This window comes from Qipengyuania flava, from assembly GCF_019448255.1.
GTDB classification, from domain to species: Bacteria; Pseudomonadota; Alphaproteobacteria; order Sphingomonadales; family Sphingomonadaceae; genus Qipengyuania; species Qipengyuania flava_A.
This window is the reverse complement of record NZ_CP080410.1, coordinates 2,179,706-2,232,502: the sequence shown is the minus strand read 5'-3', so window position 1 is coordinate 2,232,502 and position 52,797 is coordinate 2,179,706. Positions and strand designations below refer to the sequence as shown.

General features: G+C 65.6%; 62 protein-coding genes (2 of these 62 only partly in view). 37 read left to right on the top strand and 25 right to left on the bottom strand.

All coding sequences use genetic code 11. The annotated features are described in order from the left end of the window. Window positions 1-881, bottom strand: the 5' portion of a protein-coding gene (locus KUV82_RS11085) for a S1 family peptidase (protein WP_219954330.1). It extends 676 nt beyond the left edge of the window; only the first 881 of its 1,557 coding nucleotides appear in the window; the start codon lies at window positions 879-881; the stop codon falls past the left edge of the window. A 108-nt stretch (window positions 882-989) separates the two neighbouring features. Between KUV82_RS11085 and KUV82_RS11080 the strand changes: the two genes are divergently transcribed. From KUV82_RS11080 to KUV82_RS11070, 3 genes are read left to right on the top strand one after another with little or no spacing between them, the layout of a single operon-like run. After that, window positions 990-2,015: a bifunctional transcriptional activator/DNA repair enzyme AdaA gene (locus tag KUV82_RS11080; RefSeq protein ID WP_219954329.1), complete on the top strand. Its 1,026-nt coding sequence runs from the start codon at window positions 990-992 to the stop codon at window positions 2,013-2,015. Further along, the gene (locus KUV82_RS11075) at window positions 2,012-2,755 is read left to right on the top strand and encodes an isocitrate lyase/PEP mutase family protein (protein WP_219954328.1); all 744 of its coding nucleotides are present in this window, start codon (window positions 2,012-2,014) and stop codon (window positions 2,753-2,755) included. Before KUV82_RS11080 ends, KUV82_RS11075 begins: the two co-directional genes overlap by 4 nt. Window positions 2,756-2,810: 55 nt before the next feature. Continuing rightward, on the top strand, window positions 2,811-3,197 hold the full coding sequence (locus KUV82_RS11070; RefSeq protein WP_258319733.1) for a nuclear transport factor 2 family protein: 387 nt from the start codon (window positions 2,811-2,813) through the stop codon (window positions 3,195-3,197). Here KUV82_RS11070 and KUV82_RS11065 read toward each other — a convergent pair. Then, window positions 3,194-4,759 (bottom strand): cryptochrome/photolyase family protein, encoded by a 1,566-nt coding sequence (locus KUV82_RS11065; protein WP_219954326.1) that lies wholly within the window; start codon window positions 4,757-4,759, stop codon window positions 3,194-3,196. The two genes, KUV82_RS11070 and KUV82_RS11065, sit on opposite strands and share 4 nt — an antisense overlap. A 34-nt stretch (window positions 4,760-4,793) precedes the next feature. Next, window positions 4,794-6,959, bottom strand: coding sequence for a primosomal protein N' (locus KUV82_RS11060; protein WP_219954325.1), 2,166 nt, complete (start codon window positions 6,957-6,959; stop codon window positions 4,794-4,796). A 64-nt stretch (window positions 6,960-7,023) separates the two neighbouring features. Between KUV82_RS11060 and KUV82_RS11055 the strand changes: the two genes are divergently transcribed. Then, window positions 7,024-7,719, top strand: coding sequence for a DUF4197 domain-containing protein (locus KUV82_RS11055; protein ID WP_219954324.1), 696 nt, complete (start codon window positions 7,024-7,026; stop codon window positions 7,717-7,719). Here the strand turns inward: KUV82_RS11055 and KUV82_RS11050 are convergent. Then, window positions 7,713-8,753 carry a serine hydrolase domain-containing protein gene (locus tag KUV82_RS11050; protein WP_219954323.1) on the bottom strand — a complete coding sequence of 347 codons (1,041 nt, stop codon included), beginning with the start codon at window positions 8,751-8,753 and terminating at the stop codon, window positions 7,713-7,715. The genes KUV82_RS11055 and KUV82_RS11050 overlap by 7 nt on opposite strands. Window positions 8,754-8,976: 223 nt before the next feature. Between KUV82_RS11050 and fsa the strand changes: the two genes are divergently transcribed. The 11 genes from fsa to KUV82_RS10995 all read left to right on the top strand — a co-directional run bounded on the left by fsa (window position 8,977) and on the right by KUV82_RS10995 (window position 19,510). Continuing rightward, window positions 8,977-9,636: a fructose-6-phosphate aldolase gene (gene fsa, locus KUV82_RS11045; RefSeq protein ID WP_219954322.1), complete on the top strand. Its 660-nt coding sequence runs from the start codon at window positions 8,977-8,979 to the stop codon at window positions 9,634-9,636. A gap of 10 nt (window positions 9,637-9,646) precedes the next feature. Continuing rightward, a complete protein-coding gene (gene cobT / locus KUV82_RS11040; RefSeq protein ID WP_219954321.1) occupies window positions 9,647-11,467 on the top strand; it encodes a cobaltochelatase subunit CobT in 1,821 nt (606 codons plus the stop codon). Window positions 11,468-11,471: 4 nt separating this feature from the next. After that, a complete protein-coding gene (locus KUV82_RS11035; RefSeq protein WP_219954320.1) occupies window positions 11,472-11,897 on the top strand; it encodes a GNAT family N-acetyltransferase in 426 nt (141 codons plus the stop codon). 2 nt (window positions 11,898-11,899) lie between these two features. Then, on the top strand, window positions 11,900-12,574 hold the full coding sequence (locus KUV82_RS11030; RefSeq protein WP_219954319.1) for a nitroreductase: 675 nt from the start codon (window positions 11,900-11,902) through the stop codon (window positions 12,572-12,574). A 26-nt stretch (window positions 12,575-12,600) separates the two neighbouring features. Beyond that, window positions 12,601-14,163 (top strand): cysteine--tRNA ligase, encoded by a 1,563-nt coding sequence (locus KUV82_RS11025; protein ID WP_219954318.1) that lies wholly within the window; start codon window positions 12,601-12,603, stop codon window positions 14,161-14,163. Then, window positions 14,160-14,477, top strand: coding sequence for an endonuclease domain-containing protein (locus tag KUV82_RS11020; protein ID WP_219954317.1), 318 nt, complete (start codon window positions 14,160-14,162; stop codon window positions 14,475-14,477). Before KUV82_RS11025 ends, KUV82_RS11020 begins: the two co-directional genes overlap by 4 nt. Beyond that, a complete protein-coding gene (locus KUV82_RS11015) occupies window positions 14,477-14,935 on the top strand; it encodes an RES domain-containing protein (protein ID WP_219954316.1) in 459 nt (152 codons plus the stop codon). Before KUV82_RS11020 ends, KUV82_RS11015 begins: the two co-directional genes overlap by 1 nt. Window positions 14,936-15,060: 125 nt before the next feature. Beyond that, window positions 15,061-15,348: a hypothetical protein gene (locus KUV82_RS11010; protein ID WP_219954315.1), complete on the top strand. Its 288-nt coding sequence runs from the start codon at window positions 15,061-15,063 to the stop codon at window positions 15,346-15,348. Beyond that, window positions 15,345-16,283: a D-2-hydroxyacid dehydrogenase gene (locus KUV82_RS11005; RefSeq protein WP_219954314.1), complete on the top strand. Its 939-nt coding sequence runs from the start codon at window positions 15,345-15,347 to the stop codon at window positions 16,281-16,283. The genes KUV82_RS11010 and KUV82_RS11005 overlap by 4 nt, the downstream gene beginning before the upstream one ends. A 113-nt stretch (window positions 16,284-16,396) precedes the next feature. After that, window positions 16,397-18,052, top strand: coding sequence for an acetolactate synthase large subunit (locus tag KUV82_RS11000; protein WP_219954313.1), 1,656 nt, complete (start codon window positions 16,397-16,399; stop codon window positions 18,050-18,052). A gap of 24 nt (window positions 18,053-18,076) precedes the next feature. Continuing rightward, entirely contained in the window at window positions 18,077-19,510 is a 1,434-nt protein-coding gene (locus KUV82_RS10995; RefSeq protein WP_219954312.1) for an aldehyde dehydrogenase family protein, read from the top strand. A 492-nt stretch (window positions 19,511-20,002) separates the two neighbouring features. Here KUV82_RS10995 and KUV82_RS10990 read toward each other — a convergent pair whose 3' ends face one another. Further along, complete coding sequence (locus KUV82_RS10990) at window positions 20,003-20,356, bottom strand: hypothetical protein (RefSeq protein ID WP_219954311.1); 354 nt, start codon at window positions 20,354-20,356, stop codon at window positions 20,003-20,005. Then, entirely contained in the window at window positions 20,346-20,561 is a 216-nt protein-coding gene (locus tag KUV82_RS10985; protein ID WP_219954310.1) for a hypothetical protein, read from the bottom strand. Before KUV82_RS10985 ends, KUV82_RS10990 begins: the two co-directional genes overlap by 11 nt. Before the next feature lie 111 nt (window positions 20,562-20,672). Here KUV82_RS10985 and KUV82_RS10980 point away from each other — a divergent pair, with 111 nt between their 5' ends. Together KUV82_RS10980 and KUV82_RS10975 are read left to right on the top strand one after the other, a co-directional pair. Next, window positions 20,673-21,350, top strand: a complete 678-nt coding sequence (locus KUV82_RS10980; RefSeq protein WP_219954309.1) for a LexA family transcriptional regulator — start codon at window positions 20,673-20,675, stop codon at window positions 21,348-21,350. Further along, complete coding sequence (locus KUV82_RS10975; RefSeq protein WP_219954308.1) at window positions 21,347-21,622, top strand: hypothetical protein; 276 nt, start codon at window positions 21,347-21,349, stop codon at window positions 21,620-21,622. The genes KUV82_RS10980 and KUV82_RS10975 overlap by 4 nt, the downstream gene beginning before the upstream one ends. 4 nt (window positions 21,623-21,626) lie before the next feature. Here KUV82_RS10975 and KUV82_RS10970 read toward each other — a convergent pair whose 3' ends face one another. Continuing rightward, window positions 21,627-21,995: a hypothetical protein gene (locus KUV82_RS10970; RefSeq protein ID WP_219954307.1), complete on the bottom strand. Its 369-nt coding sequence runs from the start codon at window positions 21,993-21,995 to the stop codon at window positions 21,627-21,629. A 121-nt stretch (window positions 21,996-22,116) separates the two neighbouring features. Here KUV82_RS10970 and KUV82_RS10965 point away from each other — a divergent pair, with 121 nt between their 5' ends. Beyond that, window positions 22,117-22,758, top strand: coding sequence for an MBL fold metallo-hydrolase (locus KUV82_RS10965; protein ID WP_219956304.1), 642 nt, complete (start codon window positions 22,117-22,119; stop codon window positions 22,756-22,758). 160 nt (window positions 22,759-22,918) lie between these two features. Here KUV82_RS10965 and KUV82_RS10960 read toward each other — a convergent pair whose 3' ends face one another. Next, window positions 22,919-23,317 (bottom strand): MAPEG family protein, encoded by a 399-nt coding sequence (locus KUV82_RS10960; RefSeq protein ID WP_219954306.1) that lies wholly within the window; start codon window positions 23,315-23,317, stop codon window positions 22,919-22,921. Window positions 23,318-23,557: 240 nt separating this feature from the next. Between KUV82_RS10960 and rpmF the strand changes: the two genes are divergently transcribed. From rpmF to KUV82_RS10930, 6 genes are all read left to right on the top strand, one after another. Continuing rightward, window positions 23,558-23,737, top strand: a complete 180-nt coding sequence (gene rpmF / locus KUV82_RS10955) for a 50S ribosomal protein L32 (protein WP_067464131.1) — start codon at window positions 23,558-23,560, stop codon at window positions 23,735-23,737. Between the two features lie 27 nt (window positions 23,738-23,764). Further along, window positions 23,765-24,802 carry a phosphate acyltransferase PlsX gene (plsX, locus tag KUV82_RS10950; protein ID WP_219954305.1) on the top strand — a complete coding sequence of 346 codons (1,038 nt, stop codon included), beginning with the start codon at window positions 23,765-23,767 and terminating at the stop codon, window positions 24,800-24,802. Beyond that, window positions 24,799-25,764: a beta-ketoacyl-ACP synthase III gene (locus KUV82_RS10945; protein ID WP_219954304.1), complete on the top strand. Its 966-nt coding sequence runs from the start codon at window positions 24,799-24,801 to the stop codon at window positions 25,762-25,764. Before plsX ends, KUV82_RS10945 begins: the two co-directional genes overlap by 4 nt. Before the next feature lie 126 nt (window positions 25,765-25,890). Next, complete coding sequence (locus KUV82_RS10940; RefSeq protein ID WP_219956303.1) at window positions 25,891-26,187, top strand: integration host factor subunit alpha; 297 nt, start codon at window positions 25,891-25,893, stop codon at window positions 26,185-26,187. Window positions 26,188-26,207: 20 nt separating this feature from the next. Then, a complete protein-coding gene (locus tag KUV82_RS10935) occupies window positions 26,208-26,582 on the top strand; it encodes a MerR family transcriptional regulator (RefSeq protein WP_219954303.1) in 375 nt (124 codons plus the stop codon). Between the two features lies 1 nt (window position 26,583). After that, window positions 26,584-27,414 (top strand): hypothetical protein, encoded by an 831-nt coding sequence (locus tag KUV82_RS10930; protein WP_219954302.1) that lies wholly within the window; start codon window positions 26,584-26,586, stop codon window positions 27,412-27,414. Window positions 27,415-27,417: 3 nt separating this feature from the next. Here the strand turns inward: KUV82_RS10930 and KUV82_RS10925 are convergent, their stop codons facing one another. The 5 genes from KUV82_RS10925 to KUV82_RS10905 all read right to left on the bottom strand — a co-directional run bounded on the left by KUV82_RS10925 (window position 27,418) and on the right by KUV82_RS10905 (window position 34,359). After that, window positions 27,418-28,776, bottom strand: a complete 1,359-nt coding sequence (locus KUV82_RS10925) for a M24 family metallopeptidase (RefSeq protein ID WP_219954301.1) — start codon at window positions 28,774-28,776, stop codon at window positions 27,418-27,420. Between the two features lie 23 nt (window positions 28,777-28,799). After that, window positions 28,800-32,222, bottom strand: a complete 3,423-nt coding sequence (smc, locus tag KUV82_RS10920) for a chromosome segregation protein SMC (RefSeq protein ID WP_219954300.1) — start codon at window positions 32,220-32,222, stop codon at window positions 28,800-28,802. A gap of 27 nt (window positions 32,223-32,249) precedes the next feature. Continuing rightward, on the bottom strand, window positions 32,250-32,990 hold the full coding sequence (locus KUV82_RS10915; RefSeq protein WP_219954299.1) for a thioredoxin domain-containing protein: 741 nt from the start codon (window positions 32,988-32,990) through the stop codon (window positions 32,250-32,252). Between the two features lie 110 nt (window positions 32,991-33,100). Then, a complete protein-coding gene (locus tag KUV82_RS10910) occupies window positions 33,101-33,808 on the bottom strand; it encodes a DsbA family protein (RefSeq protein WP_219954298.1) in 708 nt (235 codons plus the stop codon). Further along, window positions 33,805-34,359 (bottom strand): DUF721 domain-containing protein, encoded by a 555-nt coding sequence (locus KUV82_RS10905; protein ID WP_219954297.1) that lies wholly within the window; start codon window positions 34,357-34,359, stop codon window positions 33,805-33,807. The genes KUV82_RS10910 and KUV82_RS10905 overlap by 4 nt, the downstream gene beginning before the upstream one ends. 14 nt (window positions 34,360-34,373) lie before the next feature. Here KUV82_RS10905 and KUV82_RS10900 point away from each other — a divergent pair, with 14 nt between their 5' ends. Then, entirely contained in the window at window positions 34,374-35,396 is a 1,023-nt protein-coding gene (locus tag KUV82_RS10900; protein WP_219954296.1) for an A/G-specific adenine glycosylase, read from the top strand. Here the strand turns inward: KUV82_RS10900 and KUV82_RS10895 are convergent. Further along, entirely contained in the window at window positions 35,393-35,614 is a 222-nt protein-coding gene (locus KUV82_RS10895) for a hypothetical protein (RefSeq protein WP_219954295.1), read from the bottom strand. The genes KUV82_RS10900 and KUV82_RS10895 overlap by 4 nt on opposite strands. A 113-nt stretch (window positions 35,615-35,727) precedes the next feature. Between KUV82_RS10895 and KUV82_RS10890 the strand changes: the two genes are divergently transcribed. From KUV82_RS10890 to KUV82_RS10875, 4 genes are all read left to right on the top strand, one after another. Continuing rightward, window positions 35,728-37,038 (top strand): serine hydrolase domain-containing protein, encoded by a 1,311-nt coding sequence (locus tag KUV82_RS10890; RefSeq protein ID WP_219954294.1) that lies wholly within the window; start codon window positions 35,728-35,730, stop codon window positions 37,036-37,038. A gap of 79 nt (window positions 37,039-37,117) precedes the next feature. After that, window positions 37,118-37,900: an NAD(+) diphosphatase gene (gene nudC, locus KUV82_RS10885; RefSeq protein WP_219956302.1), complete on the top strand. Its 783-nt coding sequence runs from the start codon at window positions 37,118-37,120 to the stop codon at window positions 37,898-37,900. Continuing rightward, the gene (locus tag KUV82_RS10880) at window positions 37,897-38,580 is read left to right on the top strand and encodes a DsbA family oxidoreductase (protein WP_219954293.1); all 684 of its coding nucleotides are present in this window, start codon (window positions 37,897-37,899) and stop codon (window positions 38,578-38,580) included. Before nudC ends, KUV82_RS10880 begins: the two co-directional genes overlap by 4 nt. Next, window positions 38,577-39,365: an SDR family NAD(P)-dependent oxidoreductase gene (locus KUV82_RS10875; protein WP_219954292.1), complete on the top strand. Its 789-nt coding sequence runs from the start codon at window positions 38,577-38,579 to the stop codon at window positions 39,363-39,365. Before KUV82_RS10880 ends, KUV82_RS10875 begins: the two co-directional genes overlap by 4 nt. Here KUV82_RS10875 and KUV82_RS10870 read toward each other — a convergent pair. Genes KUV82_RS10870 through mgtE form a run of 4 tightly spaced genes read right to left on the bottom strand, consistent with a single transcriptional unit; the run spans window position 39,362 to window position 41,863 of the window. Then, the gene (locus KUV82_RS10870) at window positions 39,362-39,607 is read right to left on the bottom strand and encodes a hypothetical protein (RefSeq protein WP_219954291.1); all 246 of its coding nucleotides are present in this window, start codon (window positions 39,605-39,607) and stop codon (window positions 39,362-39,364) included. The genes KUV82_RS10875 and KUV82_RS10870 overlap by 4 nt on opposite strands. 59 nt (window positions 39,608-39,666) lie before the next feature. Beyond that, on the bottom strand, window positions 39,667-40,056 hold the full coding sequence (locus KUV82_RS10865) for a DUF1489 family protein (RefSeq protein ID WP_219954290.1): 390 nt from the start codon (window positions 40,054-40,056) through the stop codon (window positions 39,667-39,669). 24 nt (window positions 40,057-40,080) lie between these two features. Further along, window positions 40,081-40,395, bottom strand: a complete 315-nt coding sequence (locus tag KUV82_RS10860) for a hypothetical protein (RefSeq protein ID WP_219954289.1) — start codon at window positions 40,393-40,395, stop codon at window positions 40,081-40,083. 16 nt (window positions 40,396-40,411) lie between these two features. Continuing rightward, the gene (gene mgtE, locus KUV82_RS10855) at window positions 40,412-41,863 is read right to left on the bottom strand and encodes a magnesium transporter (RefSeq protein ID WP_219954288.1); all 1,452 of its coding nucleotides are present in this window, start codon (window positions 41,861-41,863) and stop codon (window positions 40,412-40,414) included. 115 nt (window positions 41,864-41,978) lie between these two features. Between mgtE and KUV82_RS10850 the strand changes: the two genes are divergently transcribed. Next, window positions 41,979-42,440, top strand: a complete 462-nt coding sequence (locus tag KUV82_RS10850) for a peptidylprolyl isomerase (protein ID WP_219954287.1) — start codon at window positions 41,979-41,981, stop codon at window positions 42,438-42,440. Between the two features lie 389 nt (window positions 42,441-42,829). Then, window positions 42,830-43,756 carry an alpha/beta hydrolase gene (locus tag KUV82_RS10845; RefSeq protein WP_219954286.1) on the top strand — a complete coding sequence of 309 codons (927 nt, stop codon included), beginning with the start codon at window positions 42,830-42,832 and terminating at the stop codon, window positions 43,754-43,756. A gap of 34 nt (window positions 43,757-43,790) precedes the next feature. On the opposite strand, the gene KUV82_RS10840 is transcribed toward KUV82_RS10845, so the two are convergent. Further along, window positions 43,791-44,288, bottom strand: a complete 498-nt coding sequence (locus tag KUV82_RS10840) for a hypothetical protein (protein WP_219954285.1) — start codon at window positions 44,286-44,288, stop codon at window positions 43,791-43,793. An 87-nt stretch (window positions 44,289-44,375) separates the two neighbouring features. On the opposite strand from KUV82_RS10840, the gene miaB reads away from it, so the two are divergent. Beyond that, window positions 44,376-45,725, top strand: coding sequence for a tRNA (N6-isopentenyl adenosine(37)-C2)-methylthiotransferase MiaB (miaB, locus tag KUV82_RS10835; protein ID WP_219954284.1), 1,350 nt, complete (start codon window positions 44,376-44,378; stop codon window positions 45,723-45,725). On the opposite strand, the gene KUV82_RS10830 is transcribed toward miaB, so the two are convergent. After that, window positions 45,714-46,292 carry a hypothetical protein gene (locus KUV82_RS10830; protein WP_219954283.1) on the bottom strand — a complete coding sequence of 193 codons (579 nt, stop codon included), beginning with the start codon at window positions 46,290-46,292 and terminating at the stop codon, window positions 45,714-45,716. The genes miaB and KUV82_RS10830 overlap by 12 nt on opposite strands. 147 nt (window positions 46,293-46,439) lie before the next feature. Here KUV82_RS10830 and KUV82_RS10825 point away from each other — a divergent pair, with 147 nt between their 5' ends. The 5 genes from KUV82_RS10825 to KUV82_RS10805 all read left to right on the top strand — a co-directional run bounded on the left by KUV82_RS10825 (window position 46,440) and on the right by KUV82_RS10805 (window position 50,327). Next, on the top strand, window positions 46,440-47,471 hold the full coding sequence (locus KUV82_RS10825) for a PhoH family protein (protein ID WP_258319732.1): 1,032 nt from the start codon (window positions 46,440-46,442) through the stop codon (window positions 47,469-47,471). After that, window positions 47,468-47,947 carry a hypothetical protein gene (locus KUV82_RS10820; RefSeq protein ID WP_219954282.1) on the top strand — a complete coding sequence of 160 codons (480 nt, stop codon included), beginning with the start codon at window positions 47,468-47,470 and terminating at the stop codon, window positions 47,945-47,947. The genes KUV82_RS10825 and KUV82_RS10820 overlap by 4 nt, the downstream gene beginning before the upstream one ends. Beyond that, window positions 47,905-48,432, top strand: a complete 528-nt coding sequence (gene ybeY, locus KUV82_RS10815) for an rRNA maturation RNase YbeY (RefSeq protein ID WP_219954281.1) — start codon at window positions 47,905-47,907, stop codon at window positions 48,430-48,432. The genes KUV82_RS10820 and ybeY overlap by 43 nt, the downstream gene beginning before the upstream one ends. A gap of 21 nt (window positions 48,433-48,453) precedes the next feature. Then, window positions 48,454-49,374: a hemolysin family protein gene (locus KUV82_RS10810; protein ID WP_219954280.1), complete on the top strand. Its 921-nt coding sequence runs from the start codon at window positions 48,454-48,456 to the stop codon at window positions 49,372-49,374. A gap of 68 nt (window positions 49,375-49,442) precedes the next feature. Continuing rightward, on the top strand, window positions 49,443-50,327 hold the full coding sequence (locus KUV82_RS10805; RefSeq protein WP_219954279.1) for a LysR substrate-binding domain-containing protein: 885 nt from the start codon (window positions 49,443-49,445) through the stop codon (window positions 50,325-50,327). Here KUV82_RS10805 and KUV82_RS10800 read toward each other — a convergent pair. From KUV82_RS10800 to tsaB, 5 genes are all read right to left on the bottom strand, one after another. Beyond that, a complete protein-coding gene (locus KUV82_RS10800; protein ID WP_258319731.1) occupies window positions 50,324-51,160 on the bottom strand; it encodes a lysophospholipid acyltransferase family protein in 837 nt (278 codons plus the stop codon). The two genes, KUV82_RS10805 and KUV82_RS10800, sit on opposite strands and share 4 nt — an antisense overlap. 58 nt (window positions 51,161-51,218) lie before the next feature. Further along, complete coding sequence (locus tag KUV82_RS10795) at window positions 51,219-51,641, bottom strand: Fur family transcriptional regulator (RefSeq protein WP_219954277.1); 423 nt, start codon at window positions 51,639-51,641, stop codon at window positions 51,219-51,221. A 75-nt stretch (window positions 51,642-51,716) separates the two neighbouring features. Then, complete coding sequence (locus KUV82_RS10790) at window positions 51,717-52,154, bottom strand: MucR family transcriptional regulator (protein ID WP_219954276.1); 438 nt, start codon at window positions 52,152-52,154, stop codon at window positions 51,717-51,719. A 116-nt stretch (window positions 52,155-52,270) separates the two neighbouring features. Continuing rightward, the gene (locus KUV82_RS10785; RefSeq protein ID WP_258319730.1) at window positions 52,271-52,723 is read right to left on the bottom strand and encodes a GNAT family N-acetyltransferase; all 453 of its coding nucleotides are present in this window, start codon (window positions 52,721-52,723) and stop codon (window positions 52,271-52,273) included. Beyond that, window positions 52,720-52,797: the final stretch of a tRNA (adenosine(37)-N6)-threonylcarbamoyltransferase complex dimerization subunit type 1 TsaB gene (gene tsaB, locus KUV82_RS10780; RefSeq protein WP_219954275.1), read on the bottom strand. 522 nt of this gene lie beyond the right edge of the window; the window shows 78 of its 600 coding nt (coding positions 523-600); its start codon lies off the right edge, out of view — the gene reads right to left on this strand; its stop codon occupies window positions 52,720-52,722. The genes KUV82_RS10785 and tsaB overlap by 4 nt, the downstream gene beginning before the upstream one ends.

The following is a 52,797-nucleotide window of genomic DNA, read 5'->3' as shown; positions in this document are numbered from 1 at the left end:
CGCTCGGTAATGACGCCCTGTTCGGCCTCGAGCTGCGCGCGTTCGCGCTTGGCGCGCTGGGCCTGGGTGCGTTCGGCCAGGTCCGCGCGGGCAGCGGCTTGTTCGCGCTGGAGCCTCTCGCGCTCAGCCTCGTCGAGATCGGCCATCGAGCGGCAGGGCGACCCGTTGACGCGCGGCTCGACCTCGTTGGCGCGCAGGAACGGCAGCAGCTCGCGGTTGGACACGGCGAAGAAGAACTCCGCATCGCCGCCCGCGTTGTCGGCGCCGAAGCTGTTCACCCCGACCACGCGGCCGCACGGGTCGACCAGCGGGCCGCCCGAATTGCCGCGCGCGATGGGGGCGGTGTGGAGGATGGTATCGAACTGGCGACTGGGCCGCGCGCCCGAAATGAAGCCGCGGCTCTTCACCGGCGGCTGGCTGCGGAAGATATCGGAGAGGTCGAGACCCTGCGCCCGGTCCACATTCATCGGATAGCCGACGCTCGTCACCTCGCCGCTGTCGGGCGGCAGGCCGCCGGCCATGGCCAGCGGGGGCAGGCGCAGCTCGCCGGTGATGCGAATGAGGGCGAGGTCGTTGCGGCCCGAAATCGCGACCAGCTCGCCATAGACCGCCTCGCCGCCGCCGCTCGGCACGATGCCGATCCGCATCGCCTTGTCGCGCAGCGCGTCGCGCACGACATGGGCGTTGGTGACCACGCGGTCGGGCGTGACGGCGAAGCCGGTGCCGTGACTGACGGGATAAAGCTCCCCATCGTCGACATTGATGATGACCACGCGCACTACGCCGCGCGCAGCGGCGTCGATATCGGCAGCGTCGGCGTGGGCCAGGTTTGGCACCGCAAGCGCAAGCAGCGCGGCCAGAAGCGTGAAAAGGCGTCCCATCCTGACGCCAGCTTTTGGCCTTCATCGGCTTTGACCGCAAGCTTCGGGATGCGCGCCGCTTCCGACTTGCGCACAAGCCTGTCGCATGAGCTATGGAGAACACCAGCGATGATCGATGCCGACCAAGCCTGGGCCGCCGTCAAGCGGCGCGACCGTTCCTTCGACGGGCGCTTCGTGACGGGCGTGCTGACCACGGGCATCTACTGCCGCCCGTCCTGCGCCGCACGTCACCCTGAGCGAGGCAATGTGCGCTTCTTTGCCGACGGCGCCGAAGCGCGCGCGGCGGGCCTGCGCGCCTGCAAGCGCTGCCTGCCCGACGATGTCGGCCGCGACGAGGCAGCGGTGCTTGCGGCGATCGACGAGATCAAGAGCTCGCATGGGCGTCCGACGCTGGACGAACTCGCCACGCTGACCGGCTATTCGGCCAGCCACTTCCAGCGCGTGTTCAAGCGCGCGACCGGCCTTTCGCCTGCCGCCTATGCCCGCGCGCTGCGCGAAGAGCGGGCGAAAGAGGCGCTGGGTTCGGCCAGCCGGGTGACCGATGCGATTTACGACGCAGGCTTCGAGACGCCGAGCCGCTTCTACGCCGCGATGGAGGGCAAGATGGGTATGACCGCGAGCGACTGGAAGAACGGCGGGGCAGGGCGCACGATCCACTATGCGCTGATCGATACGACGCTCGGCTCCATGCTGGTCGCCGCGACCGAGATCGGCGTGTGCTGCCTCAGCTTCAACGAAAGTGCGGAAGACCTGCGCAGGCGCTTCCCCAAGGCCGAGCTGGTCGAAGGCGGCGAGGAATTCCGCGCGCTGTTCGAACGCGTCACCGCTGCGGTCGAGGACCCCGCAGGCGGCACAGGCGCGGACATCCCGCTCGATGTGAAGGGCACGGCTTTCCAGCAGGCTTGCTGGCAGGCCCTGCGCGAGATCCCGCCGGGCGAGACACGCTCCTATGGCCAGCAGGCCGCCATGCTCGGCAAGCCCAAGGCCAGCCGCGCGGTCGGCAGCGCGAACGGCGCGAACAATATCGCGGTGCTGATCCCCTGCCACCGTGTGGTGCAGGCCGATGGCTCCATCGGCGGCTACGCCTACGGGCCAGATATCAAGCGCGAACTGCTCAAGAGGGAAGCGAAATGACGGACAAGATTGCAGCATTCACCGCCCTCCACGTGAAGGGCGATCCGCTGGTGCTCTACAATATCTGGGACGCCGGCTCAGCGCGCGCTGTCGCTGCGGCAGGGGCCAAGGCAATTGCAACAGGCAGCTACGGCGTCGCCGAGGCGAACGGCTTTAGTGACGGCGAAACGCTGCCGATCGAGATTGTGCTCGAGAACCTGAAGCGCATCCTCTCGGTAACCGATCTTCCGGTCACTATCGACATGGAAGCGGGTTATGGCGACACGCCGGAAGAGGTCGCGGCCTCTGTCCGCCAGGCGTTCGAACTGGGCGCCGCCGGGATCAACATGGAAGACCGCATGCCGGACAAGGTCGCACTGCTGAGCGTCGCCGAGGCCGCGGACCGCATAGCAGCCGCGGCCGGAACGGGCATCCATGTGAACGCACGAACCGACGTCTATCGCGGCGTCGATCCGGCCGACTATTCGGGGGCCATGATTGACGAGGTAACTGAGCGCGCGCAGGCCTATGCCGATGCGGGCGCCAAGAGCCTGTTCGTCCCCTTCCTCGGCGACCACGCCATCATCCGTGCGATCTGCGATTCCTCGCCGCTGCCCGTCAACGTTCTGTGGGCACCGGGACGCGGGACCACGGCCGAACTCGCGGCGCTGGGCGTTGCGCGTATCAGCCATGGCCACGGCCCCTGGGCGGCGGCGATGGAGCAGCTCACCGAAGCGGCGCGCGCGGCTATGGCGATTTGACGGGCCGCGATCCGCAGTTAGGAACGAAGTCTTGCGATGCAGGAGGAGAGCAGCCGTGACCACCCGTTCCAACGCCGACGTAGCAAGGGCTCTGTTCACCGCCTTTGAGACCGGCGACAACGAGACCGCGCTCCGACTGCTGGCGGAGGATTTTCGCGGCATCCAGAATGGCGGGCCGCCGATGGACCGCGAAACCCTGCTGAAGTTTGCGACCGCCTTCCGATCTGTGGTCAGCGGCTATCGCTACGCCAATATCACATGCTCCGAGACCGCCACCGGTTTCGTCGAGGAGCACGATGTCTGCGGCACGCTGCCGGACGGCACCGAGGTCCTGATCCCGGCCTGCGTCGTGGCCGAGATAAAGGGCGGCGTGGTCACCGAACTGCGCGAATATCTGGACACCGCGCGCGCGGCCGCGGTGCTCAAGGCGCTCGGCGGCTAGCGCGCCCAGCCGTCGCTGGCGGGCTCCAAAGTGTCGAGGAAGGCCTCCGCACTCTCCAGATACTCCGCCTGCTTTTCCTCACCCATGCGGTCCCAGGTGGAATAGATCCGCCCGATGCGCGGGTTCTTCTCCAGCCGCTCGCGGTGGCGGTGCATGAAGTGCCAGTAGAGCGGGTTGAAGGGGCAGGCGCCGTCGCCGGTTTTCTTGCTCACCGAATAGCGGCAGCCCGAGCAGTAATTGCTCATCTTGTTGATGTAGTTTCCGCTCGCCGCATAGGGTTTGGAGGCCAGCTTGCCGCCATCGGCGTAAAGCACCATCGCGCTCACATTGGGCAGCTCCACCCATTCGTAGGCGTCGGCGTAAACGGCAAGGTACCAGTCCTGCACATCGCGCGGGTTCACGCCTGCCAGCAGGGCAAAATTGCCGAGAACCATCAGCCGCTGGATATGGTGCGCATGCGCGTTCTCGCGCGTCGAACGGATGCTGTCGGCAAGGCAGGCCATGTCGGTCTCGCCGGTCCAGTAAAATTCGGGCAAGCCCCGCTGGGCGTTGAGCGCGTTGGCCTTTTGCAGATGCGGCATCTGGTGGAAGTAGAAGCCGCGCACATATTCGCGCCAGCCGATGATCTGGCGAATGAACCCCTCGACCGAATTGAGCGGGGCCTTGCCGTCCCTGTAGGCCTGCTCCGCGCGGCGGCAGAGGTCCAGCGGGTCGAGCAGGCCGAGGTTGATGCTGGTCGAAAGCATCGAGTGGAACAGGTCGTCTTCCCCTTCGACCATGGCGTCCTGATAGGGTCCGAAGCATTCGATCCGCTCGGAAAAGAAGGCGTCGGCCGCTTCCTCCGCCTCCTCGCGTGTCACCGGCCATTCGAAACGTTCGATACTGCCGAAGTGGTCGCCGAAGCGGTCCTCGACGAGATCGATCACCTTCTGCGTGATGGCGTCCGGTTCGAACTTGGGGCGCTCGGGCGCGGAGAGCCCCTCCTTGGGTGGCTTGCGGTTCTCGCTGTCGTAATTCCACTCACCGCCTTCGGGTTTGTCGCCATCCATGAGAAGGCCTGTCTTGCGGCGCATTTCGCGGTAGAAGAACTCCATGCGGAGCTCCTTGCGGCCCTCGGCCCATTCGTCGAATTCGGCCTGCGAACACAGGAAACGGTCATCGGGCAGGATCTCGACTTCGCAGGCGAACTTGTCGGCCCACTGGTCCATCGCCTCGCGCACCCGCCATTCGCCGGCCTCGACCACGCGCACGAGCCGCGGGTCGTGCTTCTCGATGGCGCGGGCCAGCTCGCCGGTGAAGCTGCCCGCGTTGTCCTTCGCGTCGAGCCTTACGTAGTCGACCGTCCAGCCCGCATCGCGCAGCTCTTCGGCAAAGTGACGCATGGCGGAAAAGATCAGCACGATCTTCTGCTTGTGGTGCCTGACGTAGGTGGCCTCGTCCCAGACCTCCATCATCAGCACCACCGTATCGTCCTTCGCCCGCCCGCGCAGGCTGGCAAGGTCACGGGTCAGCTGGTCGCCGAGGATGGGAACGAGGACGGGGCGGTCGGTTGTATCGGGCATTGCCGGGACAATGCGCGAGCGCGCCACTGGTGCCTCACACGAAGCTGTACGGGTCCACATCCACCGCCACGCGCACGCCGGGCGGGTGGTTCACCTGCGCCAGCCAGCGGCGGATCACGTCCTGCAAATGCACGCTGCGCCGCGCGTTGATGAGGAAGCGGTAGCGGTAGCGATTACGCAGCAGCGCCATGGGTGCGGGCGCCGGGCCGAGAATGAGGCACTCGGCGACATCGGGGCGGAAGGCGCCGAGGCGGTTGGCGGCCTCACGCGCTTCGGCGTCGTCTTCGGAGGAGATGATGATCGAGGCCCAGCGGCCGAAGGGCGGAGCGCCGGCTTCGCGCCGCATTTCAGTCTCGGCGGAATAGAAAGCGTCGCGGTCGCCTGCCGCAAGGGCCGCGATGACGGGCGCTTCGGGATGGCGGGTCTGGAGCAAGACCTCGCCCGGCTTCGAGCCGCGCCCTGCGCGCCCGGCGACCTGCGCGACCTGCTGGTAGGTCCGCTCGCCCGCGCGCAAATCCCCACCTTCAAGGCCGAGGTCCGCATCGACCACGCCGACCAGCGTCAGTTCGGGAAAGTGGAAGCCCTTGGTGACAAGCTGCGTCCCGACGATGACGTCTATTTCGCGCGCTTCGACCGCAGCGATGAATTCCGCCGCGCGGCCGGGGGAATTGAGCGTGTCCGACGTGGCGACGAACACACGTGCATTTGGGAGGCGCTCGGCCACCTCGTCGGCAATGCGTTCGACACCCGGGCCACAAGCGACAAGGCAATCGGGCTCGCCGCATTCGGTGCAGGCCTGCGGGGCGGGGGCCTCGTGCCCGCAATGGTGGCAGGCGAGGCGGCGGGTGAAGCGGTGTTCGACCAGCCAGGCGCTGCAATTTGGGCACTGGTAGCGAAAGCCGCAATTGCGGCACAAAGTCAGCGGCGCATAGCCGCGGCGGTTCAGGAACAGCAGCGACTGTTCGCCGCGCTCCAGCCGCTCCTCGATCCCGTCGACCAGCCTTTGCGCCAGCCACATGCCGTGCGGCGGCTTTTCCTCCGTGAGGTCGATCGTGTCGATGGTGGGCAATTGCGCCCCGCCGAAGCGGCTGGGCAGGTCGACCTTCGCATAGACCCCGCTTTCGGCCATTTGCAGGCTTTCGAGCGCGGGCGTCGCGCTGGCGAGGACCACCGGTACCTTCTCGAAGTGGCCGCGCATCACGGCGACGTCGCGCGCGTTGTAGCGCACGCCGTCTTCCTGCTTGAAGCTCGTCTCGTGCGCCTCGTCGACGACGATCAGGCCGAGCTTGGCAAAGGGCAGGAACAGCGCCGAACGCGCGCCCACGACGACCTGCGCGCTGCCATCGGACACGGCGCGATAGGCGCGGCGGCGCTCGGTCGATTTGAGCGAGGAATGCCACAGCACGGGCGCCGCGCCGAAGCGCTCCTCGAAGCGGTGGAGGAAGTTTTCCGTCAGCGCGATTTCGGGCAGCAGGACGAGGACTTGGCGGCCCATCTTCAGCGCCTCGGCGACGGGTTCGAAATAGGTTTCGGTCTTGCCCGATCCGGTCACCCCGTCGAGCAGGAAGGGCGCGAAGTCGGCCTTGCGCACGGCCTCGGCAAAGATGGCGGAGGCTTCGCTCTGTTCGGGGCTAAGTTCGACCTGCGCGAAATCCGGGCGTGCCTCGTCATAGGGGCGGTCGCAATCGACCTCGACCGGCTCCAGCGCGCCCTGATTCACGAGGCCGCGCAGCACGCCTTCCGAGACGCCGGCAATGCCCGCCAGCTCGCGGATCGTGGCCTGTTCGCCTTCCAGCGCTTCCATTGCCGCCTGCCTCTGCGGGGTCATGCGTTCGGGCATGCCGCCGGTGAGGCGGTATTCGGTCATCGTCGCCGGCCCCTTGAGCGCGCCGCCTGAGGAGAGCGCCATGCGCGCCACGCTGGCGAGCGAGGCTACGTAGTAATCCGCGGTCCATTCGATAAGCCGCCGTAATCCTGCGGAAAGTGGCGGGACCGGCAGTATCCCTCTCAAAGGCCGCAGCTTTTCCGCCGGAACCTCGGTCCCGGGCAGCCGTTCCGCTTCCCAGACGATCCCGATAACCGTGCGCGGACCAAGGGGGCATTCGACCACCGATCCGGGCGCGACCGACAGGCCTTCGGGCACCTTGTAATCAAGGGGACCTAGGGCAGCGTTGAGGACAAGGCAGCGCACGCGGTTCATTGCCGGGCCATATGGGCGCCGCAATAGGCGCGAAACAAGGGTGGGATGAAAGAGGACTGACGATATGACCGATATTCTCGTGAAACCCACCGGACGGCGCGCCTTCCTTGGCGGCATGGCGGCAACCGGCGGCCTTGCGGTCCTGCCGGGCTGTTCCGCGATCCCCGGCTTCGGCCTGGTCGATGCGGTCCAGCGGATCCTGTTCCTGTCCAGCGAGCGCGCCTTTGCCCGCATGCTCGAAGGCGGCGGGTTCTGGGACCAGCAGGTCGACCGGATCGGGCTGGGCAACCTGCTGGGAACACGCGGCGATACGCTGACCCGCATTCTCACCTCGGCGCTGTTCAAGAACCGGCTCGAAGGCGCCTTCGCCGATATCGCCTATGAAGGCGCGCAGCGTGCCGCGCCGCTGGTGACCGAAGCGGTGCGTACCATCGGCATCCAGAACGCGCTGGAACTGGTCCGCGGCGGCCCCACGGCGGCAACGACCTTCCTGCGCGGCGCGATGGGCCGCTCGCTGGTCGAGGCCATGGTGCCCGAGCTCGGCCGTGCGATGCGCGTCGCCAGCGATCCGCTGGTTGGCGAACTGCTGCGCGGGCTGACCGGGGTGGACTTGGCCGGGGCGACGACCCGCTTTGCCGACAATCTCGACAACACCATCTGGAGCGAGATCGGCGTCGAGGAAGCGGCCATCCGCCGCAATCCCGAGGCCACGCGCGACCCGCTGATCATCGGCGTGTTCGGAGCCGGTTCGACCTACTGATCGCCGCGCACCAGCGCCAATAGCGGGCGGATCACCGGTTCGAGCGCGCCCGGCTGGCTGGCGCTGCTCAGCATGACCCAGGCCTCGTTCCGGCGCCCTTCGCTCGTGAAGGTGAGCAGTTCGAAGCCGCGCTCCGACCCGTCGATTTGCGCCGAGAAACCGGTGAAGCGGCGCGTGTTCTCCTCGCCCAGCAGGTTGCTCTCCATAAGGAATGCGTAGAAGCGCCGCAGGTCGGATAGCGTGGAAAACATCCCGCCGCTGCCCAGCACCAGCCAGGATGTCGGGCCCCAGTTGGGCGGGATATTCGGCAGGCCCACCTGCTTGCCGCCGCCAACGGCAAAGGCCTCCAGCGGAAGGCCGCGACTTTCGCCATAGTCGCCAGTCCGCTCCATCCCGGCAGGATCGAAGAAATTGGCGCGCAGGAATTCGGCATAGGACTGGCCGCTGCGCTTCTCCACGATCGCGGCGAGCACGCCGAAGGCCCAGTGCGAATGCTCTTCGCCTTTGCCCGGCGCAAACAGCAGCGGGATCGCCATGGTGCGCGCGATGAACTGATCGCGCGTGATCCACGTGAGGTCCGCATCGGCATCGCTGGCGTTGGCGGGAAAATCGGGCAGGCCCGACTGGCCGTTCATCATTTGCGCAATGGTCATGCCGGCGCGGTCGGCAGGGACATTGTCGAAATGGTCCGCCAACGTGTCGTCGAAGGAGAGCCTGCCTTGCTGCTGGAGGAGCATCACCGCAGCCAGCGTGAAGTCGATCGGACGCGACCCGATGCCAAACACCGTGTCTTCGTCGATCGCGGAACCGAGCTGCACGTTGGCCATGCCATAGGGTTTGGACAGCACTTCGGTCCCGTCGAGCCGGATGTGGACCAGCCCGCGGCGCCCTTCCATGTAGGCGTCCATCCGCTCCTCAAGGTTGGCGCGGGTCAGCGGCGGGGCCGGCGCTTCGCTGGGCGGCGAAACCTCCTGCGCCAGCGCGCTCACAGGGGTGAAACTCAAGGCAATCGCGGCCATCATGGCTGTGCGCATCGGGGTGTCCCTCCATCCCGGTGTAAATTTGACTACAGCTGTAGATACCGTTCCGCGCCGCGATAGCCAGCGCTCACAGCACGAACGGCGCATTGCCTTCGACAAAGCGCAGATCGTGTCCACAGCGCCTGCGCCGGTCTGTTCCTGCGGAACGAGCCTGCTATGCGGGGGTGCAATCGCGGCGAATCGCGCCGCCCGTTTCTTTCTTCGGAGTCCGCAGCCCATGAAATTCTTCGTCGACACCGCCGACATCGCCGACATCAAGGAAATGGCCGACACGGGCCTCCTCGACGGCGTCACCACCAACCCGTCGCTGATCGCCAAGTCGGGCCGCGACTTCATGGAAGTGACCAAGGAAATCTGCGGCCTGACCGATGGCCCCGTCAGCGCCGAAGTTGTCGCGCTCGACCATGAAACGATGATGAAGGAAGCCGAAACGCTGCGGAAGATCGCGGACAATGTCTGCATCAAGGTTCCGCTGACGATCGACGGCCTCAAGACCTGCAAGAAGCTGACCAGCGACGGCACGATGGTGAATGTCACGCTGTGCTTTTCCGCCAACCAGGCGCTGCTCGCCGCCAAGGCGGGGGCGACCTTTGTTTCGCCCTTCATCGGCCGTCACGACGACAACGGCTTCGACGGCATGGAACTGATCGGCGATATCCGCCTGATCTACAACAATTACGGCTTCGAAACCGAGATCCTCGCCGCTTCGATCCGCAACCCCGTCCACGTGCTGCAGAGCGCGCGCATTGGCGCCGATGTGGCGACCATGCCGCCGGCCGTGATCAAAGGCCTGTTCAAGCACATCCTGACCGACAAGGGGCTGGAAGGTTTCATCGCGGACTGGGAAAAGACTGGTCAGAGCATTCCGACGTCCTAATTAGGTACGCGTGGCAGACCGGACACCCCTCGATAGCTTCAAGCAGGCGCTGACCGGCGCCGCGCGCGCCCTTGCTCACGAACCGGAAGTGGAGGTCGCGTGGAGCGCCGATGCCCCGGCGCAGGCGGGCAAGAACTTCCGCGTGCCGCTGCCGGGCCGCAACCTGCCGCGCGAGCAGGCGACCGAGGCGCGCGGATTTGCCGACAGCTTTGCGCTCAAGCTGCGCCACCATAACGAAGGGCTGCATTCCAAGGGTGCGCCGCCCGAACCGATTGCGCGCGCCTGCTACGATGCGATCGAGCAGGTCCGCTACGAAGCGATCGGATCGACGCGCTTTGCCGGCATTCGCGACAATCTCAATTCCGCGGTGAACCTGCGCACAGCCTCGGACGCCATCGTGCGCGCGGAGGAAGCAAGCGAAGTACCGCTGCCGACCGCGCTTTCGCTGATGCTGCGCGAGGCGCTGACTGGCGAAGCGGTGCCAGAGCGGGCAAAGGCCGGCGTCGACCTGGTGCGCGAAGATATCCTGTCGAAGATCGGCACCGACATGGAGAGCCTTGCCGAAGCGCTCGACGACCAGCGCGCCTTCCAGGACCTGACGCTCGACATATTGCGCGATCTCGACCTCACGCTGCCGGAGAATCCGGAGCCGACCGATTCCGAGGACGGCGAAGACGAGGAAGGCGAAACCCCCGAGGAGCAGGACAGCGACGAGGAAGACCAGGGCGAGGCCGAACCGCAGTCCTCCGATGCGCGCAGTGAAGTCACTGACGGCGAGGCCGATGGCGATGCCGACCAGGACGTCGAGGGCGAGCAGGAAATGTCCGACGGCGATCCGTCCGACGATGGCGAGGAGGGCATGCAGCCCGTCCGCCCCAATCGCCCCTGGACCGAGCTGCCCGAAAATTTCGACTACAAGCCCTATACCGAGAAATTCGACGAGGTCGTCGAAGCGCCCGAGCTGTGCGACAACGAAGAGCTCGACCGGCTGCGCGCCTATCTCGACAGCCAGCTCGCCGGCCTGCAGGGCGTGGTGACGCGGCTTGCGAACCGCCTCCAACGCCGCCTCATGGCGCAGCAGAACCGCAGCTGGGATTTCGACCAGGAAGAAGGCCTGCTGGACGCCGCGCGGCTGACCCGCGTGGTGGTCAGCCCGGGCCATGCGCTCTCCTACAAGATCGAGCGCGACACCGAGTTCAAGGACACGGTCGTAACCCTGCTGATCGACAATTCGGGATCGATGCGCGGGCGGCCGATCAGCATTGCCGCGATCAGCGCCGATATCCTTGCGCGCACGCTGGAGCGTTGCGGGGTGAAGACCGAAATCCTCGGCTTCACGACCCGCGCCTGGAAGGGCGGACAAGCCCGTGAGATGTGGCTGTCCGACGGGCGGCCCGCGCATCCCGGCCGCCTCAACGATCTGCGCCACATCCTCTACAAGAAGGCCGACGAGCCGTGGCGCCGCGCGCGCCGCAACCTCGGCCTGATGATGCGCGAAGGGCTGCTGAAGGAAAACATCGACGGCGAGGCGCTGCTGTGGGCGCACAACCGGCTGCTCGCGCGCCCCGAAGACCGCCGCATCCTGATGGTGATTTCCGACGGCGCGCCGGTCGACGACAGCACGCTGAGCGTGAACCAGGCGGGCTATCTCGAAGGGCACCTGAGGAAGGTGATCGACTGGATCGAAAAGCAGTCACCCGTCCAGCTCGCCGCCATCGGCATCGGCCACGATGTGACCCGCTACTACAAGCGCTCGGTGACGATCATGGATGTCGAGCAGCTCGGTGGGACGATTATCGAGCAGCTTGCTGATCTGTTCGAGGTGGAGTGATCGCTTGTCGGACGGGGCCCTTGAGATCCGCTTGCTCGGCCCCGACGATCACGCGCTCGTAACGCAGGCGCAAGGCCTCTTCGACAATCCGCCCATCGCCGACCAGACGCGCGCTTTCCTCGCCAGCGACCGCGATTACCTGTGGTTCGCGATTCTCGATGGGCAACCGGTGGGTTTCGTAAGCGCGACCTCAGTGCTGCACCCGGACAAGCTGCCGCACCTGTTCGTCAACGAACTCGAGACGCGTGACGGTTTTCGTCGGCGCGGGATCGCCACGCGCCTGATGCGCACGGTGCAGGGCTACGGGAAAGCGCATGGCCTGTGGCCGATATGGCTCGCGGCCGAAGGAGATGACGCGCAGGCAATCGCCTTCTACCGATCGCTTGGAGACATGGAGGAACGCGGCGCGACCGTGTTCGAATGGGAGTGACAATGAACGTATCCGAAGCCGTAGCCAGCCGCCGTTCCGTGCGCGCCTTTACCGACCAACCGGTCGAGCGCGAGGTGCTTACCCGCATCCTCGAAAAGGCGCAGCGCAGCCCATCGGGCGGCAATACGCAGCCCTGGCACGGCATCGTCCTCACCGGCGATCCGATGCAGAAGCTGTTCGACCGCGTCGCGCAGGACCTGCCCAAGGGACGCGAGGCCTTTGCGCCCGAGTATCATGTCTACCCGCCCGAGCTCGACGGCGCCTATGAACAGCGCCGCCGCGGGGTGGGCGAGGACATGTATGGCGCGCTCGAAATCTCCCGTGAGGAGAAGGGCAAGCGGCTGATGTGGTTCGCCAACAACTTCCGCGCCTTCGGGGCGCCGGTGCTGATGCTTGTCCATACGCCCAAATACATGGGCCCGCCGCAGTGGAGCGATATCGGCATGTGGATGCAGACCATCGGGCTCTTGTTGCGCGAAGAAGGGCTCGACTGCTGCTACCAGGAAGCCTGGGCGGTCTATTCGCCGCAGATCCGTGAAATGGTCGATATCCCCGAAGACCACACCTTCTTCTGCGGAATCGCCATCGGCCACCGCGACGAGGACGCGCCGGTGAACAATTTCCCCGTCGCGCGCGCCCCGATCGACGAGAGCGTGCGCTGGGAGGGTTGGCAGTAGGTCGCAGCGCTCGTAATGGCCTGCGCATGACCGACGCGCCGCTCAAGCTGTTCAACTCGCTCACCCGCGAGATCGAGACGTTCACCCCCGTCCACGAGGGCGAGGCGCGCGTCTATTCCTGCGGACCGACGGTCTACAATTACCAGCACATCGGCAACATGCGCGCCTATGTGTTTGCCGACACGCTGGGCCGCACGCTGCAGTGGAAGGGCTACACGCTCACTCACGTCGTCAACATCACCGATGTCGGCCACCTCACCTCCGATGCGGACGAGGGCGAGGACAAGATGGAGCGCATGGCGGCAAAGGAGGGCAAGTCCGCATGGGACATCGCGCGCTTCTACCAGGACGATTTCGAGCGTGACCTTGGGCGGCTGAACGTCCAGCCCAAGCAGCACCCGCGCGCCACCGAATATGTCGAGGCGATGATCGCCTGGGGCACCAAGATCGCCCCCGAACACTGCTACGAGCTCGACAGCGGGCTTTATTTCGACGTCTCGACCGTCGCCGATTACGGCCGCCTTGCTGGAGAAAGACGGGCCTATCTTGTCTCCGAGGCGGTGGATGGAAAGGAAATCCTCGATGTGCAGCTTGAGGCTGCAAGAAGCTCGGGCGAACGAAAGGTTATCGAGCGGGAGATCGAAGAGGACGCGAAAGCAGAAGCGGAGTTTGGGCGCATCGACACGGTCGAGGGCAAGCGCAACGCGGCCGATTTCGCCATCTGGCGCAAGACCCCGGCTGGCGAGACGCGGCAGATGGAATGGGATAGCCCCTGGGGCAAGGGCGCGCCGGGCTGGCACCTCGAATGCTCGGTCATGGGCGAAAAGCTGCTGGGCTTTCCCTTCGACATTCACACCGGCGGCATCGACCACCGCGAAATCCACCATCCGAACGAGATCGCCCAGAACCAGGCCTATTGCTGCTCGGGCGGGCTGTCGGACGCGGCCAATTCGGGCGCGAAGATCTGGATGCACAACAACTTCCTCGTCGAACGATCGGGGAAGATGTCGAAAAGCGCGGGCGAGTTCCTGCGGCTGCAACTGCTGGTCGACAAGGGCTACCACCCGCTCGCCTACCGCCTGATGTGCCTGCAAGCACACTACCGCAGCGAGCTGGAGTTTTCCTGGGACGGCCTGACCGCGGCGCTGACACGGCTGAAGCGGATCGTGATGCAGGTCGAGCGTTTGAAGGACGCGGACCCCGGCGATCTCTCTCACCCAAAGTTCGCGCCCATGCGCGAGAAGTTCGCTTCCGCCGTTTCGGACGATCTCAACACCGCGGTTGCACTGGTGGCCTTGGAAGAGGCGCTGGCGGTCAAGAAGGTGGATGGCGGGGTAAAGCGCGCCGTGATCGAGGACATGGACCGGGTCCTCGGCCTCGACCTCTTCGCGCTCACCCGCACCGACCTGCGCATCCGCCCCACGGGCGCGGCGATCAGCGAGGATGAAATCGAAGCCATCCTCGTCCAGCGCAAGGAAGCCCGGGCGGCGAAGGATTTCGCCACCTCGGACGCCCTGCGCGACAGGCTTGCGGAAAACGGCGTCGAAGCGATGGACGGCGACCCGCTTGGATGGGAATGGAAGCTATGAGCAAGGCCGATCCCCAGACGCTGCTCTGGCAGCACCTCAAGGATGCACCGCAAGGGCTGATGTTCGTGCGCGACCATCCGGCGGAGGAATTTGTCCTGCCGTTCTACTGCGAGGACGCGCATCTCGCGATCGAAGTGGACGACGATCCCTTCAAGCCCAAGGCCGACGGCGCGCGCGAGCGCTGGCAGGAACAGCACAAGGTTGACATCATGCAGGTGCCGCCCAGCCACGTACTGCGCAACGCCAGCGAAGTGGCCGAAGCGATCCTCGACATCGCCAGCCGCCGCAAGGAACGCTTTTCCAGCGGGCGCTGATGCGGCTCTGGCGACTGACCCGCGGGCCCTATGCCAAGCTCGACGGGGCCGGTGCCGAGCGTCACGGGGCGCGCTATTCCCCTCCCGGCCATCCGGTCGAACATTTCACCTCGGAAGCCGGTCTCGCCGTGCTGGTGGCCCTGCGCTACCTGCCGGAGGAGCCGGCCAAGCGGCCCACGGACTTCGTGCTCGGCTGGACCGAAATCGATGCGGTGCCCGAGCGCATTCCCGATAGCGGGGCAGACGAGGCGCCGATCCGCGCCTGGGTTGCCGACTGGCTCGAAAGCGGCCGCTCGCCGCTCGCCGCCATCGCCTCGCGCGTGCTGCCCGAAGGGGACATCATCCTGATGAACATGCGGCACGCGGTCGCGACAAGCGTGCCGCCCCTTACCCTGCGCCCTTTCGATTTCGGCACATGCCTCCATCGCCCGCCGATGCTGGACACATACCAAGGGTAGCGGGCGGTATCCGCGCTTGACCCGGGACCGGTGAGGTCTACAAGGGTTGCATGTTGCAACCTATCTCTTGGCTCGTACTCGCAGCAGTCCACGCTCTGCCCGCCTTGGCGCTCTTTCGTCCGGGGATGCTTACGACGCTCTACGGTATCGCGGCAAACGACCCGCTGTTTCTCCTCTTGCAACACAGGGCCGCGCTATTCCTGGCAGTATTCGCGGCGTGTTTATGGGCGGCGTTCGTGCCAGAAGGACGACGGCTTGCCGTCATTGTCACGGCAATCAGCATGGGTTCTTTCCTACTCCTCTACTTCGCCAATGGCGCGCCGCCTTCGCTTCGCCGGATTGCGATTGTGGACCTCGCCGGGTTGCCGGTGCTTGCACTGGCGGCATTTTTCGCCTTTCGTCCCACGCCATGACAAAAGCCGTCCTGTCCGCCCTGATCCGCCCGCTCGTCGAACCGCGCCTGCCCGATTGGGTCGAGCCGCTATGGTTCGCCAGCAAGGAACAGGCTCTGGAGTTTGCGCCGGAGGCGGAAATCGGCTGGTTCGACCTCAACGAAAAGGAACCGATGGTCGAGATCGCGCACGCCGCGACCAACCTCAAATGGATGAACTCGATCTACGCCGGCCTCGATTTCATGCCTCTCGACGTCTTGAAGCAGCGCGGGGTTGTCGTGACCAACGGGGTCGGGATCAACGCCATCACCATCGCCGAATACGTCGTGATGCTGATGCTCGCCCACGCCAAGGGCTACCGCGAGGTCGTGCGCGCGCAGGAGCGGCACGAATGGCTGCTCGACAGCCCGGGCAAGCGCGAACTTTCGGGCGAGCGGGTGCTGCTGCTCGGCCTTGGCGCAATCGGCCAGCTGGTGAAGACGCGGCTCGAAGCGTTCGACATGAAGGTCGTCCCCGTACGCCGTTCGGGTGCCGATGATGCGCTGAAGCCCGGCGAATGGCGCGGCCGGCTTGGCGAATTCGACTGGGTCGTGCTTGCCGTCCCCTCGACCGAGGAGACGAAGGGCATGATCGGCGCATCCGAGCTTGCGGCGATGCGGCCCAACGGCGTGCTGGTGAACATCGCGCGCGGCGATGTGGTGGATCAGGATGCACTGGTCGATGCCCTCAAGCAGAAGTCCATCGAGGCTGCGCTGCTCGACGTGACCGATCCCGAACCGCTGCCCGAAGACCACCCGCTGTGGGATCTTGAGGACGCGCAGGTCACCATGCACCTGTCGGGCCGGGCGCAGACCAAGATGTTCCAGCGCTCCGCCGATCGCTTCGTCGAGAATCTCGAACGCTGGCAAAAGGGTGAGCCGGTCGAGCCGCGGCTCGATCTCGACCTCGGCTACTGACTCGCCCCCTCCCGTCTGATAGGCCGCCTGCGCGACGTGTAACCGCACGCGCCATGGTCGCGAATGGAAGCCTGTCCCGACAAGGACAGGTCAGAGGGGGAGATTTGCGACACATGGCCGACACCCGAAAAGCATCCGACCTTTTCATCGAATGCCTCGAAGCCGAAGGGTGTGAATACATCTTCGGCGTACCCGGTGAAGAGAACCTCGACTTTCTCGACAGCCTCAGCCGATCGAAGCAGATCAAGCTCGTCCTGACCCGGCACGAACAGGGTGCCGGCTTCATGGCTGCCACCTATGGCCGGCACACGGGCAAGACCGGCGTGTGCATCGCCACGCTGGGGCCGGGGGCGACGAACTTCGTCACCGCCGCCGCCTATGCGCAATTGGGCGGCATGCCGATGATGATGATCACCGGGCAAAAGCCGATCAAGAAATCGAAGCAGGGCCAGTTCCAGATCCTGGACGTGGTCGCGATGATGGATCCGATCACGAAATACACCCGCCAGCTGCACTCGGGCGACAACATCCCGAGCCGTGTGCGCGAGGCCTATCGCCTGGCGGAAGAGGAAAAGCCGGGCGCGGTGCATCTCGAACTGCCCGAGGACATTGCCGAGGAACCGGCCGATGCGACGCCTATCGCGCGCAGCCTGGCCCGCCGCCCGAGCGCCGAACCCAAGGCCGTGGCGCAGGCCGTCGCGGCGCTGGAACAGGCGAAGAAGCCGATCCTCGTCATCGGTGCAGGGGCGAACCGCAAGATGACCGGCAAGATGCTCGGCGAATTCGTCGAGAAGACCGGCATTCCCTTCGTCACCACGCAGATGGGCAAGGGCGTGCTCGACGAGCGGCACCCGCTGTTTCTCGGCTGCGCGGCGCTTTCTGCCGGAGACTTCTGCCACCGCGCGATCGAGGAGGCCGACGTCATCGTCAACGTGGGCCATGACGTCATCGAAAAGCCGCCCTTTTTCATGCACGACAGCGGTCACACGGTGATCCATGTCAGCACCAAGACCGCCGAGGTCGACCCGGTCTATTTCCCGCAGATCGAGGTGATCGGCGATATCGCCAACGCCGTGTGGCAGATCAAGGAAGCGATCACGAAGCAGGACCACTGGGAAAGCGGTTCGCTGACCCGCTACCGCGAGGCCGAGGTCGCCCATACGAAGGACCTCGCCGACGACGCGCGGTTTCCGATTTTTCCGCCGCATTTGGTGCGCAGCATCCGCCAGGCCATGCCCGATGACGGGATCATCTGTCTCGACAACGGGGTCTACAAGATCTGGTTCGCCCGCTGCTACCAGGCGTACCTCCCCAACACCGTGCTGCTCGACAACGCGCTCGCCACCATGGGCGCAGGCCTGCCGAGCGCGATGATGAGCGCCATGCTCTATCCCGACCGCAAGGTGATGGCGATTTGCGGCGATGGCGGCTTCATGATGAACAGCCAGGAGATGGAGACTGCGGTGCGCCTTGGCCTCAATCTGACCGTGCTGATCCTGCGCGACGATGCTTACGGCATGATCCGCTGGAAGCAGGCGAACATGGGCTTCGAGGACTTCGGCCTGACCTACGGCAATCCCGATTTCGTCGCCTATGCCGAAAGCTATGGTGCGAAGGGGCACCGGGTCGAAAGCAGCGCGCATCTGCAGGACCTGCTCGCGCATTGCAGCAATACGCCCGGGGTGCACCTGATCGACTGTCCGGTCGATTATTCGGAGAACGACCGCATCCTCAACAGGGACATCAAGGAACTGAGCGCGAAGCTTTGAGATTGAAGGGGTGAAGGAGACACCATGCCCACGCTGAAGGACACCTACCCGCTCTACCTCAACAACAAGGCCGCGCAGCCCAACACCGACCTTGAGGTGACCGACAAGTTCACCGGCGAGGTGGCCTTTCGCACCGCGCTGGCCAGCCCGGAGATCATCGACGAGGCCATTGCCGGGGCCGTGGCGGCAACCGAGCCCATGGCGCGGCTCGCCAGCTACGAGCGGCAGGCGGTGCTCCAGCATTGCGTCGACCGCTTCACCGAGCGCTTCGACGAGCTTGCCTATGCGCTGTGCGTGGAAGCCGGTAAGCCGATCAAGGACAGCGAGGGCGAGGTCACGCGGCTGATCGACACCTTCCGCATCGCGGCCGAGGAATCGGTGCGCATGTATGGCGAGGTCATGCCGCTCGACATTTCCGAGCGCGCCAAGGGCTACCAGTCGATCTGGAAGCGTTATCCGATCGGGCCGTGCAGCTTCATTTCGCCGTTCAACTTCCCGCTGAACCTCGCCGCTCACAAGATCGCGCCGGCCATTGCGGTGGGCTGCCCCTTCGTCATGAAGCCGGCCTCCAAGACCCCGCTCGGCGCGATCATCATGGGCGAGGTGCTGGCGGAAACCGACCTTCCCGAAGGCGCTTTCAGTATCCTGCCCGCCAGCCGCGACGGGGCCGATCTCTTCACCGAGGACGAGCGCCTCAAGCTCCTCAGCTTCACCGGTTCGCCCGGCGTCGGCTGGGACTTGAAGGCCAAGAGCGGCAAGAAAAAGGTCGTGCTCGAACTGGGCGGCAACGCAGCGGTCATCGTCGACCGCGATGCCGATCTCGACGACGCGCTCGAGCGGATCATCTTCGGCGCCTTCTACCAGAGCGGGCAAAGCTGCATCGGGGTGCAGCGCATCCTCATCCGTGAGGAGGTCTACGACAGCTTCAAGGAGATGCTGGTCGAGAAGACCAAGACCCTCGTCGCAGGCGATCCCAAGGACCGCGATACTTTTATCGGGCCGATGATTTCCGAGAAGGAAGCAAGCCGCCTCAAGGGCTGGATCGACGAGGCGGTGGAAGGCGGGGCAAGCCTGCTGACCGGCGGCGCGTGCGAGGGCAACATGCTCGAAGCCACGCTGCTCGAAGGCGTGCACAAGGATGCAAAAGCGCTGAACGAGGAAGCCTTCGGCCCGCTCGCCATCCTGCAGAAGTTCTCCGACTTCGACGAGGCGCTGGCGGAAGTGAACCGCTCCACCTTCGGTCTGCAGGCCGGCATCTTCACGCGCGACTTGTTCAAGATGTTCGACGCCTGGGACCGGCTCGAAGTCGGCGGCGTGGTCATCAACGACGTCCCCAGCTACCGCGTCGACAACATGCCCTACGGCGGCGTGAAGGATTCAGGGCTGGGCCGCGAAGGCATCAAGTTCGCGATGGAGGACATGACCGAGATCCGGAACCTGGTGATCCGGCGTGGGTGATCGGGGTGGGGCCGCGTGTCGTCAGCCGAATAGCGGACGGTCGGCAAACGATCCGCTTGCGGACTCAAATCAGGACCCTAGTCTGATTTGATGACAATTGAGGATTTGAAAGCGCTCGAGGCTTTGGAAGAAGCTGCGACGACAGGGCCGTGGCACGTAAGACAGCTCGACGACGAGCTCTGCATGGGGGCTGTCGCGGTTTCCACACGCCCTGACACGGGTGAGAACGAGAGCATGAGATCAGGTTCTTGGCCGGGACAAGAGATAGTCGCAGCCTGTCTTATCCAGTCGCCAGCGTATGTCGTCCCAGCCGACGAAAAGTGGGAGCAAAATGCTCAGCTAATCGCTGCGGTTCGCAATGCACTGCCAGATCTAATTAGGCTTGCGAAACAAGGTCTTGAGCGCTGAAGACGAACGTCCGCTAACCACCCATTCCAGGCCTCTCCCGTGTAGATTGCTGCGCGCCTTCAGCAGACGTCCGCACAGATCGATTCACCCCTCCTCAAGCAGCAACAGCTCGCACTGCACCACCAGCCTCGGCTCCGGCAGCAGGCGGTGTTCGACTTCGGTCACGCCTGCATCGGCGACCAGCTGGCCGGGGATGGCGAATTCGTGGTCGGGCAGGGCGGCAACGAATTGCTCGCCTGCCTCTACTGCTTCCTCGCCGACGAAAAGCAGCGCGAGCGTGTGGCGCGTGCCGGCGAAGGTGATGCTGGCCCAGGCTTTCTCCGTGTGGGTGAGCACCTGTCCGCGGTACTCGTGCAACTCGGCGAGCGCGGCGCGCACGCGGTCGGCGGCGGTTCGGCGGCTGCGCGGGGGCGGGGCGAGGGGGGCTTCAACCGACATGGGCGATCTCCTGCACGGGCGCGGCGTCGCGCGCGGCTTCGAACCCGGCCATGAAGCCGCGGATGCGCTGCTCCGTCGGCGCGCGCGGTTCGCGGCCCATACGCAGATCGAGCACGAATCGCGGGTCATGCGCGGCGAGCCGACCGAACTTGGTCGCCGCCATATCGTGCTGGCGTAGGAATTTCTCGATCGTGCGGATCAGCATGGAACACTCCCCAAATCATTGCCGTATTTGACGAATCAGGCGATTCGTTCCGCTTATGTTCCAACTGAAATCCTACTTGTCTAGGAAAAATCCTATGCTATAGGAAATTTCATGGAAAACATCTCACGCGACGAACGTCATGCCCGCGGACGGCTTCAGGACCTGGCCAAGGCGCAGGGCACCAGCCTTGCCGCGCTTTCGCGCCTGATCGGGCGCAATCCGGCCTATCTGCAGCAATATGTGGCGCGCGGCAGCCCGCGGCACCTTGACGAGCCGGACCTGCGCAAGATCGCGGAATTTCTTGGCAAATCCCCGCGCGTGATCCAAACGCGGCCCTTCGACACCTCGCGCAGCACGGTGGCGGATTACGCGCCGACGCCCAGCCTCGACGACCTTGTTGAAGTGCCGCGCCTCGCGCTCGATGCCTCGGCCGGGCCGGGCGCGTTCTCGGCAGAGGAAATTTCCTTCGATGCCTTCCGTTTCAGCCGCCGCTGGCTGCGCGAAATGGGGCTGGAAGGCGCGGACCTTTCCGCGATCCGGGTTGAGGGGGACAGCATGGAGCCGACCCTGCGCAGTGGGGACGAAATTTTCGTCGACCGCAACAAACGGCAGGGCGAGGGAATCCACGTCGTGCGCATCGGCGATGCGCTGCACGTCAAGCAGGTGCAGGCCAGCGCGCCGGGCCGCATCACCCTCATCAGCGCCAACGACAGCTACGCCCCCATCGACCTCGCCCGCGAGGAGGTGGAAGTGATCGGCCGCGTGGTCTGGAAAGGGGGACGGGTATGAAAGGGCTCAAGAGCGCCTGCACTGGACAGGGATTGGTCGTGCTCGCTCTCCTTGTTTTCATTCCGGTCGGACTGGCAAAAGGGATGGTGATGGCAAGCTGGCTGCAAACGGCCGGTGCTTTCGCGGTCTTCTACTTGGTTCTGTTCATCGCGTTAGGCGGTGGCAAGGTGTCCAACGAAGTCTTCGGCTTCACCCTAATCTTCGGTATGTTCTCTGCCTGGCTAGGCGTGCCATTAGTCGCGTTGGCGCTGCGTGCATTGGAGCTGGTGTGATATCCTAGCCCGGCCGCTTCACGTAATCCTCCGACTGCAGCGTCATCATGTAGTCGGCGATGGTCTCGATATCCTCTTCGACCAGGTCGACATCCATCTGCATCGGGTAATTGTGCGCGTCCGACAGGAAGGTGACCAGCGTGGCGCGCGTCAGGCCCGGGCTGTTGGCGATATCGGCAAAGCCGGGCGCCTGCGGGTTGGGCGAGACGGCATTGTCGGTCACCGCATGGCACTCGCCGCAGATCGCCGTGACGTAATGCGGCGGCGCCTCACCGGCACTGGCGACGGCCGTCGTTGGGGCGGGCTCGGCGCCGTAGGTCTGGCAGCCGGCCAGCGCGAGCGCGCTCCCGAGAATCGCTAGCGGTGTTTTCATCCGACCTCTCCTTGTGGCCACTCACTAGCATCGTATGGCACTTGGCGCTTGTCTTCGGTCAAGAAGCCGCCCATTTTCTCCACCGATGACCGATACGACCGAAAAACCCGCAGGCCCGCCGATGCGCGCCGGAATCGTCCCCGTAACCCCGCTGCAGCAGAACTGCTCGCTGATCTGGTGCACGCAGACCATGAAGGGCGCGCTGATCGATCCGGGTGGCGATCTCGACAAGCTCAAGGCGGCGGTCGCGCAGACCGGGGTGGAGCTGGAAAAGATCCTCATCACTCACGGCCATATCGACCATTGTGGCGAAGCGGGCGTGCTGGCGAAGGAGCTGGGCCTCACAATCGAGGGCCCGCATGAAGGCGACCGCTTCTGGATCTCCCGCCTCGACGAGGACGGCGCGAAATACGGAGTGAACGGACAGGTGTTCGAGCCCGATCGCTGGCTCGACGATGGCGACACGGTGACAGTCGGCGAGCTGACGCTGGAGGTGATCCACTGCCCCGGCCACACGCCCGGCCACGTGGTTTTCTTCCACCGCCCGAGCAAGTTCGCGATCGTGGGCGACGTCTTGTTCCAGGGCAGCATCGGGCGCACCGATTTCCCGATGGGCAATCACCAGGATTTGATCGACGCGATCACGCAGAAGCTGTGGCCACTGGGCGACGACGTGACCTTCATCCCCGGCCACGGCCCGACCAGCACCTTCGGCCAGGAACGCAAGACCAACGCCTTCGTGAGCGATTACGCGCTTTCCTGAGGCGTGCGGGAAGCGCATCCGCGCTTCCCTTAGCTGTACCGCCCCGCTCCCCCACCCGGCCACCCACGGCACGGTATTCTATGGGTGGCCGGGTGGGGGAGCGGGTCGGTAAAGCAAGCCTTCGACGGATGTCGAAGGCGCACCCAACAAAGACTCCTTCTTACATCACACCCATCGCAATCAGCGCCGCCACGATGGCGAGGCCGAGCAGGGTGAGCATGGTGATCAGCGTGCCGATCATGCGCGGCTTGGTGCCGGTTTCGGCGTCCATGCCGAAGCCATGCGCGACCCGGCCGAGCATGTAGAGGCCCGCGACCCACGCCAGCCAGGGATCGCCCTTGCCGGTCAGCTCGATCGCCGCGATCAGCGCCAGCACGAAGGGCGTGTTCTCGACGAAATTCAGCTGCGCGCGCATCCGGCGCGTCAGCGGGCCGCCCGCATCGTCGCCGTGGATGGTCTTGGTGGCGCCGCGCATCTGTCCGACGCGCACGGCGAGCCAGATGTTGATGATGGCCGCTGCCGCCGCTGCGGTCAGTGTAACGGGCAGAAAAATTCCCATGCGATCCCTCCCTTGTGATCTCTCGTTTGCGAACCCATCTGCGTGCTAGGGTGATGCGCATCGCCGTGCAACGCTTCCTCGTGGGCGTAGCGGGTTGCATCCCCCGCGAATTTCGCTATAGCGCGCGCCTTCACCGCCACGGACGGGATATTCGGCTCAACGCGCTCTTGTGCGTTCCCGGAGCTTCCCCTAGGGCGGCCACCGAAATTGATTGTAATTGTTTGAGGAACAGGTGCCGCCATGGCCGTCCCCAAGAGGAAAGTATCGCCCCACCGTCGCGGCAACCGCCGTGCACACGATTCGCTCAAGGTCGAAGCGCATCACGAGTGCTCGAACTGTGGTGAGCTCAAGCGTCCGCACAACCTGTGCCCGCACTGCGGATACTACAACGGCCGCGAAATCATCGCCGTCGGTCTTTAAGACCACAAGCCAAGTCGGAGATTGCGCATGAGCCTGCCGCGTATCGCTGTCGATGCGATGGGCGGCGATGAAGGCGTGCGCGTGATGGTCGAAGGTGCCGCGCTCGCGCGGCATCGCCACGACAAGTTCAAATTCCTGCTGGTCGGTGACGAGACGCGGATCAAGGCCGCGCTCGAATCGCACCCCGGCATGGCCGGCGCTTCGGAAATCCTGCACTGCGACGACGTGGTCGGCGGCGACGAGCTGCCGAGCCGCGCGCTTCGCCGTGCCAAGACCACCAGCATGGGCCTTGCCGTCAACGCGGTGAAGCAGGGCGATGCCGGCGCTGCCGTTTCGGCCGGCAACACCGGCGCACTCATGGCGATGAGCAAGCTGGCGCTGCGCACCATGCCGGGCCTCGATCGCCCCGCGCTCGCCGCGCTGCTGCCCACGTTGACCGACGATGATGTCGTCATGCTGGACCTTGGCGCCAACCGCGAATGCGACGCGCGTAACCTCGTGCAGTTCGCGATCATGGGCGCCGCCTATTCGCGCATCGTGACCGGCCGTGATCGCCCTCGCACCCGCCTGCTCAACATCGGCACCGAAGAAACCAAGGGCACCGAAGACATCCAGGCGGCTGCCGAAGCGCTGCGCGCTGCAACCGGCCTCGCGATGGATTTCGAAGGCTATGTCGAAGCCGACAAGATCAACCGCGGCGACGTCGATGTCGTGGTGACCGACGGCTTTTCCGGCAACATCGCCTTGAAGGCGATCGAAGGCACCGCACGCTTCGTGACCGACCTGCTGCGTAGCGCCTTCACCAGCTCGCTGCGTTCGAAGATCGGCTTCCTGGTCTCGCGCCCGGCGACCGAGCTGCTCAAGCACCATCTCGACCCGAACAACCACAATGGCGCGGTCTTCCTCGGCCTCAACGGCGTTGTGGTGAAAAGCCATGGCAGCGCCAACGCGCTCGGCGTCGCCAACGCGGTCGAAGTCGCTGCGCGCCTGCTGGAGGACGACATTACCAACCGCATCAAGCAAGACCTGGGCGCGCTCGACTCGGGCAGCCTCGCGGCAAAATGATCCGCTCGGTCATCATTGGTACGGGCTCGGCGCTCCCGGAAACCTGCGTCACCAACGAAGAGATGGCCCAGCGGGTCGACACCACGGACGAGTGGATTGTCGAGCGCACCGGCATTCGCCAACGCTATATTGCGGGCGAGGGCGAAACGACCTCGACGCTCGGCACCGCAGCGGCGCGCAAGGCGCTGGAAGCGGCCGGCGTCGATCCGTCCGAGATCGGTCTTATCGTGCTGGCCACGGCCACGCCCGACCACACCTTCCCCGCCACCGCCACCCAGGTGCAGGCCGCGCTCGGCTGCGGCGGCGGGGTGGCTTTCGACGTGCAGGCGGTGTGTTCGGGCTTCCTCTACGCACTCGCCACGGCCGATTCGCTGCTGCGCACCGGCATGGCGCAAAAGGCGCTGGTGATCGGCGCGGAAACTTTCAGCCGCATCCTCGACTGGGAGGACCGCACGACCTGCGTCCTGTTCGGTGACGGTGCGGGCGCCGTGGTGCTCGAAGCGCAGGATGTGGCCGAGGACGGTCCCGGTATCCTCGCCAGCCGGCTCCACGCCGAAGGCGCGCACAAGGACATGCTCTATGTCGATGGCGGCCCCTCGACCACGGGCACGGTCGGCCACTTGCGCATGAAAGGCCGCGAGGTCTTCCGCCACGCCGTGGTGAACCTTGCCGATGTGCTGGGCGAAGTGCTCGAGGAAACGGGCATGAGCGCCGGCGACATCGACTGGGTCGTGCCGCACCAGGCCAACGCCCGCATCCTCGATGCAACCGCTCGCAAGCTCGGTTTGCCGGCCGAAAAAGTCGTCGTCACGGTCGACCAGCACGCCAACACATCGGCGGCCTCGGTGCCGCTCGCGCTTGATACCGCCATGCGCGACGGGCGCATCCAGAAGGGCGATCTCGTCGTGTTCGAAGCGATGGGTGGCGGCTTCACCTGGGGTGCTTCGCTCGCGCGCATGTAACCGCTGGTCGAAAACCGCAGCCATGGCATTGCGAAATAACGCAAATGTCTCTATCGCCGTCACAGTTCAACAGCGGGTCGCAATTCGCTCAGGGTCGTGTCTGGGGGAAGGATAAACGTGGATACAATGCGCTCCGTGGGCACGCTGACGAGGGCTGACCTCGCCGAAACCATCAACCGGAAAATGGGCCTCAGCCGGGCGGAATCGCTCGATATGGTCGAAGCCATCCTCGACAAGATGAGCGATGCGCTCGCCGATGGCGAAAACGTCAAGATTTCCGGCTTCGGCAGCTTCGTGCTCCGCGACAAGAAGGAACGCGTCGGCCGCAACCCCAAGACCGGGGTCGAAGTGCCGATCACGCCGCGCCGCGTGATGACCTTCCGCGCGAGCCAGCTGCTGAAAGAGCGTATCGCGAACGGATAGGACATCAGGCGGGGTTTGCCATGGCGGTTTTCGACGACGGGAAAGACAAGGGCGCGCTGCGCACTATCGGCGAAGTCGCCAAGGCTACCGGCATCAAGGCCCATGTCCTGCGCTATTGGGAACAGCAGTTCCCGATGCTCAAGCCGCTGACCCGCAGCGGTGGACGCCGCTACTATCGCCCGGAAGATGTCGAGCTGCTCGAACGGATCGACCGGCTGGTCAACCAGGAAGGGTACACGCTGAAAGGCGCCAAGGCCGCGCTTCGCGGCGCGCCCGATCCGCAGGCCGCCGCACAGGAAACGGCCGCGCCGGCTCCTGCACCTGCGATCGAAGGGCACACGCTCACCCGGCTGAAGGCCATCCGCGACGAGCTGAAGGCGGCGCTGGCCGCCTGAGATGATCGGCTTCCTGAAGAAGCTGGTGGGCGGCGGCGCACCGAAGCCCGTCGCGATCACGCCTTTTTCGGAGAAACTCCCGGTCGCCGTGTCACAGCCGCCCTGCGACGGCGTAACGGTAGAGCACGTCCAGACTTTCGAAGAGCTGCGCGCCATCCTGCGCGACCACCAGGCTGCGCATCCCGATCGCTGCGTGTTCATGGGCTTCGACGATGTCGGCCAGGCCGACTACACCAGTATGCATGTGTCCTTCGGCATGGAGCTGGACGATCTCGAGGGCCGCGATCTGTCGGGATACGATCAGAGCAAGTACGATGCCGAATATCCGCGGGCCGATTGCCCCGAATTGTTTCCCGAACGGCTGGCCAACTTCATGGCGTATGTCGGCCGGGAAGACGGGAGCATTGCCGATGGCGCGCTCTCGTGGACAGACCTCGACGTCGTAAGCGATGTCCTCAGCGCCAACCGCGATCCCGATACGGTGTGCACGATTGCCAGGGAGCGGGATTTCTTCATCCAGTTCGCGCCGGTCGATCGTCCGGCTCAGGTGCTGGCCAGCTTCCCCAATGGCTATTTCCATGGCGACCTGACGCCGGCGCAGAACTACGCCCTCGCGGAAAGGCTGCACCGCGATTTCGGGCTCAAACTGGACGGGATCGGCTCCTCTTTCCTGAGCTTTGGTACCGACGCCCCGCTCGATGGGGATACAGCAGAGGCTGCGGCGAAGACGATCCTATCTCTTTACGCAGACGTTCCCGAAGGCGCGGCCGAGGAACTGGCCGCCCTGATGACCGGACGCGACTGGGTGCTGCTGCGCTACTCCGACCACTAGGGCTCAGTCGGAAGGGATCAGCGTCAGCTCTGTCTGGCGCCCGTCGAGGAAGCGCACGGTCTCGCCATCGAAAAAGGCGTCTTCTTCCGACCGGAAATCGACGCGCTGGCCGCCCCATTCGGGGACCTCGTAGTAGTTGGTGAACTCGATCGACCAGGTGGTGCCAGCTAGTACGGGATATTCGCCACGCGGGTCGGCCTCCTGGTTGTCCCAAAACCCGATCGAAGTGCCCGCACCGTGGCCGTGAAAGCCGATAGGATGACTGTAGATCGAGGGATCGAGCCCCTCGGCAAGCGCCGCCGCCCGCGCACGGGCCAGGATCTCGTTGCCGCTTTCACCTGCGCGGAATGACCCGGTGAGGATATCGCCGACGCGGTTGGTGCGCCTCAGACCCTCGCGCAGGCCCTCCGGCGCCTCGGTCTCGCCCGGTTTCAGGACATAGGCGAGGTGCTGCGTATCGGTGTTAAGCCGCAGGTAGGTGATGCCGAAATCGGTCCACAGGAGGTCGCCCGGCTGGATCACCGTATCGCCGCGCAGCATCTCTTCCTCGCCCTCGCGCTGGATGCCGACCGAAGGGTGGAACCAGGGCGTGAGGCCAAGGCTCGCCAGCGTTTCGCGGTACCACCATTGCACATCGGCCGCGGTGGTTTCGCCCGGCGTGATGACCTCGCGCGAGAAGGCCCGCGCGATCAGCGCGTGGGCGATACGTACGATACCGGGGTAGATTTCCAGCTCGCGATCGGTCCGGCTTTCGAGCCAGCGGATGGCGAGCGTCTCGCCCGACACAATGCGCTCGCGATAGGTCTCGGGCAGGGCTGCGGTCATGAGCCGGTACTGGCTCAGCGTCATCCCGTCACCGAAGGCCTTCAGGTCGGAAAAGTTGATGGCGATCTGGTCGGGATCCCGCTCTGCAATGATGTCGGCGACTGCCTGCCACTGGTCGGGCTCGTCCTCGGGCGCCCAGGAAGGCTCGAACAGGCCGGCCAGCCCGTAGCGGCTGACGGTCAGCCGCTCGACCGGCTGGCCTTCGCCCGGATCGTGGAAGACGAGGATCGTGCGCCGCCGCGCGGCCATGCTCTTCGCATCGAGCATGGTGGCGATGACCGGCTCCTCGAAATATTCGCGCGCCATCAGCACCCACATGTCGATGCCCTGTTCGCGCATGATCGCCGGCACGATGGTCTCCAGCCGCTCGGCGAGCACCGCGTCGATCACCTCGGCCCGCTCGCGCATGGAGAGCAGCGGCGGCATCTCGGGCGCGGCAAGCTCGGTCTCGCTCATCGGCAGGACCGGCGCCTTGGCATGGACGGCCTGGGGCAGGGCGAGGGCGCCGAGCAGCGCGGCGAGAAGGGGCAGGCGCATTACGGTGTCTCCCGAAACAGGGGCTATTCGGCCGCGAGCAGTTCTTCGGCCCCGCCAAGATCGACGCTGACGAGGCGGCTGACGCCCTTTTCGATCATGGTCACGCCGAACAGGCGGTGCATCCGGCTCATCGTGACCGCGTTGTGGGTGACGATGAGGTAGCGGGTCTTGGTCTCGCGGGTCATCGCGTCGAGCAAATCGCAGAAGCGGTCGATATTGGCATCGTCCAGCGGCGCGTCGACTTCGTCCAGCACGCAGATCGGCGCGGGATTGGTGAGGAACAGCGCAAAGATCAGCGCGGTCGCTGTCAGCGCCTGCTCGCCGCCTGACAGCAGGGTGAGCGACTGCAGCTTCTTGCCCGGCGGCTGGGCGAAGATCTCGAGGCCCGCTTCGAGCGGATCGTCGCTGTCGATCAGCGCCAGATGCGCCTCGCCGCCTTCGAACAGGCGGGTGAAGAGGCGCTTGAAGTGGTCGTTGACCTGCTCGAAGGCGGCGCGCAGCCGTTCGCGGCCTTCGCGGTTCAGATTGCCGATCGACCCACGCAGGCGGCTGACCGCTTCGCGCAGCTCCTCTTGCTCGGCCGCGTTGGCGCCATGCTCGCCCTCGATCCGCTCGAGCTCTTCGGCGGCGACGAGGTTTACAGGGCCGATCCTCTCGCGGCTGGCGGTGAGGCGGTCCATCTCCTCGCTCTCGCTCTCGGCCGAGGCGATGGCGTCTTCGTCGAACTCGAAGCGCTGGGGCAGCAGCGGCGGCGGGCACTGGAAGCGCTCGCCCGAAATGCGCGCCATTTCGATCCGGCGGCCGTCCTGGTTCTCGGCGCGCGCGGCAAGGCCCGCGCGGCTCTCGCGGCGTTCGGCGAGGGTCTCGTTGGCGGCGGCGAAGGCGCGGTCGGCGTCCTGCGCGCGGGCATTGGCCTCGACCACCGCCTTCTCGGCCTCGGCAAGCTCCTGGCCGAGCCGTTCGCGTACCTGGTCGCCCTGTTCGATCTCGCGCATCAGGCCTTCGGGCTTGGCGGCGGTGACCGCGCGCTCCTGTTCGATCTCCTCGGCGCGGATTTCCATGTCCGACAGGCGGCGGGCCGCATCGCCGCTGCGCGCCTGCCAATTGGCCATGTCGCTGCGTTGGGCCGAGGCGCGTTCGCGCGCGACGGCGAGCGCCTGGTCGTGGCTCGCCAGCTCGGCCGCGCGGGCCTGGAGGGTGGAACGCGCGGCCTCGTTCTTTGCCCGGCTGGCGTCGAGCGAGGCGCGTCCGGCTTCCGGATCGGGCAGCGCCGAGCGCTTGGCTTCGGCGGTGGCGAGGTCGGCCTTGGCTGCGGCGACCAGTTCGCCATGCTCGGCCTCGCTGCGATCGAGCTCCTCGAGCCGCGCGGCGAGCCGTTCGCGCGCGGCTTCCGCCTGGTCCAATGCGCGCAGGGCTTGCCGTTCGGCTTCGGCTGCGCCCGCAATCTCGCGATCTGCGCCGACCAAGTCGCGCTGGAGCTGGGAGAGTTCCTCGCTGGCGCCGGAAAGCGTGGCCTGCCCCGCTTCTGCAGCGGAGCGCAGAGCGGGAAGCTGCGTATCGAGCTCGGCAAAGCGGTTTTCCGCTTCGAGCCGCGCAGCTTCGGCCGATCCTTCGCCGCGCACGACGAGGCCGTCCCACCGGCGCAGCTGGCCCGAAAGCGTCACCAGCGAGTGGCCGGGTGCGAGCGCGCGCCCATCGTCCGTTTCGGCCACATGCACCAGCGCAAGCCGCGCGCGCAGTTCCTCGGGGCAGGTCTCGACATGTTCGGACAGGCTGCCGGCCACCGGCGCGGGAGCGTCAGCCCCGGTCCAGTAGCGGCCCTCCGCGTCGGCTTCGGGCAGGCCCAGCAGCGCCTTGCCATCGCGGCCGAGCGCAGCGGCTACTGCCCGTTCGTAGCCCTTGGCCGCGCGCACGCCGTCGATCGCCTGCTGGCGCCCGCTGCGCTTGGAGGCGGCGCGTTCGCGCGCCTCGCGGTCGCGCTTCAGCGCTTCCCATTCGCGCTGCACGCCGGAGAGTTCGGCCTTGGCCTCGGCCAGCGCGGAGGAGGCTTCGTCGCGGGCGGTCTGCAGCTCGGCCTTGCGGGCCTGCATGGCCTCGAGACTGGTGCGCAGGTCCGAAAGGCTCGCAGCGGCATCTTCGGCAGAGGTCTTGGCGGCGGCAACATCGGCATCGGGATCTTCGCCCGCCAGCGCCGCGCGCTGTTCGGCCATGCGCCGCGTGTCCGCCTCTGCCCGGTCGAGGCGGGTGCGGGCCTGGGCAATCTCGGCTTCGGCAACGCGCCATTCGGCCTCGACCCCGGCGTTATCCGCAGTAGCTTTCGCGAGCGCCAGTTCGGCGGCGCGGCTGTCGCGCTCGGCCTGTTCGCGCGCGCGTTCGAGGGCGGGGCGCTTTTCCTCGTCCCCGGCGAGCGCCTTTTCGCTTTCGGCGAGCTCGCGTTCGAGCCGGGAAAGCGCTTCGGCGGCGTCCTTGGTCAGGCGGTCGGCGTCGCCGCGGTCGGCTTCGAGCCGGGCCTTCTGGCGGTCGAGATCGGCAAGCCGCTGTTCGGCCGCTTCGAGCTGGCTGGTGAGCGCCGCCATCCGGTGACCATGCGCGCTGGCATCGTCGCGCCGGTCGGCCTGTTCCTCGCGCGCTTCGGCCAAAGCCTCGGCCGCCTCGCGCTGCGCCTTCTGCGCTTCGTCGGCTGCCTTTTGCGCTTCCTCGACACGGGCGTTGGCGTCGGCGGCGGCTTTCTTGGCTTCTTCGGCCGCAGCGGCTGCGTCGCGCCAGCGGGCGAAGACCAGCCGCGCTTCGGCGGTTTTGATCTGGTCGGACAGCTTCTTGTAGCGTTCGGCCTGCTTCGCCTGGCGCCGCAGAGAGGCGATCTGACTATCGAGCCCGGCCATGATGTCTTCAAGCCGCTCGAGATTGGTTTCGGTCTGCCTCAGCTTGCTTTCCGCGTCGCGGCGGCGGACGTGGAGGCCCGCAATGCCCGCTGCCTCTTCCAGCATCTGGCGGCGCTCGGTGGGCTTGGCGGCGATGACCTGCGCGATCTTGCCCTGGCTGACCAGCGCCGGGCTGTGCGCGCCGGTCGCCGCGTCGGCGAAGATCAGGGCGACGTCTTTCGCGCGCACGTCGCGGCCATTCAGGCGGTAGGCGCTGCCCGCGCCGCGTTCGATGCGGCGCACGACTTCCATTTCATCGCCGCTGTCATCCGCGCCGTTGAGGACGACTTCGGCGAAATCGCGCTGCGGGCGGCTCTGCGTACCGGCGAAGATTACGTCCTCCATCCCGCCCGAACGCATGGATTTGGGCGAGTTTTCGCCCATCACCCAGCGGATCGCTTCAAGCAGGTTGGACTTGCCGCAGCCGTTGGGGCCGACCACGCCGGTCAGCCCCGGTTCGATATGCAGGGTGGACGGCTCGACGAAGCTCTTGAAGCCACTCAGTTTGAGCTTCGAGATCTCCACGGTGTGCCTTGCCCCCCTGCGCCGGCCTTACCTGGCGCCGGCGCGCTGCAGGATCGGCTCCAGCGCGGCCCAGGTGTTGGCGTCTACGTTGGTTCCGTTGAGCTGGAAGGTCGGCGTGCCCGTGATGTTGAACTCGTTGGCGTAGCGCTGCGTGTAATTGGCCATCTGCTCGAGCTTCGCCACATCGGCGAGGCACTGGCGGCCCTGGTCTTCGCTGATCCCGCGCGCGGCGAAGAAGTCGAGATAGCCGAGCTGGTCGGCGGCGACCACGAAGCGCTGTTCAAGCGGCAGCTGCATGGCCGATTCGAAGGCTGCCTGATTGGTCTGGACCGGCTGCATGATCTGTTCGAAATTCTGCCACACCTGGTCCGAAAGCGGCAGCACGGCCGCGTCGGGACCGCACTGGGTCAGGCTGCCGAGCAGCAGGTCGATCGGTCCGTGGATTGCGAACTGGCGCAGCTCGAAGCTGACAACGCCGCTGTCGATGTATTCCATCAGCGGTTCGGCGCCCTCCATCGAGAAGCGCGCGCAGGTCGGGCAGGTGAGCGAGCCGTACTCGACGAGCTTGAGCGGCGCTTCGGGATTGCCGACCAGAACGCCGCCGTCTTCGGTCATGACAGCGGTGGTGCGCCATTCGGTGCCGTCGGGCGCGGGAATGGCGGCGATCGCGTCGCCTTCAATTTCACCGGTTTCCTCGGCGCCCGAACCGCAGGCGGCAAGCGCGAGGGCGAGCGGGGCGGCAAGGGCGAAACGCAGGGTCTTGAGCATGAAAATCCTCGTATCTGGACTGGGGAGGCTAAGTCAGCGGGTGGAGGGAGGGAAAGGTGCGCATACGCGTATCCACAGGCCTTTCCCCGGAAAATGCAGGGTGTGGGGCCTTAAAACACGTCCTTGAGCCGCGCTTCGAGGGCCGGCCAGCTGTGCGTGCCTTCAAGCAGCTCGCCATCGAGCACGAAGCTGGGCGTGCCGGTCAGGCCGTACTTCTGGACGTCGGCGGCCGACTGATCGGCCATGGCGCGGGCCTTGGCTTCGTCGGACAGGCAGCGATCCGCCTCGACCCGCGAATAGCCGCGCGTCTCCATGATGTCGTAGAAATCGAGATCGCTGGCGACCGCCTGGAGGCGTGCAGGGAGCGACCCGAACTGCCAGCGCGAACGCTGCGCCTGGGTGGTCTTGCCGGCCTTCTCCATCCATTCGTCGAAACGGTACATGAAGGCTTCGTGGTTCGCGCCGAACTTGTCCGCATCACCGCAATGGGTGAGCAGCGCGATCGACAGGTCGACCTGGTCGCGGATCAGGTGGCGGACTTCGAAATTGACCCGGCCGGTCGGCACATATGCGAGCTTGATCGCGCCTTCGCCGCTGCGGGTAAACTGCGCGCAGTGCGAGCAGGTGTAGCTCATGAACTCGATCAGCTTGGTTTCGGCTTCCGGATTGCCGAACAGGTGGCCACCTTGCGTTTCCTCGACCATGCCGGCCCAGTTGCCGCCCGGCAGGATCAGCCGTTCCTGCGCGCTCGCGCCAAGGGCAAGGGCGCCAGCCCCGGCTAGAGCCAGCGCCTTCAGCATCGTTGTCTTCACTGTCACGTGTCCTCGTTCCCGTCTTCCTGCGACCCGAGGCCGCGCGCGAGCGATTCGAGCACGGTCCTGAGTTCGGGGTCCCCGATATCGCGCAGACTGTCGCCCAACTCCATCGGAATCGGCTTGAGCGACGGCGGCGCCTTGGGCCTGTCCCTGCCTTCGGGCGGCTTAACCTCGCCTTGCCGAAGCTTGATGCGGGCCACGGCGCGGTAGCCGAAGAAGCGGTTCACGCGCTCGATGATCTCGGGGATGACCTGCTGCACCAGCGGTGCGTGGGCGGGTTTGACCACCAGGTGCATGATACCTTCGGATTTCTCGCCCGGAGGAAAGCGGATCATTTCGGGCGTGCAGGTGCGCGCGTGCGCCTCGCCGACGATCTCCGGCCAGCGGCTCACGACCGAGCTTTGCACGAAGCCGAAGCGGCGAAAGGCGCTGCGCCCGATCTGCGGCATGAGGTCGCTGATTGGCTTGGCTGCACCGCCGCGCGGCCGCGAATAGGCCTTGGAGCCCGATTTTCCGGATTTTGTCTTGTCGCTTCCCATTGCGCCACGGCTCATGCCATAGGCGGGCCGTGGCCGCCACCGTCTCCGACATTTTGCTCACCTGGTACGATGCGCACGCAAGGGACCTGCCCTGGCGCGCGCCGCCGGGCACGCCGGCACCCGAACCTTACCGCGTGTGGCTCTCGGAAGTGATGCTGCAGCAGACGACTGTGGTCGCGGTGAAACCCTATTTCGAAGCCTTCACCGCGCGCTGGCCTACTGTCGAGGCGCTGGCCGCCGCGCCCGAAGAGGACGTGATGGCCGCCTGGGCGGGGCTGGGCTATTACTCGCGGGCCCGCAACCTCGTGAAGGCGGCGCGCGCCGTGGCCGAACGCGGCGGCTTTCCGCAGACCGAAGTGGAGCTGCGCGAGCTACCCGGCCTCGGCGCCTACACCGCCGCTGCCGTCGCCGCGATTGCCTTTGGCGAGCGGGCTGTCGTGGTCGATGCCAATGTCGAGCGTGTGGTCTCGCGGCTGTTCGCTATCGACGAGCCGCTACCGGGCGCGCGCAAGCCTATCCGCGCCGCTGCCGATGCGATCACTCCTGATGAACGCGCAGGCGATTTCGCGCAGGCGATGATGGACCTCGGTTCCTCGATCTGCACTGCGCGCGATCCCAAGTGCCTGCTGTGTCCCTTGTCACAGGTGTGCAAGGGCCGCGAGTTGGGCGATCCGGCGCGGCTGCCGGTCAAGGCGCCGAAGAAGGCGAAGCCGGTCCGACAGGGTCGGGCCTTCTGGATCGAGCGGGAAGGGCAGGTCTGGCTGGTCCGGCGCGAGGGCAAAGGCATGCTCGGCGGGATGCGCGCTCTGCCCGATGACGGCTGGAGCGCGCGCGGCGACGGGTCGCAGGAGGCGCCGGTTGCAGGCGAGTGGGACCGCGCGGGGCTTGTGCGGCACACGTTCTCGCATTTCGCGCTCGAACTCTCGGTCGAGGTCCAGCGCAGCGCCGCCCAGCCCGATGGGGCGGGCGAATGGTGGGACGTCGCCGCGATCGACGAGGCGGGCCTGCCGACGCTCTTCGCGAAGGCGGCCCGGCTCGTCCTTGCGGGCTAGATGATCCCGCCGCCCAGCGTCAGGCGGACCGCAGCGATAAGCAGCACGATCAGGCAGAAATTGCGCCCGCCGTTGCTCGACGAAAGCTGGCCCAGCACCACGCCGATCGCAATCAGCGGCAGCGCCAGCCAGTTGGCCCAGCCAAGGAGGGGAATGGTCGCCGGAATGACGACGACCAGCGAAACGAGTCCGAACAGGATGGAAAGCAAATTGAGCATGTGTCCTATATGGGTAGGACACCGCAGAATTGCAACAGTTTCAATTCGCAATTGACGCTTCGCGGGCAGTCCCGCACAAACCCGTCAAGCGCATTCCGGAGAGAGAGACACCTATGGCCTATCGCAGCTTCGACACCACCCAGATTTCGCGCCGTGCCCTGTTGCGCGGCGGCGCCTGGCTCGCCGCGGGCGCGGCTGCGGCGGGCACGCCGCTCGCCCGCACGGCGCGCGCGCAGAGCGCGGGGCTAAGCTGGCCGGCCGTGTCGGGCATGGTCGAAAAATACGTGTCCGAGCGCAAGGTCGCCAACATGATCGCAACGCTCGGCTGGGGCATGCGCGATCCGCAGTATATTGCCCAAGGCACGCTCAACCTTGGCGGCACCACGCAGGCCGACGCCGACAGTCTCTATCGCATCTATTCGATGACCAAGCCGGTCACCGGCATGGCCGCGATGATGCTCATCGACGAGGGCCGCCTTGGCCTCGACCAGCCCATCGCCGAGCTTCTGCCTGCTTACGCCAACATGACGGTGCAGAAGACCTATGACGGCTCGATCACCGATGTCGTGCCGGCCGAACGCCCGATCACGGTGCGCCAGCTGCTCACCCACACGGCGGGCCTCGGCTATGGCATCGTCCAGAAGGGCCCGATCACCAAGGCCTATGAAGAACAGGGCCTGGTCCCCGGACAGGTCAGCCGCATGCCGATCCCGGGCCTTGGCCGCGCGGTTGCGGTCGAGGGCCTTGACGTCTTTGCCGACCGGCTTGCCGCGCTCCCGCTCGTCCTCCAGCCCGGCACCAAGTGGAGCTACTCGGTCAGCCTCGACCTGCTCGGCCGCGTGATCGAAGTCGCGAGCGGCATGGCCTTCGACGAATTCCTGCGCACGCAGATCTTCGAACCGGCCGGCATGACCAGCACCTGGTTCACCGTTCCCGAAAGCGAAGTGGGCCGCTTCACCACCAACTACGGCATCATGAACGGCACGCCGCTGCCGATGGATCCGGCCAAGGCCTCGATCTATCTCGACACGCCGCCGTTCCCCTTCGGCGGAGCGGGCCTCGTCTCGAGCCCGCGCGATTACGACCGCTTCCTCAAGATGCTGCTGGGCTACGGCGTCATCGACGGCAAGCGCGTCATGGGCGAACTCGCCGTGCGCGTCGGCACCTCGAACCTCCTACCCGAAACCGCCACCACCGAAGGGACCTGGGTCGAAGGCCAGGGCTTCGGCGCCGGCGGCCGCGTGATGGATGGATCGTTCGGCTGGGGCGGCGCTGCTGGGACGGTGGCCTTCGTCAATTACAAGGCCGGCCTGCGCGCCAACCTGATGACGCAGTACATGCCGTCCGACGCCTATCCTATCCACGAGGCTTTCCCCAATGCGGTGGTCGCCGACCTGACCGCGATGCAGGGGGCGGCGAGCTAAAGCCGTGCTGGCGTTTACCGGCTCGCGCCTCGACCGCGCCGACCACGTCCGCGCCGATCCGGAGCGGCTGGCCGGCTACATGAACTGGAAGGCGCGGCTGCTCGCGCTCGATGGCCTGATGCCCTCGATCGGCGATGATGGCGGGCTCGTCTGGGGCACGCTGGCCGATGCGGCGGAAGATGCGGAGCTTTGCTTCCTCGGCCTCGATGAGGGCAAGGCGTGCTTTGCCGCCGTGCCGCCGCGCGGCGATGCGTCCCCGCGCATGGCCAACCCGCAACTCTGGTCGCTCATGGCGACGCTGCGGCCCGACGATCTTGCTATCTACGGCGGCGCGCGCAGCCTAACCGATTGGCACGCCCGGCACCGTTTCTGCGCGCAATGCGGCGGCGACACCAAGCTCGCCAAGGGCGGGTGGCAGCGCGATTGCACCAATTGCGGCGCAAGCCATTTCCCGCGCACCGATCCGGTCACGATCATGCTGGTCGAGCACGAAGGCCGGCTGATGCTGGGCCGCGGCCTCGGTTGGCCGGAAGGCGCCTTCTCCGCGCTCGCCGGTTTCGTCGAGCCGGGCGAAAGTATCGAGGAAGCCGTCGCCCGCGAAGTGCTGGAGGAAGCAGGCGTTACCGCGCGCGATGTCACCTACATCGCCAGCCAGCCCTGGCCGTTCCCCAGCCAGCTGATGATCGGTTGCCACAGCCACACCGACAGCGACGAGCTCACCATCGACGAGACCGAGATGGCGGAGATTAACTTTTACACCCGCGAGGAGGTCGAGGCAGCGCTCGCTGGAAACGGTCCGTTCCGCAGCCCGCCGCGCCATGCTATTGCGCATCACCTGATGCAGTGGTGGGTGAACCAATGAGCAAGCCGAGAACCCTGAGGATCGATATCTGGTCCGACGTCATGTGCCCCTGGTGCCTGGTCGGCTGGGGCGGCTTGCAGAAAGGCCTCGAACTGCTGGACGGCGAGATCGAGGCCGACGTGCGGTGGCACGCTTTCGAGCTCAATCCCGACATGCCGCCCGAAGGCGAGGAAAGCGCCGCGCACATCATGCGCAAATACGGCTCGACCCCCGAACAGGGCAAAGCGGTGCAGGGCCGGATGCGCCAGGCCGCCGAAGGGGCGGGGGTCTCGCTCGACTACGAAGGCCCCGATCCCGAACCGCAGCGCTGGATGTGGAACACCTTCGATGCGCACAAGCTGCTGACCTGGACGGGCGAAGAGCACGGGGCTGAAAAGCAGACCGAATTGAAGCTCGCGCTGTTCCGCGCCCACTTCAACCAGCGCCGCAAGATCGCCGATCACGCGGTGCTTCTGGATGTGGCGGAGGGCGTCGGGCTCGACCGCGCAGGCGCCGAAGCCGCGCTTGCGAGCGAAGAGCTGGCCCACAAGGTCCGCGCCGAAGAGCGCGCGGCGCGGGATCTCAATATCACCGGCGTTCCGGCAATGATCGTCGAGAACAAATTCATGATCCCCGGCGCGCAGCCCGCCGAAGCCTATGCCGATGCACTGCGCCGCGTGGCCGAGAAAGTCCCCGCATGAGCGACTGGCTACCGGCGACTGCGGTCATCACCGGCGGCGCTTCCGGCATTGGCCTTGCCATCGCCCAGCGCCTCGCGGCCAGGGGCACGCGGGTCATGCTGGCGGACCTTGGCGGTGAAAAACTGGACGCGGCGGCGACCTCGATCGACGGCGCGCTGGCGCAAGCCTGCGACGTTTCGGACCTCGAAGATGTGAAGCGGCTCGCCGATGCCGCCTTCGATGGGCTCGGCACGGTCGAACTGCTGCTCAACAACGCCGGCGTCGGCGGGGTGCGCGGCAAGATGTGGGATGTCGACCCGGCCGATGCCCGCGCGCATTTCGACATCAATTTCTGGGGCGTCTGGCACGGCTGCCACGCTTTCGCCCCGCGCATGGTCGAGCAAGATGTCCCGTCCGCCATCTACAACACGGGCAGCGAGAACAGCTTCTTCTGCGCCGTCCCGCAAACCGCAGCCTATATCGCCGCCAAGCACGCGGTGCTGGGCATGACGGAAAGCCTGCGCGAAGACCTGCCGGAGCATGTCCACGCGGGCCTGATCATCCCCGGCTGGGTGTTCACCCCGCTGGGCGATGCGCGGATGATGCAGCACGGGATGGATGTCGGCCAATACGCCGACATCGTCGTGCCGCAATTACTGGCACGACGACGCTTCGTCGTCAGCCACCGGTCGAACCTCAAGCGGATCGACGAGCGGATGGATGATCTTCGCGCCAGCTACGCCGCGCACGGTGTCGAAGATGGCGCCGATGTGCGCGACAAGCTGGCCGAATTGTTCAAGCGTTAGCCGCTGCGGGCATCCTGCATCGCGGCGAGGGTTTTCTCACCCTTCATCGCGTCCTGCTGCGGGTTGTCCGAGCCGACCTCGGGCTCGCGATTGTCCGGATCGGCGGCGCGGTTCAGCTCGCCCCGCGTGCCGACCTGCCGGTTCACCTCGCCGCCCGCGCGGCCCTGATGGTCGGGCGTGGCGTTCTTGGTGATTTCGGCGATCATTTCGTTGTCGGGATGCAGTGATTGGCGTTCGGGCATGGGTTTTTCTCCTTTGCCCAATCAACGCGTAAGACCTTGGTTTCGGTCCTCAATTCGTCTCAAATAAGGCCCAGCCGTTCCAGCTTGCCGGCGAGCTTGCCGGGCAGCGCGTCGCCGATGTCCTCGCCCTCGGCCAGATCGCGGGGCGGTTCGCCCTTGAGGTAGCGCCAGCCCTGATGCGCGCGCTTGGGGCGCGGGTGGACGCGGACGAGCTCAGGTTTCAGGTCGATCGACCAGCGCCCGTCCTTCGTCTCCGAAAAGCCGAGAATCTCGCTGCGCGCCACGATGCTGTGCTGGTGGATCCAGTAAAGCGAGCCGCCGATGCACTGTTCCCACTTGGTCGGGCGGTATCGGGTTGTGAGATTGGGGCTGCGCCGCTGCGCGTACCAGCTTTCGATATCCCCGTAGCTCTGGGCTCCGAACGCGATCTTGGTGAGGTTGAGCGGCATGAGGGAAATCTGGGGTGGCCCGCGTCAGATTCCAAGCGCATCGCAAAAGGCGATGATTTCGCTCTGGATGGCCTCGGCAAAGGCGGCCTTGCGAGTGAACAGCGCGATGTCGGGGGCAGCGATGTTGTCCATAAAAACTTCGAACCGGACCGTGTGCTTCCTGCCTTCGAAGGTCGCCTGCGTCTTCATGGCGCGCTCGTCCTCGACCTCGGTGGTTTCGGCGAAGCGGGTGAGGGTGGCGGTATCGAAGCCGCTGCCAAGCGCGGCGTTCAAATGCTCGAAGAAAGGGCCAACCTGATCAAGGTCGAGATTGGTCGAGGCTTCGTGCCAGCGAAACATGTCTAAATCCCCCCGTCTAGCCGACAATCCCGCTTGCCACGGCAAGGCCGAGGAAGGCGAAGAAGCCCATCGAATCGGTGATCATGGTGACGAACACGCTGGAGGCCACCGCCGGGTCCTGGTCGAGCCGTTCGAAGGCGACCGGCACCAGCACGCCGGCGAGCCCTGCGGTGACCACGTTGATGACCATGGCCAGCGCGATGACCGCGCCCAGCATGGGGGTGAAGATCGCCCCTGTCGCAAGCCCGATCAGCACCGCGATGGTCACGCCATTGAGCACCGCCACGCGCATTTCGCGCAGCAGGATGCGCCGGGTGTTCGAACGGGTCAGCTGGTTGGTGGCGATGGCGCGCACGGTCACCGCCATGGTCTGTGTGCCCGCATTGCCGCCGATGCTGGCGACGATCGGCATGAGGATCGCGAGCGCGACCAGCTTTTCGATCGCCGCGCCGAACAGCGCGATGATCAGCGAGGCGACCAGTGCCGTACCCAGGTTCGCCACCAGCCAGCGCACGCGCGCCGAATAGGCTTCGCGGATCGGCTCGTTGATGTCGCCTTCGCCCGCACCGCTCATCAGCAGGGCGTCCTCGCCCGCTTCTTCGGAGATGATGTGGACCACGTCGTCCACCGTCATCTGGCCGACCAGCCGCTCGTTCTCGTCGACCACGGCGGCGCTGATGAGGTTGTACTTCTGGAACATCAGCCCGACCTCTTCCTGGTCGAGCAGGACGGGGATCAGCGTCTGGTCGCGCTTCATCACATCGGTCAGCGCGATATGGCGCGGCGCGCGCATGATCCACGAGAGGGCGCAGGTGCCGACCGGGTGGTGCTTTTCGTCGACCACGAAGATTTCGTAGAATTCGTCCGGCAGGTCGGCGCTGTCGCGCATGTAATCGATGAGGTCGCCCACCGTCAGGTGTTCGGGCACGGCCACGAATTCGCGGCTCATCAGGCGCCCGGCGGTCTCGTCCGGGTAGGCGAGGGCGGACTGGATGGCGATCCGGTCCTCGTCCTCGATTTCGGCCAGGACCGCGCGCTGGTCCTCCTCGTCGAGGTCTTCGATCAGCTGGACGGCGTCGTCGGTTTCCAGCTGCTCGACGATGACGGCCACCGCCTCGGCCGGCAGAGCCTCCATCATGTCTTCGCGCACGTAGTCGTTGAGCTCGGCAACGACTTCGCTGGTCATCAGGTCGGTAATCGCCGCGGCCAGCTGCGCGCGCTCGTCCTTTTCGAACAGTTCGAGAAGGTCGGCGATGTCGGCCGGGTGGAGCGGTTCGACGAGGTCGTAGACCGCCTGCGTATCGCCCGCATCGAGCGCGTCCTCGACGGCGGAGACGTATTCCTTCTTGAGCGTATTTTCCTCGTCCATCCGCTCGTCATCGATGCGGTCGTCCGGACGCGCGTCCTCGCCCGGCTCGCGCGCCAGCAGGATACCGTCATCATCGAGGGGGCGATCGCTCTCGCTCATGCGAGCGGTCTAGGCACACAGGAAGGGATTGCAAGCAGCAGCTTCCACATGGCTGGTGACTCCTTGGCCACAATCCCTATGTAGGCCCCAACCGACCTACAGGAGATACGGACAAATGGCTGACAAGCTGACCTTCACCCTCGACACCGGCGACGGCACCAACAAGGACGTGGTGATCAAGCTGCGCCCTGATCTGGCCCCCGGCCATGTCGAGCGCATCACCACGCTCGCCAGCGAAGGCTTCTACGACGGCGTGGTCTTCCACCGCGTGATCCCCGGCTTCATGGCGCAGGGCGGCGATCCGACCGGCACCGGCATGGGCGGCAGCGACAAGCCCGACCTCAAGGCCGAATTCAACAGCGAACCGCACACCCGGGGCACCTGCTCGATGGCCCGCACCCAGGTGCCCGACAGCGCCAACTCGCAGTTCTTCATCTGCTTCGACGACGCGGAGTTCCTCGACGGCCAGTACACCGTCTGGGGCAAGGTCGAGAGCGGCATGGAACACGTCGACGCCCTGCCCAAGGGCGAGCCGCCGGCACAGCCGGGCAAGATCGTGAAGGCGACGGTTGGCTAAAGAGCTCTCCAAATCAGGTGAGGCCGGTCTGCGTTCGCGCGGGCCGGCCTTTCTTATGCCTCACGCGTGCTTTGCGTGCCGCAAGTCATGGAAGGTGGCGGAAGACGGATCCGCGATGTGCCCGCAGTGCGGTGAGGCGATGCTTGCCATGGGGCGCTATTTCCGCGTTCCGAAGCAATCGGATGTCCGCGAGTGGGCAAAGGTGGAGAAACTTCGCCGGGCTGGATACCATTTCAGCGGCCAAACATACGGAGCGGAATCGTTTCCGGACGATCTGAGAGAGGTCGATGAATGGATTGCGCGCAACCCGCATCATCCAAACCGTGGTCGCATCCTTTGGCCGCCATCCTATTGAAAACAGGCTGCGTTGCGGCCAAGCAGCGGTGGACATGACCCTTCGCAACCTCTCCCTTGCGCTTCTGCCGCTCGCGCTGACGGGCTGCGTCACCTATCCCGATATCTCGCAATCGCGCTCGCCGTGCCGGATGGAGCCGGGCGGCTGGTGCGCTTTCGTGCGCGATGCGGCGGTCGAGGCGTGGCCCTATGCGGTCGCGGCGACCAACGCCTACACCGGCGACGATGACCTATTCGGCGAGCTGGGCGATACGCTGTTGCCGCTCGAACGGCTGGAGATCGGCGAAGAGGCGGCGGACAAGGGCTTCGGCTACGAACTGTTCGCGCAGTACGAACGCGGCGAAAACGGAGAGCGCGCGCTGGAGGCCCGCATCCTCTCCTTCCGCGGCACCGACTTCAACGCCTTCACCGACATCTTCTACGGCACGCTGCGCACCGACCAGATCGATCTGGCGCTGGCGACCTTCGAGGCCGAGCGTGCGCGTTTCGACGACAGCGTGCCCTGGATCGTGACCGGCCATTCGCTGGGCGGCGCGCTGGCGACCGAGGTGTCGATCAAATACCCCGAAGTGCGCGCCTACATGTTCAACACCTCGCCCTTCTATCGCGGCGACGGGATGACCAACGACGTGCGCCGCACGGTCTTTAATGAGCGCGGCGAGCTGCTGCGCCGCTTTGCCCGCTACGAAACCTCGCCTGCGGCAGAAGCCTTCACGATCAACTGCGGGCCGCGCAAGAGCACTTTCACCAAGCACAAGATCCGCCCGCTCGCGGACTGTATCGTCTGGATCGCCGCCTATGGCAGCAAGGACGCCGCTGCCGTGATCGAGGCCAATGCGGACAGCGCCATGCCGGTGCGAAAGCCGATGGTGGAGTGCGGGCCGGAGGACAAGCCGCACCCTGGGCCCAAGTACCGCGAAAGCGCCCCTTGCGTGCACCAGGCCCGGCGCGATCCGGATTAGCCCCCCGGGCTGACCGGGCGAGCCGGCGGCGTTGTCAGTCGGTGCGCTTCAGCGTGTAGCTGCTTGGATCGCCCATGCCTTCCGGACCGGTGTAGACCTCCGTGCGCACCAGCGTACCGCCGGGTTGCGCCGTGAAGCCAAGCGCGTGGGTATGCGATTCTCCCGCATCGAGATCGGTCACATCGCGAAAGGCGAAGCGGATCGTGCCGTCCTCCACGCGGTGGGCCTCGAGGCGCGGCTGGTTGCCCTGCGGACAGTAATGGGTGGCGATCACCGCATCGCCATCGCGGTGATAGACGTTCATCGAATAAAGTCCGGCAGCCGTCTCCCAGCGCTCCACGATCGTCGATCCGCGGGCGGTCACTTCGAACACGATTGTCAGGGCCGTAGTCTCGGCAACCTGCCAACGTCCTTGCCAGGACGCGATTGTTTCGAAAGCCTCGGCAGGGCCATTGTCGGCTGCCGATTGCGCGGCCAGCGGAGGAGCGACTGCCAGCGCTGCTGCCAGCGCGGCGAGGAGGGGCCTGATCATGACGGCTTGCTATAGCCGCCTCGGTGGTCCGGCAAGCGGCGCTGTGTATTGAACACACAGCCGCTACGGGCTAAAGCGCGCCCCTCCATGAAACCGACCACTTCCCCCAAGACCTACCGGGTCAAGAGCTTCGGCTGCCAGATGAACGTCTATGACGGCGAGCGCATGGCCGAGATGCTGGGCGAGCAGGGCATCGTGCCCGCGCCCGAAGGCGAGGACGCCGACCTTGTCGTGCTCAACACCTGCCACATCCGCGAAAAGGCGGCGGAGAAGGTCTATTCGGACATCGGCCGCATTTCCAAGGCCGGCGCGGAAGCGGGCAAGACGCCGCTGATCGCCGTCGCAGGCTGCGTCGCGCAGGCCGAGGGCGAGGAGATCATGGAACGCGCGCCTGCGGTCAGCATGGTCGTCGGCCCGCAGGCCTATCATCGCCTGCCCGAAATGCTCGAAAAGGCGGTGAAGGGCGAACGCGCGACCGATACCGACATGCCGGCCATCGCCAAGTTCGCCGCGCTGCCCGAGCGCCGCCGCACCAATCCGGCGAGCTTCCTCACCGTACAGGAAGGCTGCGACAAGTTCTGCACCTATTGCGTGGTGCCCTACACGCGCGGCGCGGAAATCTCGCGTCCGTACAGCGACCTGGTGACCGAGGCGAAGAAGCTGGTCGACGCGGGCGCGAAAGAGATCACGCTGCTGGGTCAGAATGTCAGCGCATGGTCGGGCGAGGACGAGAAGGGCCACAATGTGGGATTGGCAGGCCTGATCCGCGCGCTCGCCAAGGTCGATGGCCTTGCGCGCATCCGCTACACCACCAGCCACCCGGCCGACATGGACGACGATCTGATCGCCGCGCATGGCGAGATCGACAAGCTCATGCCCTTCCTCCACCTGCCGGTGCAGGCGGGCAGTGACCGTGTCCTCAAGGCCATGAACCGCAGCCATACGGCGGAAAGCTACCTGAAGCTTCTCGAGCGTTTCCGCGCCGCGCGGCCTGATCTTGCGCTCTCGGGCGATTTCATTGTCGGCTTCCCCGGTGAGACCGACGCCGAGTTCGAGGAGACCTTGGCGCTGGTGGACGAGGTTCGCTATGCGCAGGCCTTCAGCTTCAAGTATTCACCCCGTCCCGGCACGCCCGCCGCGACCATGGACGACCAGATCGCGAAAGAGGTGATGGACGAACGCCTTCAGCGCCTGCAGGCCGCGCTCAACCGCGACCAGTTCGCCTTCAATCAGGCGAGCGTGGGCAAGAGCTGCCAGGTTCTGGTCGAGCGCAGGGGCAAGCACGCCGGCCAGTGGCTCGGGAAGACGCCCTGGCTGCAATCGGCCTGGTTCGAAGGCGAGGCCGCAATCGGCGATCTGGTCGAGGTCGAGCTGGTCGAAGCCGGCCCCAATTCGCTGGCCGCAAAGCTGCGCGAACCCGCCCTGTCAGCCCTCTGATACGACCGGTTCGAGTTCGACGAACTCGGGCATTTCGGCGATCAGCTCGCTACCCGTTTCGCTCGTCATCTCTGCGGGCGCGACGGTCGGGTTGGACGGGTAAGCTTCGCCATCGAATTTCAGCAGCGCGTTTCCTGCCTCGCCGCCTCCGCCCGCGACTGCGACGGTGATGTCCTTCCATCCGTTCGACATGCTGTCGAGAACGGTGATCGGTGTGCGCGAGACGCTGATATTGCCGACCTCGCGCCACATCGCCCCGGCCGGTGTCAGCACCAGCGTCGGGCAGCCGCCCGAACCGCAGAAATAGGGACCGGCCAGATAGACGATCGCCTCGTCGGCTCCGTCGCTGTCGAGATCGTGCCAGGCGAGCGCGTAACGCATCGTTCCCGCATCGGGATAGGTCTGCAACAGGTATCGGCGGATATCTTCCTCCGCGGTTGCAGGCGCGGGAGATACGGCTTCGGTTTCGGCTGGCGCCTGCGCGGTATCCTCGTTTGCCGGTTCCGGCGCTTCGGAGCAGGCGGCAAGGGCCAGAACGGCCAGTGGAACTGTAAGAATACGCGTCATCAACCTCTCCTATGCGAAGGGACCGTGCCAGTGTGCGCGCCATCGCACGCTGTTGCAATCCGGTGACTTTCCACTGCCATCGCAGGGTGCCCAGCTTGCCTAGCGCCGGATGAAGCCTACACTCCGACTCGCAAGCGAAAGGAGCACATGGCTCGCAAACCCGCATCGAAGGACGTGACTGCCTTCACCCCGCCGCCCTCTCCGCAGCGCGAAGTGCGCCGCGCACAGGTCGATATCAGCTTCGACAACCAGAGCCTGCTCGGCGCGCTCTTCGGACAGTTCGATGCCAATCTCGTACAGGTCGAAAACCGCCTTGGCGTGTTCATAGCCGCCCGCGGGAACGAGCTGCATATCGAAGGGCCGGAAGACAGCGTGGCCCGGGCGCGCGATGTCCTGAAGGCGATGTACGACCGGCTCGCTATCGGGCAGGATCTCGACCAGGGCGCGATCGAGGCGCTGATCGCCATGTCGGACGAACCCACGCTCGACGGCATCGTGGATGCAGAGCCGAAAGGCCCGCCGATCATGATCCGCACGCGCCGCAAGACCATCGTGCCGCGCAGCGCCATGCAGGCGACCTATATGCGCAGCCTCGTGCGCGACGACATCATCTTCGCGCTTGGTCCGGCAGGGACCGGCAAGACCTATCTCGCCGTCGCGCAGGCGGTGGCGCAGCTGATTTCCGGCAGCGTCCAGCGCCTGATCCTCAGCCGCCCGGCGGTTGAGGCGGGCGAAAAGCTCGGCTTCCTGCCCGGCGACATGAAGGACAAGGTCGATCCCTACCTGCGCCCGCTCTATGATGCTCTGTATGATTGCATGCCGCCCGAACAGGTCGAGCGCCGGCTGGCCTCAGGTGAGATCGAGATCGCGCCCATCGCCTTCATGCGCGGGCGCACGCTGGCCGATGCCTTCGTCATCCTCGACGAGGCGCAGAACACCACGCGCGAGCAGATGAAGATGTTCCTCACCCGCTTCGGCCAGAACAGCCGCATGGTGATCTGCGGCGACCCGCGGCAGGTGGACATTCCCGGCGGCGACCATATGAGCGGCCTTGCCGACGCGGTGGGCAAGCTGGAAGGGGTCGAAGGCTTCGGCACCATCCGCTTCACCGCCGCCGACGTGGTGCGTCACCCGATCGTGGGCCGCATCGTGGAGGCTTACGAGGGTCCGACCGCATGAAAAAACTGCTTGCCGCCTGCCTCGCGCTCGCCTGCGCGACCCCGGCCCATGCCGATTGGGAAGGCATCAAATGGGGCATGAAGGAAAGCCAGGTCGAGGCGGCCGATACCGACGTCGAGATCTATCGCCTGGAGGAGCCGAAAAGCTGGCGCTTCCGGCCCATCACCGCAACGCTGGGCGGGAAGTGGACCGAGGCCGGTCACGAATACGATGTGCTTTTCTTCTTCAACGAGAAAGGCAAGCTCGATGTGATCGAGATGGAGCCGGTCGGCGTCGAATGCCGCGACCTGCTGTCCGCCTATGGTGAGCGGTTCGGGGACTATGAGGAAAACAAGGGGACGCTCGGCCCGGCGCAGCGCACCGCCGCCTACTGGCGCCTCGGGAAGAAGGTGACGCTCTCGCTGATCGTCATCCATTTTCCCAGCAGCGACGAATGGAACTGCAAGTCCACGCTGCGCGCCCCGTTCGGCCGGTGACAACACTCGACAGCGAGATAGACGTCTGGCCTGAGGGCGAGTGGGAGGCCCTTGCCGAGCGTGCTCTGGAGGCCGCTGCCGGCGTAGAACCGGCGCTCGCCAACCCGCGCCTCACTGCCTCGCTGCTGTTTACCAGCGACGAGGAGGTCCACGCGCTTAACAAGGAATGGCGCGGCAAGGACAAGCCGACCAACGTGCTCTCCTTTCCCATGCTGGAGCGCGAGGACTTGCTCGCGCTCGCGCCCGAGGGGCCGCCCGAAATGCTCGGCGACCTTGCTCTGGCTTACGAGACCTGCGCCCGCGAAGCGCGAGACAAGGGCATCAGCCTTGAAGACCACGCCGCGCACCTGATCGTCCACGGGCTGCTGCACCTTGCCGGGCACGACCACGTCGATTCCGACGCGCAGGCCGAGGCGATGGAGGCGCTCGAAATCGCGGCGCTTGCAAAACTGGGTATCGCGGACCCATATGGGGATCGCAACTGAACGGAGCGCATTGTCAGGGCCATGCCCGATTCGTCATCACCCGCGGGAGACGCGGAGAGTAGCAGCGGGCTGTTGCTCGCAATCCGGAAATTTTTCGACCCCGATTACGGCGAACGCTCGCTGCGCGCGCAGCTGGAAGAAGCGATCGACGAGCACGAAGAGGGCGAGAACGGGGACGACGTTCCCGAGAACAGCGGCACGGGCGACCTTTCGCTGGTCGAACGCCAGATGCTGCGCAACCTGCTGCATTTTTCCGAGCACGACGCGGACGACGTGGCCGTGCCGCGCGGCGAGATCGTGGGCATGAACGCCAGCGCCAGCTGGGACGAGCTGGTCGAGACCTTCGCCGAGCACGGCCATTCGCGCATGCCGGTCTACCGCGACCAGCTCGACGATGTGATCGGAATGATCCACATCAAGGATGTCTTCACGATCCTCGCGCGCGGCGAGACGCCGCCCAAGGACTGGACGGTGCTCATGCGCCAGCCGCTCTATGTGCCCCAGACGCGCAACGCGCTCGACGTGCTCGCCGACATGCGCGCCCAGCGCATGCACCTGGCGGTGGTGGTGGACGAGTTCTCCGGCACCGACGGCCTCATCACCATCGAGGACCTTGTCGAGGAGATCGTCGGCGATATCGAGGACGAGCACGACGATGCGCCCGAGGAATGGATCGTCGATATCGGCGAGGGCATGTGGGACTGCGATGCGCGCGCCGAGCTCGACGATATTGCCGAACGCGTCTCGCCCGCGCTGGCCGAGGTCGAGGAATCGGTCGACACGCTGGGGGGGCTTGCCTTCGTGCTGGCCGAGCAGGTGCCCGAAGTGGGCCGCGTGGTCGAACATCCCAGCGGCTGGCGGATCGAGGTCACCGATGGCGACGAGACGCATGTGACGCGCCTGCGGCTCCACGCACCGGAGGAAAGTGCGACAGCTGTGTGACGGCAGTTGCAGATTTCTGCACATTGCCCCTCGACAGGCGCAACACGCGCCCATAGCGTGCAACTCCCATGGCTACCCGGAGACTCCCCCCCCTTCGCGCCCTTGAAGCCTTCGTTCGCACCGTCCGTCTGGGTTCGGCCCGGGCGGCGGCGGACGAGCTTGGCCTCAGCCCCTCGGCCCTGTCGCGCCGGATCGGCAATCTTGAAGACTTTGTCGGCAAGAAGCTGTTCACGCGCGCGCGCCAGTCGATGCAGCTGACCGATGACGGGCACGCCTTCTTCGAAGCGGTGAACCCGCAGCTGGAAGCGCTGGCACGCGCGGTGGAAAGCCAGTCGGAGAACCTCTCGGTCCTGCGCCTGCACCTCGGCGTCTTGCCGCTGTTCGGCACCCAGCGCCTGTTCCCGCGCCTTGCCGAGCTGCGCGAACGGCATCCGCTGCTGCACATCGACATCGATACCGGCGCGCATCTGGAAGACCGCGTGGGCGACGTGCTCGATGCCGCCATCATCCTTTCGCGCGGCCCGACCCGCGGGCTGCACGCCGTGCGGCTCGACTACAACAAGGTCCACGCCATCTGCAGCCGCGAGCTTGCCGACAAGATCGGGCCGAAGCCCGACCCGGACGTGCTGGCCAAGCAGACCTTCCTCATTCACAACGAGCTGCCCGAAAGCTTCACTGCTTGGCGCGCGGAGATCGGCATGGCCGACCTTGAGCCGGCGGCGATCGACCATTTCGATTCCGGTCAGATCATGCTGGAAGCCGCCGCACAGGGCCTCGGCATTGCGATCATGCACGATGATCACATGCGCCGCGCTGCCGACACGCGGCTGGCGACGCTGTTCGATGTGACGGTTGAGAGCCCCTACAGCTACTGGTTCGTGTGCAAGCCGAGCGCGCTTGAAGAGCGGCCCGTGCGCCTGTTCCACGACTGGCTGGTCAAGGCCGGGCTCTAGCCCTCTTCGCTTTTCGCATCGGGCGCGGTGTAGCGGATCGCGGCAACCGTGTGCCGGAAATCGCGCAGCGGCTCGTCGAGCGAGGCGGACAGCTCCGCTTCGATTTCCTCGCGCGCCTTGGTCGCAATCGCCTTGCGGCCGCGATACTCTTCGGGACTGAAGGGTTCGAGATAGACGATCCGCAGGGTGAAGGTGCCCTTGCGCCCCATGACCCGCATGGCGTTGTTGAGGCCGCCTTCTTCGCCGACCCAGCCGATGAATTCCGCCACCTCGCCATAGTCGAGCACCACCGGCTGGACGAGCACGCCCGGCGGCGGCGGTTCGAGGACCGAGAGCATCGAGCTCTTGAACGGCAGCAGCGACTTGCCATCGGTGGTCGTGCCTTCGGGAAAGACCGTGACCGACCAATTGTCTGCCAGCGCTTCCTTCAGCGCGTTGATCTGTTCGGCCACGCCCATGCGGTTCTCGCGCTTGACGAAAACGGTGCGGTTGAGGCTGCACAGCCACCCGATCACCGGAACCTGCGAAAGCTCGTATTTGGCGACGAAGGCCGTCCCCGACGCGCCCGCAAGCGTGAGGATGTCGATCCACGAGACATGGTTGGCGATAAAGAACACGTCGCGCCGCAGCGGCGTGCCTTCGATCTTGGTCTTCGCCCCCACAACCCGCGCGGTGTAGCGCAGGAACAGCATGGGGAAGGGCGAGCCATAGGCAAAGACGCGGTAGAGATAGTGCAGCGGCACGAAGATCAGCAGCAGCACCAGAATGCCCAGCGTGCGCAGGATAAAGCGGATCCATTCGCGCGCATTGAGCGGCGTCTTCTCGCCTCGCATCGCTGCGACGCGCCGGGCTGAAAGTTTCGCCAGGCGCCGTTCGGCGCGGGCGACCCCCTTATCCTTCGCGGTCGAGGCGGACGCCATAAAGCTCCAGTCGGTGGTCGACGAGACGGTAGCCGAGCTTCTCGGCGATCTGTTTCTGCAGCGCTTCGATCTCCGGATCAACGAACTCGATGACGTTGCCCGATTCGACATCGATCAGGTGGTCGTGATGCGCTTCGGGTGCGGCTTCGTAGCGCGCGCGGCCATCGCCAAAATCGTGGCGATCGAGGATGCCGGCTTCCTCGAACAGGCGGACCGTGCGGTAGACGGTCGCGATCGAAATGCCGGAATCGATCTTGTTCGCCCGTTCGTGGAGCAGTTCCACATCGGGGTGGTCGTCGCTTTCGGACAGCACGCGCGCGATCACGCGGCGCTGTTCGGTGATGCGCAGACCCTTGTCGGCACACAATTGTTCAAGATCGATCTTCTGGTGCAATGGTGCTTCCCGAATGAAAAACGCCCCGTACCCTTATCGGGCCGGGGCGTTCTTCTCAAGGCGAACCGAGGGGCTTTATGCAGCCTTCTTCTTGCGACCGCGCTTCTGGCCGGGCTTGCGGCCAAGGCCGATCTTCACCGCCAGCTCGCGCCGCTTTTCGGCGTAGCTGGGAGCGACCATCGGATAGTCGGGCGGAAGGTTCCACCGCGCGCGGTATTCATCGGGGGTCATGTCGTAGGCGGTTTTAAGATGCCGCTTGAGCATCTTCATCTTCTTCCCGTCTTCGAGGCAGACAATGTAGTCCTTCTTGACCGAGGAACGAATGGGAACTGCCGGTTCCGGGGTTTCTTCCTGACTGACGTCTTTACCGAGGCCCGAAAGCGCCGAATAGATATTGGAGATCAGCGCCGGGACTTGATCCACGTCAACGTTGTTGTTGCTGACATGGGCCGCGACGATGTCCGAGGTAAGTGTAATAAGCGTCTCGGACATGTCCGTTTCGAACTCTTGCATCCTGTGCCCTTCTATACTGGGAATATTCTAGCAGGTGCGACCCCGGTACGTCCCATTGTATAAATTCGACAAGAAAATTGCAACTCGCTCGATTGTGGACACTTTCTGACGCATTGCTACAACTGGCGGGCGAAGGTTATGGCATCCAGAGTTTCGCCGGAAAGGGTCCGGTAGTAATCCCTGCGCCGCCCTATCGGGGCGAAGCCGCAGGCGCGGTAAAGACTTTCCGCCGGATTGTTGGCGCGCATTTCCAGGAAGACCTGCTCGGCGCCCGAAGCGCTGGCGCCCTCGACAAAGCGTTCGATCAGCGCGCGCCCAAGGCCCTTGCCGCGCGCTTCGGGGTGCACGGCGATCAGCAGCAGTTCTTCTTCCCCGGGCGCACGCCGCGCGAGGATGAACCCGGCGGCCGTGCTGCCCTTGGGTGGGGAATTGCCGTCATTATCGATCAGGATCGCGTAGCTGTGCGGCATGGCGAGCGAGTTCTCGACTTGCTGGCGGGTCCAGGCTTCGCGCCAATGGGGCTCGAAGCCGGCTTCCATGACCGCCATCAGCTGGTCGAGCTCGCTCATGCGCCGGGCCGCTTTGCATCCGGCGGGCGACCGTAGAGCGGAGCGAGGCTGTCGGTCAGCAGGCTCTCGTCCAT

Excerpts from the sequence above, each read along its gene's own strand:
- KUV82_RS11005 (WP_219954314.1), top strand. The coding sequence starts at position 15,345 with ATGACAAAAGCCGTCCTGTCCGCCCTGATCCGCCCGCTCGTCGAACCG.
- KUV82_RS10865 (WP_219954290.1), bottom strand. The coding sequence starts at position 40,056 with ATGCCGCTCAACCTCACCAAGATCGCGTTCGGAGCCCAGAGCTACGGG.
- fsa (WP_219954322.1), top strand. The coding sequence starts at position 8,977 with ATGAAATTCTTCGTCGACACCGCCGACATCGCCGACATCAAGGAAATG.
- miaB (WP_219954284.1), top strand. The coding sequence starts at position 44,376 with ATGAAACCGACCACTTCCCCCAAGACCTACCGGGTCAAGAGCTTCGGC.
- rpmF (WP_067464131.1), top strand. The coding sequence starts at position 23,558 with ATGGCCGTCCCCAAGAGGAAAGTATCGCCCCACCGTCGCGGCAACCGC.
- KUV82_RS11020 (WP_219954317.1), top strand. The coding sequence starts at position 14,160 with ATGAGCAAGGCCGATCCCCAGACGCTGCTCTGGCAGCACCTCAAGGAT.
- KUV82_RS10925 (WP_219954301.1), bottom strand. The coding sequence starts at position 28,776 with ATGCGCCTGCCCCTTCTCGCCGCGCTGCTCGGCGCCCTCGCCCTGCCC.
- KUV82_RS11030 (WP_219954319.1), top strand. The coding sequence starts at position 11,900 with ATGAACGTATCCGAAGCCGTAGCCAGCCGCCGTTCCGTGCGCGCCTTT.
- KUV82_RS11060 (WP_219954325.1), bottom strand. The coding sequence starts at position 6,959 with ATGAACCGCGTGCGCTGCCTTGTCCTCAACGCTGCCCTAGGTCCCCTT.
- KUV82_RS10860 (WP_219954289.1), bottom strand. The coding sequence starts at position 40,395 with ATGTTTCGCTGGCACGAAGCCTCGACCAATCTCGACCTTGATCAGGTT.
- KUV82_RS11050 (WP_219954323.1), bottom strand. The coding sequence starts at position 8,753 with ATGCGCACAGCCATGATGGCCGCGATTGCCTTGAGTTTCACCCCTGTG.
- KUV82_RS10985 (WP_219954310.1), bottom strand. The coding sequence starts at position 20,561 with ATGCTGATCCGCACGATCGAGAAATTCCTACGCCAGCACGATATGGCG.
- KUV82_RS10810 (WP_219954280.1), top strand. The coding sequence starts at position 48,454 with ATGCCCGATTCGTCATCACCCGCGGGAGACGCGGAGAGTAGCAGCGGG.
- KUV82_RS10935 (WP_219954303.1), top strand. The coding sequence starts at position 26,208 with ATGGCGGTTTTCGACGACGGGAAAGACAAGGGCGCGCTGCGCACTATC.
- KUV82_RS10965 (WP_219956304.1), top strand. The coding sequence starts at position 22,117 with ATGCGCGCCGGAATCGTCCCCGTAACCCCGCTGCAGCAGAACTGCTCG.
- KUV82_RS10980 (WP_219954309.1), top strand. The coding sequence starts at position 20,673 with ATGGAAAACATCTCACGCGACGAACGTCATGCCCGCGGACGGCTTCAG.
- KUV82_RS11000 (WP_219954313.1), top strand. The coding sequence starts at position 16,397 with ATGGCCGACACCCGAAAAGCATCCGACCTTTTCATCGAATGCCTCGAA.
- KUV82_RS10825 (WP_258319732.1), top strand. The coding sequence starts at position 46,440 with ATGGCTCGCAAACCCGCATCGAAGGACGTGACTGCCTTCACCCCGCCG.
- KUV82_RS10830 (WP_219954283.1), bottom strand. The coding sequence starts at position 46,292 with ATGACGCGTATTCTTACAGTTCCACTGGCCGTTCTGGCCCTTGCCGCC.
- KUV82_RS10895 (WP_219954295.1), bottom strand. The coding sequence starts at position 35,614 with ATGCTCAATTTGCTTTCCATCCTGTTCGGACTCGTTTCGCTGGTCGTC.
- KUV82_RS11075 (WP_219954328.1), top strand. The coding sequence starts at position 2,012 with ATGACGGACAAGATTGCAGCATTCACCGCCCTCCACGTGAAGGGCGAT.
- KUV82_RS10960 (WP_219954306.1), bottom strand. The coding sequence starts at position 23,317 with ATGGGAATTTTTCTGCCCGTTACACTGACCGCAGCGGCGGCAGCGGCC.
- plsX (WP_219954305.1), top strand. The coding sequence starts at position 23,765 with ATGAGCCTGCCGCGTATCGCTGTCGATGCGATGGGCGGCGATGAAGGC.
- KUV82_RS10940 (WP_219956303.1), top strand. The coding sequence starts at position 25,891 with ATGCGCTCCGTGGGCACGCTGACGAGGGCTGACCTCGCCGAAACCATC.
- KUV82_RS10905 (WP_219954297.1), bottom strand. The coding sequence starts at position 34,359 with ATGAGCCGTGGCGCAATGGGAAGCGACAAGACAAAATCCGGAAAATCG.
- KUV82_RS10870 (WP_219954291.1), bottom strand. The coding sequence starts at position 39,607 with ATGCCCGAACGCCAATCACTGCATCCCGACAACGAAATGATCGCCGAA.
- nudC (WP_219956302.1), top strand. The coding sequence starts at position 37,118 with ATGAACTGGAAGGCGCGGCTGCTCGCGCTCGATGGCCTGATGCCCTCG.
- KUV82_RS10930 (WP_219954302.1), top strand. The coding sequence starts at position 26,584 with ATGATCGGCTTCCTGAAGAAGCTGGTGGGCGGCGGCGCACCGAAGCCC.
- KUV82_RS10805 (WP_219954279.1), top strand. The coding sequence starts at position 49,443 with ATGGCTACCCGGAGACTCCCCCCCCTTCGCGCCCTTGAAGCCTTCGTT.
- KUV82_RS11015 (WP_219954316.1), top strand. The coding sequence starts at position 14,477 with ATGCGGCTCTGGCGACTGACCCGCGGGCCCTATGCCAAGCTCGACGGG.
- KUV82_RS11080 (WP_219954329.1), top strand. The coding sequence starts at position 990 with ATGATCGATGCCGACCAAGCCTGGGCCGCCGTCAAGCGGCGCGACCGT.
- KUV82_RS10915 (WP_219954299.1), bottom strand. The coding sequence starts at position 32,990 with ATGCTCAAGACCCTGCGTTTCGCCCTTGCCGCCCCGCTCGCCCTCGCG.
- KUV82_RS10975 (WP_219954308.1), top strand. The coding sequence starts at position 21,347 with ATGAAAGGGCTCAAGAGCGCCTGCACTGGACAGGGATTGGTCGTGCTC.
- KUV82_RS11025 (WP_219954318.1), top strand. The coding sequence starts at position 12,601 with ATGACCGACGCGCCGCTCAAGCTGTTCAACTCGCTCACCCGCGAGATC.
- KUV82_RS11010 (WP_219954315.1), top strand. The coding sequence starts at position 15,061 with ATGCTTACGACGCTCTACGGTATCGCGGCAAACGACCCGCTGTTTCTC.
- KUV82_RS11055 (WP_219954324.1), top strand. The coding sequence starts at position 7,024 with ATGACCGATATTCTCGTGAAACCCACCGGACGGCGCGCCTTCCTTGGC.
- KUV82_RS10945 (WP_219954304.1), top strand. The coding sequence starts at position 24,799 with ATGATCCGCTCGGTCATCATTGGTACGGGCTCGGCGCTCCCGGAAACC.
- KUV82_RS10970 (WP_219954307.1), bottom strand. The coding sequence starts at position 21,995 with ATGAAAACACCGCTAGCGATTCTCGGGAGCGCGCTCGCGCTGGCCGGC.
- KUV82_RS10785 (WP_258319730.1), bottom strand. The coding sequence starts at position 52,723 with ATGAGCGAGCTCGACCAGCTGATGGCGGTCATGGAAGCCGGCTTCGAG.
- KUV82_RS10990 (WP_219954311.1), bottom strand. The coding sequence starts at position 20,356 with ATGTCGGTTGAAGCCCCCCTCGCCCCGCCCCCGCGCAGCCGCCGAACC.
- mgtE (WP_219954288.1), bottom strand. The coding sequence starts at position 41,863 with ATGAGCGAGAGCGATCGCCCCCTCGATGATGACGGTATCCTGCTGGCG.
- KUV82_RS10850 (WP_219954287.1), top strand. The coding sequence starts at position 41,979 with ATGGCTGACAAGCTGACCTTCACCCTCGACACCGGCGACGGCACCAAC.
- KUV82_RS10995 (WP_219954312.1), top strand. The coding sequence starts at position 18,077 with ATGCCCACGCTGAAGGACACCTACCCGCTCTACCTCAACAACAAGGCC.
- KUV82_RS11065 (WP_219954326.1), bottom strand. The coding sequence starts at position 4,759 with ATGCCCGATACAACCGACCGCCCCGTCCTCGTTCCCATCCTCGGCGAC.
- KUV82_RS10840 (WP_219954285.1), bottom strand. The coding sequence starts at position 44,288 with ATGATCAGGCCCCTCCTCGCCGCGCTGGCAGCAGCGCTGGCAGTCGCT.
- KUV82_RS10890 (WP_219954294.1), top strand. The coding sequence starts at position 35,728 with ATGGCCTATCGCAGCTTCGACACCACCCAGATTTCGCGCCGTGCCCTG.
- KUV82_RS10820 (WP_219954282.1), top strand. The coding sequence starts at position 47,468 with ATGAAAAAACTGCTTGCCGCCTGCCTCGCGCTCGCCTGCGCGACCCCG.
- ybeY (WP_219954281.1), top strand. The coding sequence starts at position 47,905 with ATGGAACTGCAAGTCCACGCTGCGCGCCCCGTTCGGCCGGTGACAACA.
- KUV82_RS10800 (WP_258319731.1), bottom strand. The coding sequence starts at position 51,160 with ATGCGAGGCGAGAAGACGCCGCTCAATGCGCGCGAATGGATCCGCTTT.
- KUV82_RS10880 (WP_219954293.1), top strand. The coding sequence starts at position 37,897 with ATGAGCAAGCCGAGAACCCTGAGGATCGATATCTGGTCCGACGTCATG.
- KUV82_RS10790 (WP_219954276.1), bottom strand. The coding sequence starts at position 52,154 with ATGCAAGAGTTCGAAACGGACATGTCCGAGACGCTTATTACACTTACC.
- KUV82_RS10875 (WP_219954292.1), top strand. The coding sequence starts at position 38,577 with ATGAGCGACTGGCTACCGGCGACTGCGGTCATCACCGGCGGCGCTTCC.
- KUV82_RS10845 (WP_219954286.1), top strand. The coding sequence starts at position 42,830 with ATGACCCTTCGCAACCTCTCCCTTGCGCTTCTGCCGCTCGCGCTGACG.